49 protein-coding genes and 2 tRNA genes (2 of these 51 only partly in view) are annotated in these 57,671 nt (G+C 63.2%); 35 read left to right on the top strand and 16 right to left on the bottom strand.

Annotated features, from left to right (window positions below):
• A protein-coding gene (locus tag FG93_RS21395) for a hypothetical protein (protein WP_043238089.1) crosses the window boundary here: on the bottom strand, nt 1–273 show its 5' portion. It extends 231 nt beyond the left edge of the window; the window shows 273 of its 504 coding nt (coding positions 1–273); it begins with the start codon at nt 271–273; the stop codon falls past the left edge of the window.
• 222 nt (nt 274–495) lie between these two features.
• On the opposite strand from FG93_RS21395, the gene FG93_RS21390 reads away from it, so the two are divergent.
• From FG93_RS21390 to FG93_RS21360, 8 genes are all read left to right on the top strand, one after another.
• Nucleotides 496–855, top strand: a complete 360-nt coding sequence (locus tag FG93_RS21390; RefSeq protein ID WP_152579552.1) for a hypothetical protein — start codon at nt 496–498, stop codon at nt 853–855.
• A gap of 79 nt (nt 856–934) precedes the next feature.
• The gene (locus tag FG93_RS32985) at nt 935–1,084 is read left to right on the top strand and encodes a hypothetical protein (protein WP_161783862.1); all 150 of its coding nucleotides are present in this window, start codon (nt 935–937) and stop codon (nt 1,082–1,084) included.
• The gene (locus FG93_RS21385; protein WP_043238084.1) at nt 1,081–1,422 is read left to right on the top strand and encodes a hypothetical protein; all 342 of its coding nucleotides are present in this window, start codon (nt 1,081–1,083) and stop codon (nt 1,420–1,422) included. Before FG93_RS32985 ends, FG93_RS21385 begins: the two co-directional genes overlap by 4 nt.
• A gap of 773 nt (nt 1,423–2,195) precedes the next feature.
• Nucleotides 2,196–2,594 (top strand): hypothetical protein, encoded by a 399-nt coding sequence (locus FG93_RS21380; protein WP_043238082.1) that lies wholly within the window; start codon nt 2,196–2,198, stop codon nt 2,592–2,594.
• A gap of 115 nt (nt 2,595–2,709) precedes the next feature.
• A complete protein-coding gene (locus tag FG93_RS21375) occupies nt 2,710–3,207 on the top strand; it encodes a ribonuclease H (protein WP_052514010.1) in 498 nt (165 codons plus the stop codon).
• Nucleotides 3,208–3,376: 169 nt separating this feature from the next.
• Entirely contained in the window at nt 3,377–3,790 is a 414-nt protein-coding gene (locus FG93_RS21370) for a hypothetical protein (RefSeq protein WP_152579551.1), read from the top strand.
• A gap of 73 nt (nt 3,791–3,863) precedes the next feature.
• Nucleotides 3,864–4,274 carry a hypothetical protein gene (locus FG93_RS21365; protein WP_043238076.1) on the top strand — a complete coding sequence of 137 codons (411 nt, stop codon included), beginning with the start codon at nt 3,864–3,866 and terminating at the stop codon, nt 4,272–4,274.
• Between the two features lie 92 nt (nt 4,275–4,366).
• Nucleotides 4,367–4,708 (top strand): hypothetical protein, encoded by a 342-nt coding sequence (locus FG93_RS21360; RefSeq protein ID WP_043238075.1) that lies wholly within the window; start codon nt 4,367–4,369, stop codon nt 4,706–4,708.
• Nucleotides 4,709–4,826: 118 nt separating this feature from the next.
• On the opposite strand, the gene FG93_RS21355 is transcribed toward FG93_RS21360, so the two are convergent.
• Nucleotides 4,827–5,423 (bottom strand): hypothetical protein, encoded by a 597-nt coding sequence (locus FG93_RS21355; RefSeq protein ID WP_043238072.1) that lies wholly within the window; start codon nt 5,421–5,423, stop codon nt 4,827–4,829.
• 591 nt (nt 5,424–6,014) lie between these two features.
• Between FG93_RS21355 and FG93_RS21350 the strand changes: the two genes are divergently transcribed.
• Together FG93_RS21350 and FG93_RS21345 are read left to right on the top strand one after the other, a co-directional pair.
• Nucleotides 6,015–7,871 (top strand): hypothetical protein, encoded by a 1,857-nt coding sequence (locus tag FG93_RS21350; RefSeq protein WP_152579550.1) that lies wholly within the window; start codon nt 6,015–6,017, stop codon nt 7,869–7,871.
• A 3-nt stretch (nt 7,872–7,874) separates the two neighbouring features.
• Nucleotides 7,875–11,522 (top strand): hypothetical protein, encoded by a 3,648-nt coding sequence (locus tag FG93_RS21345; protein WP_043238068.1) that lies wholly within the window; start codon nt 7,875–7,877, stop codon nt 11,520–11,522.
• Between the two features lie 49 nt (nt 11,523–11,571).
• On the opposite strand, the gene FG93_RS21340 is transcribed toward FG93_RS21345, so the two are convergent.
• From FG93_RS21340 to FG93_RS21330, 3 genes are all read right to left on the bottom strand, one after another.
• Nucleotides 11,572–12,339 (bottom strand): hypothetical protein, encoded by a 768-nt coding sequence (locus tag FG93_RS21340; protein WP_043238065.1) that lies wholly within the window; start codon nt 12,337–12,339, stop codon nt 11,572–11,574.
• A gap of 2 nt (nt 12,340–12,341) precedes the next feature.
• Complete coding sequence (locus FG93_RS21335) at nt 12,342–13,919, bottom strand: tyrosine-type recombinase/integrase (protein ID WP_043238062.1); 1,578 nt, start codon at nt 13,917–13,919, stop codon at nt 12,342–12,344.
• A 79-nt stretch (nt 13,920–13,998) separates the two neighbouring features.
• Nucleotides 13,999–14,075, bottom strand: a tRNA-Pro gene (locus FG93_RS21330).
• A gap of 180 nt (nt 14,076–14,255) precedes the next feature.
• Here FG93_RS21330 and FG93_RS21325 point away from each other — a divergent pair.
• A tRNA-Gln gene (locus tag FG93_RS21325) sits at nt 14,256–14,330 on the top strand.
• A gap of 88 nt (nt 14,331–14,418) precedes the next feature.
• Here the strand turns inward: FG93_RS21325 and FG93_RS21320 are convergent.
• The 7 genes from FG93_RS21320 to FG93_RS21290 form a co-directional block, all read right to left on the bottom strand.
• A complete protein-coding gene (locus tag FG93_RS21320; RefSeq protein ID WP_161783861.1) occupies nt 14,419–15,768 on the bottom strand; it encodes a TAXI family TRAP transporter solute-binding subunit in 1,350 nt (449 codons plus the stop codon).
• 174 nt (nt 15,769–15,942) lie between these two features.
• Nucleotides 15,943–17,217, bottom strand: a complete 1,275-nt coding sequence (locus tag FG93_RS21315) for an alpha/beta hydrolase (RefSeq protein WP_043238317.1) — start codon at nt 17,215–17,217, stop codon at nt 15,943–15,945.
• A 79-nt stretch (nt 17,218–17,296) separates the two neighbouring features.
• Nucleotides 17,297–17,596 carry a hypothetical protein gene (locus FG93_RS21310; protein ID WP_043238058.1) on the bottom strand — a complete coding sequence of 100 codons (300 nt, stop codon included), beginning with the start codon at nt 17,594–17,596 and terminating at the stop codon, nt 17,297–17,299.
• A gap of 263 nt (nt 17,597–17,859) precedes the next feature.
• Nucleotides 17,860–18,801: an HlyD family secretion protein gene (locus FG93_RS21305; protein ID WP_043238056.1), complete on the bottom strand. Its 942-nt coding sequence runs from the start codon at nt 18,799–18,801 to the stop codon at nt 17,860–17,862.
• Complete coding sequence (locus tag FG93_RS21300; RefSeq protein WP_043238316.1) at nt 18,798–19,058, bottom strand: DUF3302 domain-containing protein; 261 nt, start codon at nt 19,056–19,058, stop codon at nt 18,798–18,800. The genes FG93_RS21305 and FG93_RS21300 overlap by 4 nt, the downstream gene beginning before the upstream one ends.
• Before the next feature lie 314 nt (nt 19,059–19,372).
• On the bottom strand, nt 19,373–20,218 hold the full coding sequence (locus FG93_RS21295; RefSeq protein WP_043238054.1) for a universal stress protein: 846 nt from the start codon (nt 20,216–20,218) through the stop codon (nt 19,373–19,375).
• Between the two features lie 123 nt (nt 20,219–20,341).
• Nucleotides 20,342–20,677, bottom strand: coding sequence for a hypothetical protein (locus tag FG93_RS21290; RefSeq protein ID WP_348270489.1), 336 nt, complete (start codon nt 20,675–20,677; stop codon nt 20,342–20,344).
• A gap of 202 nt (nt 20,678–20,879) precedes the next feature.
• Here FG93_RS21290 and FG93_RS21285 point away from each other — a divergent pair, with 202 nt between their 5' ends.
• From FG93_RS21285 to FG93_RS21275, 3 genes are all read left to right on the top strand, one after another.
• Entirely contained in the window at nt 20,880–21,722 is an 843-nt protein-coding gene (locus FG93_RS21285; protein WP_043238052.1) for a universal stress protein, read from the top strand.
• Between the two features lie 89 nt (nt 21,723–21,811).
• Nucleotides 21,812–24,502 (top strand): bifunctional acetate--CoA ligase family protein/GNAT family N-acetyltransferase, encoded by a 2,691-nt coding sequence (locus FG93_RS21280; protein WP_043238050.1) that lies wholly within the window; start codon nt 21,812–21,814, stop codon nt 24,500–24,502.
• A 332-nt stretch (nt 24,503–24,834) separates the two neighbouring features.
• Complete coding sequence (locus tag FG93_RS21275; RefSeq protein WP_043238048.1) at nt 24,835–25,233, top strand: DUF983 domain-containing protein; 399 nt, start codon at nt 24,835–24,837, stop codon at nt 25,231–25,233.
• A gap of 54 nt (nt 25,234–25,287) precedes the next feature.
• On the opposite strand, the gene FG93_RS21270 is transcribed toward FG93_RS21275, so the two are convergent.
• A complete protein-coding gene (locus FG93_RS21270; RefSeq protein WP_043238314.1) occupies nt 25,288–26,670 on the bottom strand; it encodes a PLP-dependent aminotransferase family protein in 1,383 nt (460 codons plus the stop codon).
• Nucleotides 26,671–26,989: 319 nt separating this feature from the next.
• Between FG93_RS21270 and FG93_RS21265 the strand changes: the two genes are divergently transcribed.
• Nucleotides 26,990–27,664, top strand: coding sequence for a response regulator transcription factor (locus FG93_RS21265; protein WP_043238046.1), 675 nt, complete (start codon nt 26,990–26,992; stop codon nt 27,662–27,664).
• Between the two features lie 129 nt (nt 27,665–27,793).
• Here the strand turns inward: FG93_RS21265 and FG93_RS21260 are convergent, their stop codons facing one another.
• Both FG93_RS21260 and FG93_RS21255 read right to left on the bottom strand, forming a co-directional pair.
• The gene (locus tag FG93_RS21260) at nt 27,794–29,401 is read right to left on the bottom strand and encodes a sensor histidine kinase (RefSeq protein WP_152579549.1); all 1,608 of its coding nucleotides are present in this window, start codon (nt 29,399–29,401) and stop codon (nt 27,794–27,796) included.
• A 345-nt stretch (nt 29,402–29,746) separates the two neighbouring features.
• Nucleotides 29,747–30,619, bottom strand: coding sequence for a MurR/RpiR family transcriptional regulator (locus FG93_RS21255; protein ID WP_043238043.1), 873 nt, complete (start codon nt 30,617–30,619; stop codon nt 29,747–29,749).
• Nucleotides 30,620–30,714: 95 nt separating this feature from the next.
• Here FG93_RS21255 and FG93_RS21250 point away from each other — a divergent pair, with 95 nt between their 5' ends.
• Genes FG93_RS21250 through FG93_RS21225 form a run of 6 tightly spaced genes read left to right on the top strand, consistent with a single transcriptional unit; the run spans nt 30,715 to nt 37,105 of the window.
• The gene (locus tag FG93_RS21250) at nt 30,715–32,328 is read left to right on the top strand and encodes an ABC transporter substrate-binding protein (protein WP_081881710.1); all 1,614 of its coding nucleotides are present in this window, start codon (nt 30,715–30,717) and stop codon (nt 32,326–32,328) included.
• 41 nt (nt 32,329–32,369) lie between these two features.
• On the top strand, nt 32,370–33,347 hold the full coding sequence (locus FG93_RS21245; protein ID WP_043238041.1) for an ABC transporter permease: 978 nt from the start codon (nt 32,370–32,372) through the stop codon (nt 33,345–33,347).
• Nucleotides 33,344–34,252 carry an ABC transporter permease gene (locus FG93_RS21240; protein WP_043238039.1) on the top strand — a complete coding sequence of 303 codons (909 nt, stop codon included), beginning with the start codon at nt 33,344–33,346 and terminating at the stop codon, nt 34,250–34,252. The genes FG93_RS21245 and FG93_RS21240 overlap by 4 nt, the downstream gene beginning before the upstream one ends.
• Nucleotides 34,249–35,229, top strand: a complete 981-nt coding sequence (locus FG93_RS21235) for an ABC transporter ATP-binding protein (protein ID WP_043238037.1) — start codon at nt 34,249–34,251, stop codon at nt 35,227–35,229. Before FG93_RS21240 ends, FG93_RS21235 begins: the two co-directional genes overlap by 4 nt.
• A complete protein-coding gene (locus FG93_RS21230; RefSeq protein ID WP_043238034.1) occupies nt 35,226–36,233 on the top strand; it encodes an ABC transporter ATP-binding protein in 1,008 nt (335 codons plus the stop codon). The genes FG93_RS21235 and FG93_RS21230 overlap by 4 nt, the downstream gene beginning before the upstream one ends.
• The gene (locus FG93_RS21225; RefSeq protein WP_043238031.1) at nt 36,230–37,105 is read left to right on the top strand and encodes a hydrolase; all 876 of its coding nucleotides are present in this window, start codon (nt 36,230–36,232) and stop codon (nt 37,103–37,105) included. Before FG93_RS21230 ends, FG93_RS21225 begins: the two co-directional genes overlap by 4 nt.
• Before the next feature lie 89 nt (nt 37,106–37,194).
• On the opposite strand, the gene FG93_RS21220 is transcribed toward FG93_RS21225, so the two are convergent.
• Complete coding sequence (locus FG93_RS21220) at nt 37,195–38,613, bottom strand: M20 family metallopeptidase (protein WP_043238029.1); 1,419 nt, start codon at nt 38,611–38,613, stop codon at nt 37,195–37,197.
• A 201-nt stretch (nt 38,614–38,814) separates the two neighbouring features.
• Here FG93_RS21220 and FG93_RS21215 point away from each other — a divergent pair, with 201 nt between their 5' ends.
• From FG93_RS21215 to FG93_RS31360, 14 genes are all read left to right on the top strand, one after another.
• The gene (locus FG93_RS21215) at nt 38,815–40,602 is read left to right on the top strand and encodes a peptide ABC transporter substrate-binding protein (protein WP_043238028.1); all 1,788 of its coding nucleotides are present in this window, start codon (nt 38,815–38,817) and stop codon (nt 40,600–40,602) included.
• Between the two features lie 169 nt (nt 40,603–40,771).
• Nucleotides 40,772–41,731, top strand: coding sequence for an ABC transporter permease (locus FG93_RS21210; protein ID WP_043238026.1), 960 nt, complete (start codon nt 40,772–40,774; stop codon nt 41,729–41,731).
• Nucleotides 41,697–42,638 carry an ABC transporter permease gene (locus FG93_RS21205; RefSeq protein ID WP_043238025.1) on the top strand — a complete coding sequence of 314 codons (942 nt, stop codon included), beginning with the start codon at nt 41,697–41,699 and terminating at the stop codon, nt 42,636–42,638. Before FG93_RS21210 ends, FG93_RS21205 begins: the two co-directional genes overlap by 35 nt.
• Before the next feature lie 21 nt (nt 42,639–42,659).
• On the top strand, nt 42,660–44,510 hold the full coding sequence (locus FG93_RS21200; protein ID WP_152579548.1) for an ABC transporter ATP-binding protein: 1,851 nt from the start codon (nt 42,660–42,662) through the stop codon (nt 44,508–44,510).
• 278 nt (nt 44,511–44,788) lie between these two features.
• Nucleotides 44,789–46,789, top strand: a complete 2,001-nt coding sequence (gene asnB, locus FG93_RS21195; RefSeq protein ID WP_210165835.1) for an asparagine synthase (glutamine-hydrolyzing) — start codon at nt 44,789–44,791, stop codon at nt 46,787–46,789.
• A gap of 135 nt (nt 46,790–46,924) precedes the next feature.
• Nucleotides 46,925–48,862: an asparagine synthase (glutamine-hydrolyzing) gene (asnB, locus tag FG93_RS21190; protein WP_043238023.1), complete on the top strand. Its 1,938-nt coding sequence runs from the start codon at nt 46,925–46,927 to the stop codon at nt 48,860–48,862.
• Nucleotides 48,863–48,887: 25 nt separating this feature from the next.
• The gene (locus FG93_RS21185) at nt 48,888–49,847 is read left to right on the top strand and encodes an NAD-dependent epimerase/dehydratase family protein (protein ID WP_043238020.1); all 960 of its coding nucleotides are present in this window, start codon (nt 48,888–48,890) and stop codon (nt 49,845–49,847) included.
• An 8-nt stretch (nt 49,848–49,855) separates the two neighbouring features.
• Nucleotides 49,856–50,797, top strand: coding sequence for an NAD-dependent epimerase/dehydratase family protein (locus FG93_RS21180; RefSeq protein ID WP_043238018.1), 942 nt, complete (start codon nt 49,856–49,858; stop codon nt 50,795–50,797).
• Between the two features lie 44 nt (nt 50,798–50,841).
• On the top strand, nt 50,842–51,831 hold the full coding sequence (locus tag FG93_RS21175; RefSeq protein WP_043238015.1) for a bifunctional 2-polyprenyl-6-hydroxyphenol methylase/3-demethylubiquinol 3-O-methyltransferase UbiG: 990 nt from the start codon (nt 50,842–50,844) through the stop codon (nt 51,829–51,831).
• A gap of 110 nt (nt 51,832–51,941) precedes the next feature.
• Nucleotides 51,942–53,366, top strand: a complete 1,425-nt coding sequence (locus tag FG93_RS32980; protein WP_043238013.1) for a hypothetical protein — start codon at nt 51,942–51,944, stop codon at nt 53,364–53,366.
• Nucleotides 53,367–53,431: 65 nt separating this feature from the next.
• Entirely contained in the window at nt 53,432–54,559 is a 1,128-nt protein-coding gene (locus tag FG93_RS21165) for a glycosyltransferase family 4 protein (protein WP_161783860.1), read from the top strand.
• Nucleotides 54,556–55,761 carry a polysaccharide pyruvyl transferase family protein gene (locus FG93_RS21160; RefSeq protein ID WP_043238011.1) on the top strand — a complete coding sequence of 402 codons (1,206 nt, stop codon included), beginning with the start codon at nt 54,556–54,558 and terminating at the stop codon, nt 55,759–55,761. The genes FG93_RS21165 and FG93_RS21160 overlap by 4 nt, the downstream gene beginning before the upstream one ends.
• A 3-nt stretch (nt 55,762–55,764) precedes the next feature.
• Nucleotides 55,765–57,573 carry an asparagine synthase (glutamine-hydrolyzing) gene (gene asnB, locus FG93_RS21155; RefSeq protein ID WP_043238008.1) on the top strand — a complete coding sequence of 603 codons (1,809 nt, stop codon included), beginning with the start codon at nt 55,765–55,767 and terminating at the stop codon, nt 57,571–57,573.
• 72 nt (nt 57,574–57,645) lie between these two features.
• A protein-coding gene (locus tag FG93_RS31360) for a class I SAM-dependent methyltransferase (RefSeq protein ID WP_081881705.1) crosses the window boundary here: on the top strand, nt 57,646–57,671 show its start. The gene runs 904 nt beyond the window's last position; only the first 26 of its 930 coding nucleotides appear in the window; it begins with the start codon at nt 57,646–57,648; its stop codon lies beyond the right edge, outside the window.

The following is a 57,671-nucleotide window of genomic DNA, read 5'->3' as shown; positions in this document are numbered from 1 at the left end:
CCGGACAAACCACGTCGGCCGCATGGCCCTGTCAGCTTTCACCTCCGCAGAGAAGGTGAGCCCGCTCGGCGTTGTGATACTCAAGTCCGCCTGCCGAGCGTTGTTGTTGGTCGGGACAACCCGATAGCCTCTTTCCGTCAAAGCGTCGGCCACCAGCAACTCACCGATGAAGCCCGTGGACTTTGCAATGAGGCGCTCCAGAAAGGGACCGTGTCGTCGTGCTATCTCAACGATGTCCAAGCCGTCGGCCTCCAACGGGAAGGGGCTGGTCATTTGCCACTATAGGTCTCCCGCGTACAGGCCAGTTGCCGCCATGCCCGCTACACCACTGCCCGGCAGTCCTTCCCGGCCGTCCCTGCGGGCTAGGCTATCCGATACCGATCGACTCATTTCTGTGATGAGTTGGCTCTGATCGAGTCAAAAAACTGATTAGACCGGAAGCGGATAAGGACTCAAGAAAGAGTAGCCATAAGGCTGTCTTTATGAGGCTCCGCCGTGAACAACCAAAGCTCTTGCACCGCTCAGCAACAGAACTCAGACGCCCTTGCATCGTTGTTCGGCCTTGAACTCTATCCGATGATCGCTGGCTTTCAGCATCTCAATTCAAGACATCCGCGCTTAGACGTGGAAGCCACCGCTATCTTCCTCGATGTCATGCGTAAGGGCGACCTCACGATGCCGAAGGCGGAAGCCGTCGCGAGCACGGAGGGGCTCGCCTTTCTCAAGAATGCTCAGCTCATCAACGTGGCAGAGGTCGAAGACGCGTTCGCAATCGCGTTGACCGGCATAGGCAGGGAGCTTGCGGCGGAACTCCTCGACATTTTCGAGACCAAGGCCAGCCCGCTCCAATCGTGAAGTGACTTCACTTTTCGATGCCTACCCGGCCGGGGCGGAGCGATCCACTCCGGCTTTCCTGTCTTCAGGAGAGGCTCCCATGCCCGCAATTACCTTCATCCTCGGGGTGCTCCTCGTGCTGGTCTATTCGCCGAGCCAGAAGGAAATCGTCCGCCACGCTCTGAGCTATTGCGGCGAGGACCATCCCGAGAACGGCCGCCCGAGCTACTGCCCGAAGAGCTGCCCATGAGGACGCATTCCCCCAGGACGAAACCTGCCAGCGCCCTCCCGCCTCTTGCACGCCTGCTCCTAGTCCTCCAGCGGCTCAATCAAATCCACGACCGATGGGAAATGAGGTCGGCCGCAGCGTTCCTGCTGGTTGCCTGCCGGGGAGAGATAACAAAGCCCGAGCTGGAGAAGGCCCTGACGATGGGAGCCGGCAGTGGGTATCGGAACATCGTGTTGATGGAAGATGCGCTGTTGGTCCGGACCCGAAAGGAGAAGGGTGTGCTTGTGGTGAGCCTGACGGAGTACGGCAGGGGCGTTGCGGGGGAGATTGAGGGGCTGATGGGCGGGCAGAGCAATTAGGGACCACCTTTTGGAAAGGCCAGACCGCCAACTGTGAAGTCCGCTTCAGGTCGATTAGGTTGCACCTTCACCTACCCAAGCCAAATCCGGGGCGCAGGCCACGCGCTGCGAACCCGACCGCCGATTGGGGACCGCCTACACCTACCCGATCCGAAATGCAGAGTGACTTCATCGTTCCGGTCCTCGGCCAAGGCGCTTTGGCAAGCACGGATTAGGTTGCACCTATAACCAACCAAACCGCCAACCAAGGCCGACAATCGAATAGGGACCACCTACAGCTATCTGAGACCCGCAACAGCCGGGACGACTACGCCAAGACACCACGCACAAGGGGGCCGTGACAGTCTTTTATCCTCCCAAGGTTATGGGAGGGGGCATTAGATAGAAGGATACCTGAAGGTCCCTACAAGAGGGACTTAAGGTTGTTCCTTACTTCTTCCTCTTATCCTCTCTCTTTAGGGTTATCTTGCAGGTCTTCCTTCAGGTTCACCTATAGACCGGCAGAGCCGGGGTCGATGAAATGTGGAGTCACTCCATATTCCCTTGCCCCCCGATCCTCGTCCTTGGTTTCTTCAAGGATGGTCTTCCCCTTCAAGGATGGTCGATCCCGAAGGGCGAAGCCCAATAGACCGGAGGTCCTAGGGTAGCCCCCAAAGCCCTCCCGCAGCCCCCTTCAGACACCTTCAGGCAGGTCGGCCGCGCTTTTTCGCGCGTGTCTCTGTTTGGATCAGTCGTCTCTCAAACTCACTGATAAGCATAGGAAACACCTCCCCATGACATACGAGGCTCTCCGGCCTCCCGCGCCCACCACCGATGAGCGGGACGGCTCGCCCCTCCTCCTCATCCCCCTAGCGAACTCCGACAGGTTCGCCCGCATCTCACCTTCAGACTACCAGAAGGTCCTCTCGGCAGGCTTCTCGCCAAATTGGTATCTCAACCTCGGTTACGTCACGACCTACAGCGCCGCGTCAGGTTACGCGAAGGTCTCCCGCATCATCCTCGGGATCGCCGGCAAGGGCCACCGGGCCATCCGAGTCACCCACGACAACGGCGACCAGACGGACCTCCGTCGCGGGAACCTCGTCACGAATGAGGTGAAGGAAACCAAGCCCCGCTACGGTCGCGATGATCGTCGCCCGCAGGCCAAGGCCGGAGCCGGGTGGCGTAGATGACGGTCGGAGCACGCCCCCGCCTTCAGACTGCCATTTCCCGCTACAGGTCTCCCGCGTACAGGCCCGTCGCAGGGTTCTCGGCTACTACCGTGGCCGAAACGAAGAGCGCCCGTCCATGACGGAGACGTTCGCCACCCCCGAGTCCCTTCCTTATAGAAGAGACATCATCGCCCACTTCGACGGCTCTTGTCTCGGCAACCCCGGCCCCGGAGGCTTCGCTGCAATCCTGCAAGATGAGGCATCCGGCAAAGAGGCGACCATCTCCGGCCCCTGCGGCAAGAACACTACGAACAACAAGGCGGAGCTGACAGCCGCCCTGAAGGCCCTCCTCAAAATCAAAACCGGCGCTCACGTCACGATGATCGGCGACTCCGAATACGTCATCAAAGGAATGAGCGAGCGGCTCGCACGGTGGAAGAGGAACGGCTGGCGCACCTCCAGCGGCGGCTTCGTTGCGAATGTCGAAGAGTGGAAAGCCCTTGAGGCCGCTGCCAGCAAGCACGCCCAGGTCGAATGGGTTTGGCAACGCGGCCATGCGGGTTGTCCACTCAATGAGAAGGTTGACGGACTCGCGCGCGCTGAAGCTGAGAAGCTCAAACGTTCAATCAGATAACCTCGCCACTGACTTTCATGCCAAAGCAACATGGAGCGTCACTTCAACAATGGAGTCGCACTTCACTATTCTATACTAGAAATAATACTTGACGCCTATACGGTATTGGATAATTTGAAACTCATCGACCACCCAATCCCCGAGCTACCCAATCCCAATGGAGAGACAAATGACTCAAATCATGAACATCGACCTTGAACTCCGCCGCCTTACCGATGATCGCTTGATTTCTGACGGCCTATACCTCTTGCTCTCATCAGAGTTTGATAGGTTCGAGCGAAAGGTAACGGACAGCGAAAAGCTCAACATCGCTTCTTGCCTGACCGCTCTACTTGATCCGATCCTGTGGCACTCGAATACCCGCTCGGAGATTGCCGCCAAGAACCTCGCGGAAGCCCACACAGTCATCGAGCGTCAGATGGTGGCAGACAGCGCAGAGCCATTGCCTGAGTATTGTGACCACCCGGCCGCGTGGAACCTTTCTGCCATCTTGGACGAGCTTTCTCGGCGGAAAGACGTGACCCTCGCCATGCGCCGCCGCCGAATGTCGCCGGAGATGCGGCAGAGGTACGAGGCAGCATAAGGCATCGCCCGATCATTGACCCGCCCGGCAATCCCGCTTGGCGGGTTTTTTACGCCCTATAAAGGACACCCCAATGCCCACCAAACGCCTACCCGGCTATCTCCTGAATGCCGTCCCGAACATCGCCCTGGCTTCCACGGAATACCTGTCGGCCTATGCCTCGCTGGTGCTCCAGAGCATCGACACAGACGACGGCCAGATTGCCGACGCGCGCGCCCAACTCATCCTCTTGAACGAACGGCTGGAAACCGAAGTCGGCAAGGTGACCGACACCCCTGCCAAGGACCTCTTCGGCATCCTCACGACCCTTCAGACTCTTCGCGACGAAGTCACGCCGCTCGTGTCGGGCTTCCCTGAGATGCACGAGGTCGCGGACGATGCCGGCCGCATCCTTTGCGCGGTCAATGCAATGGCGGAGGTCGGGAGGCGTGCAGCCGGCCGCGAGTGCCTCGTCAAGAAGATCGTCGGTTCCGAAGCGGCCTGACCGCTCCGAACTCTGAAGTCACTTCACATTTCTCAGGCCCGCCCGGCTCTCCAGCTTGGCGGGCTTTCTCATGTCCAGATCAACACGAACGAATGACCACCAGCCCCGCCATCCACCTCACCTACCGCAAGACCTCCTCCGCCCCCGGCAGGCCCTACAACTCCCTCTTCACGGTCACCGACGCCACCGGCCGGGACCTTTGCTCCGCCCGCGTTCCCCTTTGCTCCGCCGCTCGGGTCCTCCTTCAGGAAGGCCACGACCCCGCCTCGATCATCTTCATGACCCGCGAAGGCGATGCGTCATGGTCGCTGAAGGGAACCCTTGGCCTTGTCGCGAAGCTCACCGTCAGAGAGAACGACAGCGTCGGCCCGGTCTTCGCACCGTATGACGCGGACAGGCTGGCGGAGCTGAGGGCCCACAAGCACGCGGCTTGATCCCGCCCCGGATGGCCGCTTCCCGCTACAGGTCTCGGGCCTCCAGCGTCATTCTCGACCCCGCCGCTGACCATGCCCATCCCGACACAATCGGCCGTCCTAGCGGGACACTCGGAAGCTACGCGCGCGATGATTGGAAAATGGCGACACCGGGTCCGCTAGAGCCGGGAAACTGCCAGCCCATGCGCGTCACCGTGTCGATAACCGCGCATATCAGATCGACGACTTGCTGCCTAACCTGCCGCAGGTGCGCCTCGTCTACCGGGGTTTTGAAGAACTCTTTCTCTCGATTAACGAACAAGGGCAACGATTTGCCCTGAGCATCAGGCATTCGCCACGATCCGTGGCAGAGCACATTCCGCATGTTGGAGGCTTCGCGAAGGTCGGCCAACAGGTGGTCTATGTCCACGATCTTCGCTTCTCCGTGCGCTTTCACGGCGTTCCCGTAGGAGCTGATGAGGCTCCCCAAAGCATCCGATAGGGCTCGCTCTAACGTCGGCAGCCACTTGGCGTACGCGGCCTCAATCTCGTCTTCGGGATAGCTTCGGGTCGCTGTGAAAGCGAAAATAGCCTTCCCCAAGACCTCCTCAAGAAACCCGAACGTGGCGACCGTGCGCCCTAGCTCCTCCCAAAATCGAGGACTGTGCGCGTGCGTCGGGTAGTCAGCCGGCAGCCCAGCTTTAGCGACGGCAAAACTCTCACGCTTCTCGGACATTCACTCCCCCTCCGCGACAGGCAACGCCTGCTTCGGAGCCCCATTACACAGGAACCCTATACGCCACCATGGCGGAACCACAGTTCACCCCACGCGCACGCCCGGTCGATACCGTAGGCGTCCAAACTCGCCTATCGGCTCTCCCTACCCCCGTCGCTCCAGTTCGGCCGCTGGCTCCCAACGCTCCGGAGCTTCCGGCTCCCCCGATGAAGGGCAATGCAGACCAGCTCATCGCCTCCCTCGCCGGCTTCAGCAAATCCCTAACCGGCTTCATGGAAACCCGGCAGGCTCAGCAGCGGAAGGACGAAGAGACCGAAGCGGAACTCACTGCCATCCGCGATAACGTGGCGACATGGTCCGACGCCGTCCGTAACGACCCGACGCTTGCCGACAAATCCCCGTACTTCCGGCAGATGTACGAGGCGCGGGTCGCGAGGAACAAGGTCCCAAGGCGCGGGCCTGAAGCTCCTCGCGGACTACCAGAAGTCGGCCATCGCCGGCAGCGAAGACCCCACGGCCATCACCAAGTTCCTGTCAGATGGCCTGAAGCCGATCATCGACAGCGCCACGCACTCGGCAGAACGCGAGGCGATGCTTGACGAGGTCAACCGGGTCTCCCGGCAGTTCTATGGTTCACACGCCAAGAACGCCGTCCAGAACCTCTACTACAAGAACGCCGCCGCTTATGGTCAGGGGGTGGACGGGGCCTTCTCAGAGGCCGCCGTGAAGGGCGGGACAGCGGCGTACAAGACCGCCGATCCTGTCGCCAAGGACCTTCAGCCCCATGAAGCGGCCTTCCTCAACGCCACGGCAGGCGGGGAGAGCGCGGGCAAGTACAACATCCGCTACACCCCGGCAGGCGGCGCAACCTTCCAACTGACGGGCGCCCACCCCGGCATCTTCGAACCTGGCCCCCACGGCCCGTCATCCGCCGCAGGGCGCTATCAGTTCACGAAGACCACATGGGATAGCCTGCCTCCCGAGGCGAAGGGGGACGGCACGTTCTCCCCCGAGAACCAAGACCGGGCCGCTCTCTGGCTTGGCCGCAAGGACTACCAGCGGGTCACCGGCAGGAACCTTGACGAGGACCTGAAGGCCGAGGGCATGAGCCCGCGCATCCTGAAGGCGCTCGCCCCGACATGGCAGGCGTTCAACGGGAACCAAGGCAAGCACGCCGCGACCTATCAGCAGACCCTCAACCGCTACCAGCAGGGCGGCGGCGGGGAGGCTTCAGGCGTCTTCACGCTCGCCCGCACGGTCCACCGGCAGGAAGCCGAAGGTCTCGCGCAGGGGATGTCTCAGTCCGACATCGACAGCCGCACGGTGGACTCCGCCATTTCGGCAGCAATGCGCTACAGGGACGCTTCCTATCTGGAGGTCCCCCTTCAGAAGCGCCCGAACGGACTTGCGGGAGCGGGCGAAGTCCCCGGCATGCGGGACAAGCTCGACAAGGCCCGCAAGGATCTCCACGGGCTGCGGGTGAAGGAGGAAGATGAAGCCTATCGCCGGCAGGAGCGCGACGAAAAGCGCCGCTCCGACAAGGCAACGCAGTTCATCTCGGAGACGCTCTTCACCGCCTTGGAGAAGGGCGAGACCATCAGCCTGTCCCCGCAACTCCTCGCCAAGATCAACAAGGACTTCGGAAACGACACCGCCGACAAGGTCCTTAAAATCCAGAAGACCCTCTCGGACTATCAGGGGCAGGAGGACAATGGCGAGGTCATCCGCCTTGAGATGGAGGCCAATGAGAGCCGGCTCTCCGATGCCGAGCTTCATCGGGCCATCGCGACGGGGACGCTCAAGAACCCCGAGACCGTCCGCAGGCTCCTGAAGACGCAACGGGAGAACCGCAGCGAGTCCTTGGTTGCCGACAGGACCGTGGTGGACATCCTTCAGGACACCGCAAAGCTCGTCGGGGACCGGGGCGAGTTCGGCGTCTTCAAGAAGCCCGAGCTAGCGCAACGGGCGGTGGACAGCCTCCGCAAGAACGTCATCGCCTATGAGAAGGCGAACCCCGGCAAGCCCCGTTCGGAAGCCATCTCATGGCTGATGGAGGAGCAGCAGCGGGTTGTGAAATACTACCTTCCGACCAGCAAGTACAACACGACGCCGCTTTACGACGGCTCGACGCCCGTCATGCCGACCCCGGCAAAAGGTGGAGTGACTCCAGCTCCGGCCGCTCAGCCTCCGGCAGCTCCCGCCAAGTCCGCTTCTCCGTCCACCGCCGCAGCCCCGCAGGCCACCCGCAGGGAACCGACAGAGGAAGTCGATTGGCGGACCACGCCGGTCTTCGAAAGCCTCGCCGCATTCGAGGCCGACAACACAAACCGCCGCAATCCGTCTTCTCACTTCGCCCGATGGGCCAAGCAGAGGGGCTTCAGTCCCGAGGACGCTGCGGCCTTCATCAGCATCCAGCGGTCGCTCCTTTCGAAGCGCCCCGGTAAGTAACCCATGGACAAGACAGCATCACTTTCGACCACGACAGAACCCGCTCCGGCTCCCGAGCGTGACGCCCAGCTTGAAGGGCTTTGGGACCAGCTCGACCAGATCGAGGCCGCCAAGCCCGCAGCTCCCGTAGAGACGGAAGGCGGTGCCCTCGCCACGGCCGGCAAGGTCGCTAAGGACATCGGCGGGGGCATCCTCGAAATCCCCGGCCAAGTGAACCGGGGCGTCGCTACGGCGATCAACGAAACCTCCGGGGCCATGTACGGCCTCGTCACGCAGCCCGCCGTGAAGTGGGTGCATGAGAACCTCTTTGACATGCCGGGCATAGCGCCCGGCATCGTCAGCGGAGCAGCGAACCCGCTGGCTATCCCGCTGGAGACCGCAGTCACCCCGAAGGCCGAGACGGTCACGGGCGGGCTGGTCAAGGAGGTTTCTCAGTTCGCCTCCGGCTACTTCATGGCCGGGCGCTTCCTGAAGATCGCGGGCATGGCCGCCCCGACCACGACAGGCGCAACCATCGCCCAGGGCGCGGGCAAGGGCGCACTCGCGGATATGTTCTCCTTCGATCCGCATGAGGAGCGGCTGTCCAACTTCATCGAGAAGAACACGGCCCTTCGCGATCTGGTCACGCAGTTCCTCGCTGCACGGCCGGAAGACAGCGAGGCCCTCGGCAGGCTGAAGAACGCCGCCGAAGGTCTTGGTCTCGGCATCGCGGCGGAGGGTCTCATCCTCGGCTTGCGGCTGACCAAGGCCATCCGTGCAGGGAACCGTGAGGAAGCCCTGAAGGTCTCCGACGAGATGGAGCGGGCAGGCTTCAAGCCGGAAGAGGTGGACCTGTCCAAGGATCGCCTGCCGGATGACCCCGCCAAGCCTTCAGCCGAGAGCGTCAGGCCCGCCAACGACAATCCCGCAGGGGATGGCGCGGGGAAACCCGAAGAGCCTGTACGCGCCCGGCAGGAGTCGGCGGAGGCCAGCGCGAAGGCCGGTGAACCGGACCCGACCGTCTCGGCTCCCGTCAACGACAACGCCGTTCCCCGCGACCTCCCGCTCAAAGTGGACGAGACCAAGCTCCGCGAGAGCATTGAGCTGTCCATCACGGAAACCGCCTATGGGCAGGGCCGGAACCTGTCGGGTATCCGCACGGACCTCATCGAGAACGGCGACGACCTCACCGCGATCATGTCGGCCACCCAACGCCTCTACAAGGAAGAGCTGACCAAGCTACGGGGCGGCGACGTTCTCACCCATGCCGAAATCAGGCAACAGGCGGATAGCCTCGCGGACATCGTCGGGACTGACTCCACGGCCTTCATGGAGCGCATCGCGACCACCGCGAAGAACATGGAGGACCTCCCGTCCACCATGCTCATGTACCGGGACGTTCTGGCGACGGCCTATCAGAAGCTCGTGGACGTGGCGAAGGTCTACCACGACCCGCTTGGCGGGGTCGGGCCTTACGCGAACCGGGCGGAGGTCACGGCCGCCTTCGTGAAGAACTACGAAATCGCTGCCAACATCCAAGGGTTCTATCGCGGTCAGCAGACGCAGATTGCCCGTGCTCTCGGGGCTATGCGGATCAACGCGAGGTCGGACCTCGGGGCACTGAAGGACCTCGACGGGGACTTCCTGCGGACGCAAGGGGAAGACCGCCTCCGCAAGATGGCAGGCCAGATCATCACCGGGGCCGACAACGGGGCCGATGGGATCAACCTGAAGGGCGTCTCGCAGACCATCCGGGGCGGGTTCGGACAGAACCTCGTCAACGCTCTCATCAACTTCCGCACCAACGCCATGCTGTCGGCCCCGAGCACGCAGACGATCAACCTCGTCAGCTCGACCATGGCGGCGGCGCTACGCCCTGCGGAGAAGTTCATCGCCGGAGCGCGGCTCTATCGCACCGACGCCGGCCGGGCTCAGATGCAGGAAGCCGCGATCCAGTACGGGACCATGATTGCGTCCGTTCGTGACGGCGTCTCGGCAGCAGCCAAGGCGTTCCGCCTCGGGGAGCCTGTCCTTGACGCCGGCCGGGCTCGGATCGAAGTCGCCCCGTCGCTGCCCTCGACCACGTTCAACATCAAGAACCCCGTCGTCGCCCGCGTGGCGGACGCCCTCGGGACCGTGGTGAACCTGCCGGGCCGGACCATGATGTCCATGGACGAGTTCGTGAAGCAGGTCTCCTATCTCGGGGAGGTCCGGGCCTCGGCCTATCGCGAGGCATTTGAAGAAGGCTCGTGGAAGACCGGCGACTTCAGCAAGTTCGGCCAGCACGTCAGCAAGCGGGTTGACGAGAGCACCGACGAGCTTGGCCGGGCGCTCAATGCAACGGCGCTGGAGAAGGCCCGCGAGAGCACCTTCACGAATGACCTGAAGGTCTCGACGTGGTTCGGCAATCCGTCGCTAGGCGAGAGCGTTCAGCGGTTCGCGGGCAACCACCCGTCCATCCGCGTCGTCATGCCCTTCATTAGGACTCCGACGAACCTCGTCAGGTTCGCTTGGGATCGCACTCCGGGGCTCAACATGGCCCGCAAGGAGTTCAATGCGGCGATCATGGGCGAGCGCGGGGCTCAAGCTCACGCCGATGCTGTCGGCAAGATGGCGATGGGCGGCTTGCTCTGGACCTCCGCTATCAGCCTCGGGATTGAAGGCCGGCTCACCGGCAGCGGCCCGGCGAACCCGCATCAGCGCAAGGCACTGGAGGCCACCGGCTGGCGTCCCTATTCCATCCGGACGAAGAACGCTGACGGCTCGACCGGGTATCTCAGCTATCAGCGGCTCGACCCCTTCGCCATGTTCCTCGGCATGTCGGCGGACTACGCCGAGCTGTCGGGACAGTGGACAGATGAGACGGTCGGAGAGTTCGCCGGTCAGGCGAGCATCGCCATCCTGAAGCAGCTCACCAGCAAGTCCTACCTGCAAGGGCTGACGGAGGTGCTGGACGCCCTGAAGGACCCGGAAAAGGACTTCGCGAGAACCTTCCGCAACATGGCGGGTTCCTTCGTCCCGAACGCCTTGAGCAGGGCGAACCAAGACCCCTACATGCGGGAGGTCCGTTCCGTCCTCGACGGGCTGAAGCGGAAGACGCCCGGCTTCTCCGAAGAGCTGGACCCCGTCCGCAACATCCTCGGGGAACCCGTCACTCCTCCCCCAACGCTTGGACCGTCCTGGCTCTCACCCGTGGTCAGCGACACCCACCGGGGTAACGATCAGCCCACCGCCGAAGCGTGGAAAGCCAGCCCTCGGGATGACCTGAAGGATGAGCTGGCGAGGCTCTCCCTCATCGGGGACAACGCCTTCGCGCCTCCGGGCAAGACAAAGGGCAATGTGGACCTGACGGAGTTCAAGAGCACGGTCACCGGCAAGACGGCTTACGACCGCTATCAGGAGCTAACAGGGCTCGTGAAGCTGGACGAGAAGACGCTTCAGGAGACCATGCAGGAGTTCATCAGGTCCCCGGAGTACCGGACGGAACTCACGGATGGCGACGAGGAGTATGACGGGAGCCGCATCAAGGTCCTGAAGGCCATCCTCGGAGCTTACCGGCAGGCGGCGGAACAGCAGCTTGGCGAGGAAAACCCGGAGGTCCGTGAGGCGATCATCAAGGATCGGATCAGGGCGCACCGGGCGATGGTGCCGGGCGGCGGCGACGAAGAATGAAGTGACTTCATGTTTGGAGCCCCGGAGGGTGAAAGCTCTCCGGGGGCCATCACTCAAGCATGGTCGTTCCCGCTGTGGACCAGAGCATCGCCCAAAACTGTTGGTCCCAATCCGTTTCGTGGCCGTCAAGATACTTTGACGTTCCGAGCGCCTGCCCAAACCGGCGGATTAGCTCCGAAAACTCAGGGTCGTCGGCAGTAGACGTTGCCACCCATATCCTTCCTAAAGTGTAGGTTAGGATTGCATGGAACAGGGTAATTCGCGTTGCCTTTTGAGGATCATAAGCACGCGGTGCGTACCGGGCGATAAGCTCCGTACCCTCCTTGCCAACCTTGGATTGTCCGATCAGGTGTATCTGCCATTGAGCAAGCGGGGACGAGTAGTGCGCGTACGGCTGGATCGCCCTCGCTAAGTGCCCCATGTAGACGGCCCAGGTCTCGGTCCACAGCCCCGCTCCGTAGGACGGCCACACATTCTCACTGAGCCATTTTCGCACCTCGCCGGGCGACGCTCTGTCACCCTCCCATTTTGCGAGCATATCGGCCGCGCCGGCTTGACGAGCGAGCCCCAGCTCAACAATGGAAACGGCCTCCAAACACTGCCGCGTCAGGGATAATGCGTTCGCATGCATACCCTCTCGGTTGGCTTGGTTGGCCAGAGTCAACGAGTCGAGAATGAACCAATGCGCCTGCATCGGAAGATGCTTGGTTTGCAGCGGAAGCTCCACCCGCTCTACCGACCGTGCGATGCGCTCCATTGTTTCGCGAGTCGCGCGATCAGTCAGCGCGAACCACTCGGGGGTAGCCCCGCTCTGCATCGTCAAACCTCCCCGGCCGCTGGCGCTGCCTCGTCGTCCAGTCGATACCTCGGGAACCGCTTCATCGCCGCCGCGAGTAAGCCGTTGGGATGCTCGTACTTTCTTGCGGTGCGCCCCACGGAATGGCCGGCAATCGCATCTCTGATCCGCTCCTCAATCTCGACCCCGAGGGCCTCAGTCTTCCACGTATGACGCCATGCGTGGTTGATCCGCACGTCTTTGGCGATCTTCGTTTCGTCCCGTAGCCACTCCGCAATCCTGATCGACTCAAGGGCGGCCCGGCTCGTTAGAGCGTCCTCTTTTTCGCGACGCGACGGATCGTAGAAAAGGGCACCACTCTTCACGGATCGCAAGAAATCAAGAAAGCCCTCGGCAATCACATGTTCATGCAATGGCACGCGGCGGTAGGTTCGGTTTTTCACGCTGCCCGCAGACGGCGTGATCCGGTAGAACCAAGTTCCTCCTTCTTCCCAAAAGTCCTCGCGGCGTAGCTGCGTTGTCTCTGTGATCCGCGCTCCCGAATAGGCGCATAGCCACGGGCACCAGCGGCGGGCATTTCTCCGGGCGTCGTGGACAGTGGAGTCATCGGCAGCCTTACGGGCCGCTTTGAGTATCTTCCTGACTTCGGCCAGGGTGAAGAAGGGCTCACGATCACGGATCGGCTCGGGAGCTTTGATGTCCACTTCTGCCGCGATGTTGGCCGGGACAAGCCGACCGCCCAATTTCGACGCCGCCCACCCGAATACGGAGCTGACGGCAGCCACATCGTTCTTCTGGATGATATGGGGTTGGACTTTGTCCTCCCTCTCCCGATGGGCTGCCCACTCGTACACGTTGTCGTCCGTCAAGGAGCGGGCGTCTTTATCTCCGACGAAATCCGAGAATGCTTGTAGCTTCTGCTTGTAACCGCGCAGGGTCCGAGCACCTAAGCGACTCTGCTTCGCCGCTTCAAAGGAATTGAACAGGCCCATCACGGTCAGCTTGGCGGCATCCTCGGGGGCCTTGGGGTTCTCTACGATTTCTCCCGCCTGCCGCTCTACGGACGCCTTTGCGGCCCGTCTGTAGTCCTTCAGGAAACGCAGCGAGAGCTTGCGGTGCTCGGGCGACACCGGGTCTATATCGAAGCCATGGGAGCGGACGAAATCGTCAATCTCGTCTTGCAGACGGGAGGTGTCGCCACGAGCGACCTGTTGGGCTGACGTAAAATCATCCAATTCCACCGTCTCACCGTGACGGCGAAAATCGCGCTCGCTCAGTCCGTCGCTGCGGAGGTCTTCGTCCTCTTGCATGAGGTGAGCGAGCCAAAGCTGAGCGAGTCGTTCGATCTCGAAATCGCTGATCGTCGTGCGATCCGGCTGCTTCGTACCTTCGCGGATGGCGGAGATGCGCCCTTCGACTGACGACAGCCACTTGCCGAAAGCCTCTCGCGCCTGCGTCTCAGTGAGATGGGCAGGCCAGACAGGTTTGTCTTCGCGCTTACCGAACTCTCCCCGGCAATCCTCGGGGATGGCCTTTCGGGATTTCCAGTTCCCCGTTTTGGGGTCTCTTGTCAGCTTAGCCATGCGGAGCGCGAACGCCATTATGTACCGCCCTTTTGTACCTGAAGGGGCGGCCCAAGGCCGAAACTCGCGTAAAATCAACGGACATCGGGAAATCCAGTGGTCGGAGTGGCAGGATTTGAACCTGCGACCCCCACGTCCCGAACGTGGTGCGCTACCAGACTGCGCTACACTCCGATCAACTGGTGGCCGGCTTATAGCCAGCGTCGCGCCGCAGCGCAACAGGGCGAAGCGCCTCTTCTGTGGATTTCTCGAGAGCCTCGCCGGGGCCCGGTCGCGTCGGATGCAGCCTCCTGTGAGAAGCTGTTGTCGACGGTTGCACAGAGCCGCGACGCACACTAGAACGCAGCAGCGCGTTGGGGCGTCGCCAAGTGGTAAGGCAGCGGTTTTTGGTACCGCCATTCGGAGGTTCGAATCCTCCCGCCCCAGCCATCACAATCAGCGAAAATTGGCAAAAGGTGCCGCAACTGCGTGTACCGGCTACTCCTGTCGCTGGGTGTGCAGCCGCTGCGACCAACCCCTACAGGTTATGAGCCCCGGCTCCAAGCAGCGCCCTCAGTTCAACGGTCGTGCGGTCGATCAGGAATTGCTGGTAGCGATAGAACATTTCCTCGCCCATGGGCGTCGCGAACGAGTTGGCGTATCGCTGACACCGCTCGCGCAGCCTGGCGAGACGATCCAGAATATCCTTGATCGCGTCGCGCTCATCGGCATCCGGCAAGGCGGGCTTCGTCGGGCGACGCGGGGCGGGCGCATGGCTGACAGCGTCCCCCGCCACAAGCTTTACTTCGGCCTCAAGCTTCTCGCGCGCAGAATCGAGCCGCCAAAGGCGAAAGCGACTGATCCCCTTCAGCAGGTTGAAGAGGGCCGTGACGGCCATGACGAGGTAGATCCAATAGGCTGGCGACATGAGGTTCACGAGCCACGGAAAATAGCGGTCTACAAATTCCGGCTCGCCAGTCAGAAAGAACTGCCTCGCTTCGGACGATAGCGGAGCCTCGGTCGCCGAACTCGTTGAGCTCGGCGGGTTGCTGCGCACGAATGTCGGAAGCGCAGCGGCCAGAAGCACCAGCAATTCGATGCGGTCGGCTCTCTTCGCGCATGCGTGGGCCAGGACGAGCGTGTTGACCTGCGGCACCAATTTGTCGGTCGCAGGGGCCTGGCGCATCAAGTCGTATCGGCCGGCCGGGACCCGCCCGAGGGTCGGCCAGGGATAGCGGTCGGTCAAACCTCTCAAATCTCGGAGCTCGATGATTTCCAGATCATACCGACCGATGATCGTGCGCAAGAACTCGGCATCATTTCTCATGACATAGGCGGCAATATCGAGATTGCCGAGCGCGACGAGCTGCGCCTGCTCCTCCAAATCGCGATAGGACGTTCGAATGTCGAGCGTCTTCAAGTCGGGATCGGCGAGCAGTTGGCGTACGAGATACGCTGTGCCCGAATTCTCCGGGCCTATTCCGATGGAGGCGCCCCGCAGATCGGAGAAGGTGACGAAGGGGCGATCGCGCCGCGCCAGAAGAAGAAGCGACTCTGGCTCAGGCAGGCGCCCCAGTAGCTCAAGCTCGGCCTCGGCGGGCACTGGAGTGCCGTCCTGAACGAAGGCAAATTTTTCGACGCAGGCCTTCTGGTCCGCCATCAGCCGTTTGGCGTTCTCGATCGAACCCGCCGTCGGGATAACCTCGAGATGTCCCCGGTCGCGCCCGGCCAGCTGCGCCAGGTTCGAAGCGAGCGAATGATAGGCGCCGCCTGGCGCTCCTGTCAGTATCGCAGCGCGAAATGAGCCGAAGTCGCGGACCGTGCTGTAGGACAGAGCAAGGGCTGCGATGGCTGCTGATGCAACAGCAAGCAATAGAGCCCGCAGCACGCCCCTATGCCGTCTCGCGAAACTGCGTTTGTCTGGTCTCGGGGCGTGAACCGGCACGATAGATGTCTGCAGTGGGGGCACTATGATCGCGAGGATCGGCAGATTTGCACGACACTCGCGCGCTCGCCAGTTCTATTGTCACGGGCGACTTGGATCTTGGGACAAGCGACCGCGCTACTGGGTTTGGCCCGTGTTCACCAGCGGGGTGGTCAAGGCATCGCCGGTCGTGCTGGCGGTATCGCTGATCGTGTTTCCGAGCTGCTCGATGCGGCCGTTGAAATTACGGCGGGTATGGGGGTCGACGATGGCGATCGGCGTTGCAATCGCAAGACCAGCGGCTGTTCCAACGGTTGCTGCGGCACCGGCAGTGACGGCCATCAAGCGGTCGCCGAGGCCGACACGGGAATCGGTGATGGACTGGCCGGCGACGAGGCGGGTCCCGATCAACCGCACGACCTCGGGACTCTCCGCAAATTTGCCATGGTTGAGCCGATCGTCTGACCTGAGCTTGGTCAGGTCGAGCACGGTGATGCCTTCGGCCGCCAGTTCGTCGCGATAGGGTTCGGCTTCCGGGTTGATCGCTCCGAGCCGCGCCGTGCCGCCCCAGACACGGCGGGAGACCGCCAGTGCGCGGTCGTCCTGCGAGACGAAGAGGGTGAATTTCGCGCGGCTCTTGCCGATCTCGGCGATCTGGGTGCGAAAGACATCGACATCGACATCGGGCGAGGCGAGCATGATATTGGCGATCTTCGGTGCGATCTGGCCGTTGCGGATCGCCATCTGGCGCAGCGACTCGAGAGTGAGCCAGTTGCCCATGGAATGGGCCAGGATCGAGACCTCGCCGACCGCGGGATCGCGCGCCAGCGCCTGCAGCGTCGCTTCGAGCGCATGGCGCGAATAATTCGTGCTCTCGCGGTCGTAGCCATAAGCGAAGAGCGAGCCGCGCGAGGGCCAGGTGAAAAGCAGCGGCACGACATTGGCATCGGAATCGTGGACGATTTGGGCGAAGCGATAGACCGCATCCTCAAACCGGTTATTGAAGCCGTGGACGAAGACGAGAACGCGCCGCTTCGGGGCCTTCAGTGCTGCCGTGTGCAAGCGTGCCAAGGCTGCCGGCTGCTCGAGACGGTCAACCTTCAGCGTCACGAATTCGCGTTCCGGGTCGCCGGGAAGGCGGCTTGGCCATTGGACCTCACCAACCTTCCGGACGCGCTCGGGCGGGATCGAGACGGTGATCTCGGCGAAGGATGATTTCGCGCCGCGCTCACCGGAAAACAGGATGCCGCTATCGGGATCAGGCGAGCGCGTCGTTGCCACGAGCATGGTGACTTTGCTGGCATCGGGAGCGCCATGCGCAACCGGCGCAAGCACTCCCTGCACATCGCCGGCGCAGCCGGCGAGCAACAACGTCAGTGCCCCAGCCGCGAGCCTCGTGCCATGCCGTCTCATGCAGAAGCCATCCAGATCGCGGGGCCAGGCAGCAGAGCGATCATGGCCGCTCTGCGCATCTTTCAGCAATGCCTGCGGGTCAGTACGGAGCTCGGGGCAGGACATCGCCCCCGAAACGATCGCCGAAATTCGGTGAGCGGCGGTTCTCGCGCACATAAGCCGGCCCGCTGCCTTCGCTCGGCGCAGGGCCGGGATCGAGATAGCTGCGCTCCTGCGGCGTGCGGATCGGGATTCCCGGCTCGTCATTGGCCGCAACGGGCTCGCGCTGGGTGCAGCCGGCAAGAGCGGCGAGCAGCACGAGGGCCGCGGAAGCCCGGCGAAGGGGGGCCCTCGCGGCGCTGATGGTGCTGATTGTGGTGATGGTGCCGCCGCTTGGCATCTGGATAACCCTTCGTGTGGATGAACAACCTGCCACCTCGTGAGCGGGCGATACCGGTCGCATCGTGAGGCCGCATCAAAGCCGGCGGCTGCAGCCGGCGTCAACGAGCCGCCGCGAGATCATGTGGACGGCGAACGCCCGACCCGGTTGCCGATCGGGACGTTCCGGGCGGGACATGTCGTTGGCCGTGATGCCCGATCGCACGGGCGCTGGAGGAGCTGGCGGCTATCGCGCGCCGAGCTCCGCCAGCTGGATTGTTCGCATCAGAAAGGGTTGATGTAGTTGGTGATCGCGATCTGCCGCAGCAGCACCTTGCGAATGACATGGGCGGCCGTGACGCGATCGGTGAAGATGGCGGCATCGCCGGCAGCGCCCGCCGGGAGGCTGTCGGCAAAGGTCTGGTCGTCGAGTTTCACCCGCACGGCGAAGGGGGCTGCCTGGATGGTTTTGGGCGTTACGGCCGCCCCCGATGTCTGCACCTGGCCGGTCGAGATCGCCTGCAGCACACTCTCGACCTTGCCGGTGAAGACCTGCCCTGGCGCGAACTTGAACGTCAGTTCGACCGGCTGGCCAGCTGCAATGTAGCGGGCATCGATCTGCTGGATCTCGACGCCGATGACCGTTTCTGCCGTGTCGACGAAGGCCATGACCGGCGCGAGCGGCAGGTTAGCGACGCGCGCGCCCTTCCGCAGCGCCAGATTGGTGACATAACCGGCGGCCGGAGCACGAACCACCGTCTTGTCGAGGTTCCACCTGGCGCCCTCGAGCTGTGCCTTGAGTTGGTCCACCTCGGCCTGGCGCTGCTCGACGTCGAAGCTGCGGCCGGAACCCGTGCTCTGCAACTGGGTCATCTGCGCCAGGCGCTGCTGCTGCAGCTGGAGCTGCGCTTCCAGCGCCTTGACCTGGGCCTCATAGGGCACGGGGTCGATCCTGAACAGCACGGCGCCCGCTTTCAAGGGCGTGTTCGGCGCGACGGGGACGTCGATCACCTCGCCGGCGACATCAGGGACGATCGCGACGGATTGCCGGACAGCGAGCGCCGGGCCTTGCGGCGCGCCCCAATTCATCGGGATGAACAGGCCGATCAGCAGCAGAAGCAGGACAAGGACCGGCGAGACCTTCCAGAACAGGTTGAACGGCACGATCCGGAATTTCACGAGCACGAAGAGGAGCGCGAGATAGACATTGAGCAGGACAACAATCATCGGGCGAGCTCCTGCGGGCGCGCGGGCACGTCGACACGCGCAGGCACGTCGACATAGGCCCAGATCAGCACCGCTGGCCACAACACGAATCCCAGGAACAGCGTCACCCACCCGCCGACCGCCACGGCCTGAGCCCAGGGATGATTGCGTCGCTTGGCGATCAGACCCGGAAGCATGGCCATGAAGACGATGACGAAAACCGTGCTGCACACGAGCACGACCAGGACAATCCAGGCGAATATATCAAGCGCGCTCATGGGCCTCCGTCCATTCTCGATCTGCACCGGCGGCCGGTTGGCCATGACATCAGGGTTGGGAGGATACTGCCAACCGGCGGAAAGTCGCGGCGATTGTGGTGGTCGTCTGAAGGCACCAGACTAAGGTCGAACAGCCTGTTGTGGTCCGGGCATTCTGCTCTCCCGAGGTCGCCGGGCTGCGTAAGGGCTTCCGCCTGAGACTGCGGCACCCTGGAACCTCCGATGCGAGCCTGCACGGGTCCGCCATGTCCCTTCAGCCAAGTCACTTCGACCGTGTCACTTGGGCGTCGGGCGCCCGCGAAGCCTGCGTGGTCTCAATGCGACATCAAGCAGCAAACGGGTGAAGCCTGCAGCAGATCGCGCGTCATGCCGCCAAACATCCACTCCCGCATGCGGGTGTGGCCATAGGCGCCTGAAACGATGAGATCGGCACCGTTCTCGGTTGCAAAGTCGATCAGTTCGTTGACTGCGTGCCTGGCAGTGTCGGTCCGCAGCACCGCCTTTGCCGCCACACCGTGCAAGGTGAGGTAGTCGCGCACGTCCTCGGCGCCCTGATCTTCGGCGTCTGGGCCGATCGACAGGACAGTGACGGATTCCGCCCGCGTCAGCAGTGGCAGGGCGTCCCGGACGGCGCGCTGTGCTTCCCGCGTATCCTTCCAGGCGACGACGATATGCTTTCCGGAGAGATAGCTAACGCCCGGCGGGACGACGAGGAGCGGCCGGCCGAGAGACATGACCAGATCGCCCGGCGAGAGGCTCATTCCACCCTGCGCCGGGTCATGATGGGCCTGCCGAGCCAGCACCACGAGATCGGCTGCGCGGGCCTGATCGAGAACGAAGCTGCGCGGTGTTTCGATGGCGCTGCGCCAGACGATATCCTTCAGGCCGTCCGCGGCGGCCTTGCGGAATATCGCTTCGGCGCGCGCAAGGTCTTCTGAGACTGCGCGCTTGCTCTCCTCGATCAGGACAGAGTCGACACTCGCCAGGCCGTCGCCGATATAAGGGAGAATGAAGTCTTCTGCGGCGATACCGATCAGCCGGCTTCCGAAGCGATCCGCCAAGGAGGCAGCCAGCTTGACCCGATCCGCGGCCCCGCTGCCGAGGTTCAGCGGCACCATGATGCTGGCATAGTCCGGGTGAGATTTTGCCGTCGCTGTCATCGCATGTCCTCCAAGTCTCGAAGCATCCGCGGAGTCTATGATCGAACACAATGTGCAGGGACGCATTGATGTGGAGCAAGGCGCCCCGTGCACGCCGGCACGGCGCAGATGCCGTAGATGCCTTCAGGCGATGACTGGTTTGACGGGGGCCCTCGGCTTCACGGCAATGATCTGGAAGGGCTGCAGGTCGCCGTCACCGTCGCGGATCGAGACATGATCGCCGACGACGAAGCGGTGCCGGTCGAGCCGGTAGCCAGGCTCGTCATCATCGCTGCTGGAATCGTCATCGTCGATGAACCAGGTCGCACCGCCGGCGCCTCCGGCCCGGCGCAGGAGCAAGCCGTGACGATCCGGCTCCCCCGCCGAGAAACGCCTGACGCGGCAGAAATCGCGCTGCTCCTGCCGCGGCGGCATCGATATGTCCGTCAAGGTCGAGCGGCGCGGTGATCTCGTAGCCATGCCGCGGGCTTCCATCGGGATATCCGCTCGTCCGGGCGAAATGAAGAGTGATGACATAAAGCATGATGGTCGTTCGTCCCTTCTGCCGCTTGGATGTCCATGCCACGATTAGTCGCGCATATTTCGGGCGCGTCCGGTTTGATCTGGCGCAAGGACGTTTCTGCCGGGCCGGCGGAGGTTCTTCGGCGTACTGGAGGATGACATGATCGAAGGCATCAAGAGCATATTGGTCGCGGTGACGGAGGAGGGGCAGACCGAGGAGAACCTTGCTGTCGGCTACGGGCTTTCATTGGCGCGGCAGACGAATGCGCATCTGACGGTACAGGCGGCAGCAAGCCGGTTCTCCGTGCCCTATTCGATGATCGATGATTTCAGCGGCGCGATCGTCGCGTCGGAGAACCGGCGCATCGCCGGCCTCGCGGAGAAGCTGGCCTCCGACGCCAGGTTCGCGGCCAATCTTGCCGGCGTGGTCAGCACGGTCGAGAGCCCTCAGCTGATCTACAGCAGTCTGTTGCAGCGCTTTCTCGACCATGCCCGCATCAACGATCTCTCCATTCTGGATGCGGAGCCAGCGACTCTTGCCATCGACCGTGGCCTGATCGAGACGGCTCTGTTCGAGAGCGGCCGGCCGGTTCTGGTGGTTCCGCCGGGCCATCCCGGCTTCTCCGGAGAGAACATTGTCATCGCCTGGGACGGTGGCGCCAGCGCGGCGCGTGCCGTGGCCGATGCCTTGCCGTTCCTGCGAGCCGCCAAGGCTGTCGAGATCGTCTCGGTCACCGGCGAGAAGGACCTTTCCAACGCGGTCCCCGGCGTCGAGCTGGCACCTCATCTCGCGCGCCATGGCGTCGACGTCACGGTCAAGACGGTGGCGCTCGGCAAGGGGCGCGATGTCGCGACAGCGCTCCAGGCCGAGGCGGCCGAGTTCGACGCCGGTTTCGTCGTGTCGGGTGGCTATCGCCATTCCCGCCTGCGCGAATGGCTGCTCGGCGGCGTGACGCAGTCCCTGCTCAAGAACAGCAAGGTGCCGCTCTTCATGTGCCATTGATCGTTGCGGGGAAAATGGCTCAACTCTGCAAACGCACGGTTGAGCCATTCCCGGCTTGATGCCGGGCGCTTGCAGCCCGGTTTCCGCTCATGAGCATTCGGAATTTCGATGCGCTCTTCAATCCCCGCGCGATCGCCCTGATCGGGGCCAGCAACCAACCTGGTTCGGTCGGGGCGACGCTTGCCGCCAATCTCTATGGCGCAGGGTTCAAGGGGCCGATCATGGCGGTCAACCCGCATGAAACGGCCGTCCGCTCGGCGCTGAGCTATCGCTCCGTTGCCGAACTCCCTGTCACGCCCGACCTTGCCGTCCTGGCGACGCCGGCAGTGTCGGTTCCCGAGCTGATATCAGAACTCGGACAACGCGGCTGCCGAGCCGCAATCGTGATCAGCAACGGCTTTGGCGATACGGCGGCCACGGATGGGCTGCGGCAACGGATGCTCGATGCGGCCAAGGCGCATCTGATGCTGATCGTCGGCCCGAACTGTCTCGGCCTGATTTCCTCCCCCCGCGCGATCAATGCGAGCTTCGCGCATCTGACGCCGCGGCCAGGCAACATCGCCATCGTCAGCCAGTCCGGCGGCATCATGTCGGCGCTGCTCGACTGGGCGGACCGGCGCGACATCGGCCTTTCGCATGCGATTGCGCTCGGCGACACCAGCGATGTCGACGCAGGCGACATGCTCGATTACCTCGGCACCGATACGACGGTGCGCTCGGTGCTGCTCTATGTCGAGAACATTCCCCATGCCCGCAAGTTCATGTCGGCAGCACGGGCGGTGGCGCGCATGAAGCCCGTCGTCGTGGTGAAGGCCGGGCGCAGTGCCGCCGGAGCGCGGGCGGCGCTGTCGCATACCGGAGCACTTGCGGGCGCGGACGCGGTCTATGACGCGGCCTTTCGGCGCGCCGGCCTGCTGCGGGTCGCTGAACTCGACGAGCTCTTCGCCGCGGCCGAGATCCTGGCAAAGGGAGTTCGCGTCGCCGGCGACCGGCTGACAATTCTGACCAATGGCGGCGGCGCCGGCATCCTCGCCGTCGATGCAGTCGGAGAACGGGGAAACCGCGTCGCGACCCTCAGCCCGGAGGTGATCGGCAAGCTCGACAGCGTGCTGCCTGAAGGCTGGTCGCGCGGGAACCCCGTCGATGTCCTGGGAGACGCCACGGGAGAACGTTATGCGGCTGCGCTGGAAGCGCTGCTGGAAGAGCGCGAGAGCGATGCCGTCCTGGTCATCAATTGTCCCTCCGCTGTTGCCGACGGCGCGGAGGCGGCACGCGCCGTGTCCCGGGTGGCCGCGCGACAGAAGCATGTTCCCGTCATGACGAGCTGGCTCGGCGGCACGCTCGCGCAGGCCGCCAGGGCGCATCTGCGGGAAGGCGGGCTCCCGAATTTCGCGACCCCGGAGGAGGCCGTCCGCGCCTTCAGTCATCTCGCCGCCTTCCGGCGAAACCAGGAGCTCCTGCTGGAAACACCGGCGGCTGGTGTCGCCATTGCGCCCCGCCAGGTCGAGGCGGCGCGCAAACTCATCAGGGCGGCCTTGCGCGAGAAACGCACGACGCTGACGGAGCCGGAATCCAAGCAACTGCTCGGGCTGTTCGGTATTCCCACCGTCGAGACGAAGCTGGCGGCGACCCCGGAGGAGGCCGGAGCCTGTTTCGAGGCGATCGCGGCTCCGGTGGCGCTGAAGATCCTTTCGCATGACATCATCCACAAATCCGATGTCGGTGGCGTCGTCCTGGGCCTGAAGAGCAAGGCGGAGGTCGAGGCGGCGGCGCACGAGATGCTGGAGCGCGTGGGCCGGTTTCGGCCCACGGCGCGGATCGATGGCTTTGCGATCCAGCCCATGATCTCCCGACCGAAGGCGCATGAGCTGATCCTCGGCATCGCCCAGGACGAAACCTTTGGGCCCGTGATCTTGTTCGGACGCGGCGGCACCGCGACGGAGGTGATCGGGGACCGCGCCATTGGGTTGCCGCCTTTGAATTCGGTCCTGGCGCGCGACATGATCTCCCGTACGCGGGTTGCACGGTTGCTGGCGGGGTTTCGCGACGTTCCGGCCGTGCCGCTCGAACCGGTCGTCGACATCCTCGTGCGCCTGTCGGAGCTGGTCGTGCAACTGCCCGAGATCATCGAGCTCGACATCAATCCACTACTTGCCAACTACGAGGGCTGCATCGCGCTCGATGCCCGGATCGTCATTGCCGGCAAGAAGGGGCGCCGCCTCGGACTGGCGATCAGCCCCTATCCGCATCGGCTCGAGCGCGAGATCGCGCTTGGCGACGGTACACAGCTCCACTTGCGCCCGATCCGCCCGGAGGATGAGAGTGCTCTCGCCGAGATGGTCGCGCTGTGTACGCCGGACGACCTGCGGATGCGTTTCCTGGGACTGGTGAAGATCTTTCCCCATGCAACGGCAGCCCGGCTGTCGCAGATCGATTATGACCGGGAAATGGCCCTGGTCGCGGGCGAGCCAGGTGCGCCCTATGGGGTGGGGCCGATCTTCGGCGTCGTCAGGATATCGGGCGACCCGGAGCGCAAGACGGCGGAATATGCGATCCTCGTCCGCTCCGACATGAAGGGGCGGGGCCTCGGCTATCGCCTCATGACCGAAATCATCACGCACGCGCGGGAGCAGGGCTACCACCAGCTCTTCGGCGAAGTGCTGGCGCAGAATGTTCCGATGCTGCAGATGGCGAGCGATCTGGGCTTCCGCGTCTCGCATGCCGATGGCGATACGGTTCATGTCGAGCTGAAGCTCGATATGCCGGAGCCGAAATCGTGACCGCGCATTCCCGTTCAATCGCTGAGCCGGGTGCGGCATTGCCGCGCAATTGATCGCGCTGCGGTCGGTGAATCCGTCCCGTTGCCAAGGGGGCCGTGGTGTCAGCTCTGATCTCGCGCCGAGCCCGCGACTTCAAGCCCCCTAGACTTGCTGCTTCGTGCGGAAGAAGCCTGTCGTCGGCGCGATTTGCCCCGGTGTGAGGAGTGGCGCCGTGTAAGGCGTGGCCTGTCGCTTTTCGTTCGTGTATGCGTACAATCTTGACATTGTACGTTGTTGTCGCCATCTAGTGTGCGACGTCGGCCGCTCAGTGCCGGCTTCAAGGAGTTGTTCCCGTGTCCGACCAAGAATGGCCACCCCTCTCGCCTGCCCAGACCGGCCTGCGCGGACGGTGTCCGCGTTGCGGACAGGGCCACCTGTTCGAAGGCTTTCTGAAGCTGCGGCCGAAATGTGAGGTCTGCGGTCTCGACTATTCCTTTGCGGACCCTGCCGATGGCCCGGCCTTCTTTGTCATGATGTTCGTCTGCATTCCGGCCGTGGTGTTCCCGCTCTGGCTCGAAATGGCGTATGAGCCGCCGGCCTGGGTTCATCTCGTCACCACCTTGCCGTTGATCCTGTTGACCTGCATCCCGCCGCTTCAGCCGTTGAAGGGCTGGCTTGTCGCAGCGCAGTTCTTCCACAAGGCAGAGGAAGGCCGGCTGGCTCGCCCCAAGGGCGAGAAGACACCGGCCTGAGCCCGGAGGGACGGCGAGTGCTGTGGAGGCTTTGCCTGCCCGCTTCTGATCTCGTCAAACGATCCCCTGATGCTGCGAGCGTTCATTGTCCATGATCGCAGCCAGCGTCTTCAGCGCATGGGCGAGGCGTCCGCGTTCCGGCACGCCGCCCAGCGAAATCCTGACTGCGTCCGGGGCCTCGCCTTCGACGCTGAATGCATCCGATGGCGTGACCCCGAGGCCTTCCTGACGGACCGCCTCGACCAGGCGGTAACGGTCCCAATGCGCCGGCAGCGGCTGCCAGATATGCAGACCGTTCGGGTGATGGCGGGCCGAAGCCGGCAGGATGGAGCGTGCCAGGTCCTGGCGTGCCGCAGCCTCGCGGCGTACCCCGTCGAGCAGGTCTCCAGCGGCGCCGATCCGGATCCAATGGGTTGCAAGCGCCGTCATCAGGGGCGCTGGCATGAGTGCGATGCTACGTAGGATCGCGACGAGCGGGTCGCGGTTCTCGTCCGGCGGCAGCACGACGAAGGCGGTACGCAGCCCCGGAGTCAGCACCTTCGACAGGGTCGCGACATGATAGGTCCGCTCCGGTGCGAGGGCGGCCAGGGGCGGTGGCGCATCGCCGGCGAGCAGGCTGTAAGGGTCGTCTTCGATGATCCTGAGGTGTCTTGCCCGCGCGATCCGCACGATCTCATCGCGTCGCGCAGGCTGCATCGTCGCTGTGGTCGGATTCTGGATCGTCGGTGTCACGCAAAGCAGCTTTGCGCCGGATTCATCAATGGCCTGCTCCAGGGCACCCGGCAGAAGGCCCTCTTCGTCCGTCGCGACCGGGACTGGCCGCAGCCCCGCCAGCCTGACAGCGGCCAGCAGGCCGGGATAGGCGAGGGCCTCGACCAGGACGGCCTCGCCCGGTTTTGCGTGAAGGCTGACCAGTGCCGCGAGCGCCGGTTGCGCGCCAGGGGTGACCAGCAGCCTGGCGGGCCCGATCCGTCCGAGAACAGGCTCAAGCCAGGCACAGCCGGCTGCCCGGTCCGCCAGCGAACCTGCCCCGACATGATAGGTCATCAGCAAGTCGGCGCTGGAGCGCGCCAGGACCTCGGTAATGCCGCGCTGCATCACTTCTGCGAGGCGTATGCCCTTTGGTGGCGGTGGAATGTTCATGCTGAGGTCGATGAGCGGGCCCGACTGTTCCTTCCGCGTTGAGATGAAGGAGCCGCGCCCGGTGACCGCGTCGAGCAGATTGCGATGTCTTGCCTCTGCATAGGCACGGGTGACCGTGGTCAGGTCGACGTCGACAAGTTTGGCGAACTGCCGCTGCGGCGGAAGTCTGTCGCCAGGGCGCAGGGTGCCGTTTGCGACGGCCTCGGCTATCAGTTCGACGATCTGGAGGTAGCGCGGTCCGGCCGATGGATCGAGCTGGCGGATCCACTGCAATGTCTCGTCGCTCCGCGCCATGCTGGCCTTCCAGTTTCCATGCATTATGTGACAATGTCTGCATACGATACATGAAGTGAGCACGGCAAGCCAATTGGGGATGCCAGGGCGGTCAGCCCAGTTGACCGAGCGATCAGTGCGAACCCATCGTGGTCTGTGACCTGGCTCACATTAATCCCCAGGCATCTGTGCGAAGTCTAGGCGTATGGCGGTTCCTGAGGCGAGCGTTTGGCGCGAAGACAACATAAGTTAACCCTTCGTTCACCAAGTCGTTTACAGGCGACTGTAAATGAGCCAGCATGCTCTCAGCGTCGCGGCATAGAATTGGGGGAGGCCGGCGATGGATGGCGTATCGATTGCGGTTGTAGATGATCACCCGCTTCTGACCGAGGGAATCGTTGCTCTGCTGCAACGCAAGGGCGGCTTTTCGCTTGTCGCGACCGGCTCGGCTGCTGATCACATCACCGCGATCACGGAAACTCACCAACCTGACGCGATGATCGTCGATCTGAACATGGCGGGGGATGCCTTCCAGGCGATTTCGGACGCATCGAAGGCCGCCCCTCACATGAAGATGGTGGTGTTCACCGCGTCGACGAGCACGGACCATGCCATTCAGGCGCTTGACGCCGGCGCCAGCGGTTATGTCCTCAAGGGCAGTCCCGCGGATGATCTCTTCGACGCGATCGAGGCTGCGCGGCGCGGTGAAATCTATATCACGCCTGCCTTTGCCACCAAGGTGATCGGTGCTCTGCAAAGCAAGGCCCTGGAAAAGAGGGCGGCGCAAAGCACCCGACTGAGCGTGCGGGAGGACCAGATCGTGAGGCTTCTCCTGTGCGGGAAGCAGAATCGAGAGATTGCCAGGGCCCTCTCGCTCAGCGAGAAGACGATCAAGGGCTATATGACCAACCTCATGCACAAGCTGAATGCCAGGAATCGCCTGGAGGTTGTGATCGCGGCGCAAAGGCTGGTTCCGCCGGGCGCTGAGGCGCGGGATCCGGCAAGGCCTCGCTAGATCACGCTGCGCTTGGGCGAAATCGTCCAAACGCAGAAAACGTGATCGACTCTCATAGTTTAGAGCATGCTTAGTGCGAAAAACCGTTGCCATTTTTTCGCAGCATGCTCTGGGGGTGAGATCGCGCCGTCAGGACCGCATTGGCAGCGTGGCGCGCACTTCAGTTCCACCATTGGACAGCCGGCTCACCGCGAGTTGGCCTCGCAATGCCTTGATGCGGCTGTCCATGCCCCGCACCCCCAGGCCGCCAGCGCCGGGCGCTCCATCACGGTGGCGCAGAGGCAATGTGCCGCCACTGTCCGACACGACGATCTCAAGCGTATCGTCAGCGACGCGGGCTTCGACCTTCTGCCCCCGGCCTCCTGCATGTTTATAGGCGTTGGTCAGCGCCTCCTGCACGATCCGATACGAGCAGAAGCGAATGGCGACGGGGACCTGCGCGGGCAACTCGGCGACGTTTCGATTTACATGAGTGCCCGTCTGCTCTTCATGGCGCGTGATGGCCAAATGGATGGTCTCTGCCAGAGTCAGATTCTCCGCTTCCGGCAACGCCAATCCTGAAGACAGGTTGCGCAGGTCCGAGAGGACCTGCTGGATGAGGGGTTCGAGCTCGCCGTGAGCATCGGCCGCGGGTGCCATGGTCCCGCTCGCCCGATCTGCCGCAGAGGGCAGTTTCAGCATCATCAGGCTGAGAAGCTGGATTGGCCCGTCGTGGATGTCCGCGCCAATGCTGGCAAGATAGGTCTCGTTGAGAACGGTGGCATTCAGTCTGGCCCGGTCCGCCGCCCGCCTGAGCGCATTGTTCCGCTTCGCCAGAGCTTCGGCCCGCGCCAGGTTCTGCTCGAGAAGAGCCTGCTGGCTGCTGATGATCCGGCTCGCGCGTTTGACGATGACATGCAGCAGGATGACGATGACGATGGCGACATTCGCGATGAGAAACCATGTCGCATACCTGACACTGGATATCTCGCGGTTCATGAAGTGACTGTACTCGTAGAATTCTCCGATTGCGATGATGTCCTTGGTTCTCTCCCTGTAGATCGGCGCATAGATCTCGATCAGCTTTGGCTTGATCTTCGAGGGGCTGAGTTCGTTGCCATCGCCGTCGAGATCGCTATCGACGATGACATTGCCAGCCATGATCCGCTTGATGTCGCTTTCCGGGAGCTTGCCATGGGCCCCGGCCTTGCCCGTGCTGAAGATCAGGTTCCCATTGAGATCCCAGAGCTTGATGATCGCGACGTGGCGGCTGAGGCTGGTATTGACCAGCAGTGCCTTGATCTTCTCGCGGCTTTCCTCCGGCAACCTGTTCGAGGCATCCAGCCCCTGCACATGGGGCGCCAGGAAGCCCTCGAGATAAAGCGCTCCCGTTTCCGCCATGCCTTGGATCCAGCCGGAGCGGATTCGGCTCTCGACCCAATAGCCCAATGCAGCCATTGACAGGCCGACGGCCAAGGCGGCGGTGAGAAGAAACTGCCGTTCGAGGTTGAGGGCGTTCCAGCGTGCCAGGATTGCGTGGCGCAACGCAGCTAGCCAGCGCCGGTACTTTCCATCCCCAACCGTCTTGTCAGTTCCTCTGCCCTGTGTCGGGGATCCGGACACGAACTTGTCATTCACCCGGTCGTTCATCCACAATCCATAGTGGCATCGATCCAGTGCGCGATTGTCTGGGAGCTCGATGGTGTCGACGGCGTATTCCAGATTAGAAGAATAGCAACTTGTTCGTTCTTGCGCCAATACCAATGCGCCGGCCGCAAGGCGAGAATTCGTGCCGCGATTTAAAATTCCGTTATCAGGTTTAATCCGGAATAGCGCAGCAATTCCGTGTCATGAATGGCGTTTCCAAGCGTCAATCTGAGTTCAGTTACCTGAAGACAAGCCTGCAGGTACAGCCTGACGTGCCCGATCGTGCGGGAGGTGCTGCCTTCGTGCTGCCGCGGTAACGAGTCGAGCGATTTTCGCTTCAGTTGAATCGTTGTCGCGATGCCTCGCGCAGCCCATTCAGCTACGCGAGGTGCCATTGCCGGCGCCCGACTTGCTGCCTCATCTCCTTCAGACGCCGAGAACCGGGACAGGCTCTCTTCAGTGGTGAAAGGTCCAGAGCAGGCTCTCGCTCAGGCCCTTCAGCGCTTCGACCGCATCCGGTCGCTCGCGGGCGATCGCGGTAATCAGGGCGTCCGCCAGGGCGAAGATCGCGGTCGGAGAATTCGGCAGGAATCGGTTCCGAGCCGGGGCGAAGAGTGTGATGTCGGCGATGTTGGCGAGTGGCGAGGTTGGTCCATCGGTCAGCGCCAGCAGGGTCGACCCACGCTTCTTGGCGAAGGAGGCGAGGTCGAGCGTCGTGCGCGAATAGCGCGGCACCGAGATCGCGACGACGAGGTCGTCGGGCCTGGCCGAGAGCATGTGGCGAATGGCTCGTTCTGGGCCGGCGCGCGAGGATGCGAAGGTCACGTCGGCGTCGAGATAGAGCGCGAGCCCGTCCTCAAGGAAGGATGCGACATGATGGCTCGCCCCCGAGGCGGCAATGAAGACGCGGCGCGCCTTGAGCAGGGCCTCGATCGCCCGTGTCGTGGTCGCTTCGTCGAGGGCGTCCCGTGCCGCCTGGAGATTGGCGGACTGGTCGGAGAGGGCATCGACAAAGGTGGCGAAGGTCGAGCCCGCCGCAGAGCGTGCGCCTGCAAAACTGTCGACCGGATCGAGCGCGAATTTCAGGGCCGAGGACAGGGCCACACGGAATTCGCCATAGTTTCCATAGCCAAGAGCGCGGACGAAACGCGTGACGGTGGCGTTGGATGTGCCGCTGCCTTCGGCAAGCCCTTCGATCGTCATGGTGGCGACGTCGAGCGGGTGCTGCAGCACGAAGTCGGCGGCACGCCGATGTCCATTGCTCAAGGACGGGTAGACCCGGGCGATCCGGTTCGAGAGATCGGTCGTCGGCTTCAAGCCTTGGGACATGCGTCTCCACCCGATTGACGTTCGAATATTTTCATGTTTGCTATCCAACGAAAATGAAGCTGTCAAAACGGTTCACATTGGGAGCGGAGATCACCATGCGTAAATCCTTAATGGTTGCGGCTTTGGCCGGAACCTGCCTTGCTGCCGCGCCGGCCTGCGCCCAGACCCTGCGCATCGCGCTGGCTTCGGAGCCGACAGCCGTCGATCCGCATTACCACGATCTCACGCCGAACAATGCGCTGGCCCAGCACATCTTCGACTCGCTCGTGCGCCAGGACGACAAGCAGAAGCTCCATCCCAGCCTCGCCAATTCCTGGGAGAATGACGGCAAGAACCGCTGGACCTTCAAGCTGCGCCAGGGCATCACCTTCTCGAACGGCAAGCCCTTCACCGCCGAAGACGTGGTCTTCACGTTCTGCCGCACGCTGAAGAACGAGACCAAGGTCTCCGATTCCTTCGCCGATATCACCGGGAATTTCGCGTCGGTCGAGGCGCCCGATGACCACACGTTGATCATCAATACGATCAATCCCGAACCGCTGATGCCGAACCTGCTTTCGAGCCTCAGCATCCTCTCGGCCTCGATCGTCGAGCATGGTCCGATCAGCTACGACGTCGCCAAGAACTGTGGCGTGACCGGCGCCTGGCCTGCCGTGAGCGGCTTCAATGACGGCAGCCTCGCGATCGGCACCGGCCCCTACAAGCTGAAGTCCTATGTTCGCGGCTCGTCGATCGAGCTCGAGCGCAGCCCGACCTACTGGGGCAAGGCCGAACCTTGGGCGACGGTACGCCTGCTTCCGGTGACCAATGCCGGTCCGCGCCTCGCCGGGCTGCTCGCCGGTGACTACGATGTCATCGAGAACCCCGCTGCGCGTGACCTTGGCCGGATCCAGGGCGACAAGCGCTTCAACCATGTCGTCACGCCCTCGACACGCGTGATGTATTTCCAGCTCGACGTGGCGCGCGATCAGAGCCCCTTCGTCAAGTCGGAAGACGGCAAGAACCCGCTCAAGGACCCGCGCGTCCGCAAGGCGATGTCGCTCGCCATCGATCGCGATGCGATCGTCAAGCGGATCATGGACGGTGCGGCAGAGCCGGCCTACCAGTTCCTGCCGACGGGCATGTTCGGCACGCTTCCGAACCCGCCGAAGCTGGCCTATGACCCGGCTGCCGCCAAGAAGCTGATGGCTGAAGCCGGCTATGCCAAGGGCTTCCAGCTGACGCTGTCCTCGACCAATGATCGCTATATCAATGACAGCCAGATCACCCAGGCTGTCGCCCAGTACCTGACTCAGATCGGTATCAAGATCGAGGTCGATGCGATGACGCGCGCGATCTACTTCCCGCGCCGCGCCAAGAAGGAATTCAGCGTTGCGCTCGGCGGCTGGGGGTCCGGTACCGGTGAGGCTGCGTCCTTCCTGCGCCAGTGGCCGCCGACCCCGAACGAGGAGAAGACCCTCGGCGGCTCGAACTATGGCGGTTACAAGAACGACGCGTTCGACAAGGTGATCCGCACTGCCGTGACGACGCTCGACGACGCCAAGCGCGCCGAATTGCTGCAGGAGGCCGGCAAGCTGGTGCTCGCAGACGGTGCGTTCATCCCGCTGCATTTCGAAAGCGGCATCTGGGCCTTCAAGTCCGACCTCAATGTCACCGGCCGCGCCGACCAGTTCATGTTGGCGATGTCGGTGAAGCCGGTCGCCAAGTAAGTCCAGTCACCCAATAAGCGTAGCAGAGTCGATCAAACGCAATGACCGCCTATGTTTTGCAGCGGCTGATCCAGAGCGTCATTGTTCTGCTCGCGGTCTCGGTCGTGGTTTTCTTCGCCGTCTATGGCATCGGAGACCCGATCGAGCTCCTGGTCTCGCCACAGGTCAGTGCCGCCGAACGCGCGGCACTGATCAAGCGGCTCGGCCTCGACCTGCCGGTCTGGCAGCAATATTTCACCTTCATGGGCAATGCCCTGAAAGGCGATCTCGGGCGCTCCTTCGTGCATGGCGTGCCTGCGATCGAGTTGATCCTCGCCCGACTGCCCGCAACCTTCGAATTGGTGCTGCTGGCGATGACGCTGGCAGTCACGGTCGGCGTGCCGCTTGGACTGCTCGCGGGGCTCGATCCTGACAGCCGCCCATCGCGGATCATCATGGCCAGCACCGTGCTCGGCTACTCGCTTCCGAATTTCTGGAAGGGCATGATGCTGATCCTGCTCTTTGCCGTGGTGCTCGGCTGGCTGCCGACGGCGGGACGCGGCGAGACCGTCTCCGTACTCGGTTTGCAGACCAGCCTGCTCACGCTTGACGGGCTGCAGCATCTCATCCTGCCGGCACTCAACCTCGCCATTCCCAATACGGCGCTGATGATCCGCCTGGTCGCGGCCGGCACGACCGAGACGATGACGCAGGATTATGTGAAATATGCCCGTGCCAAGGGCGTGCGCCGCAAGCGCATCGTCGGCCGGCACGTGCTGCGCAACATCCTGATCCCGGTCGTAACGGTGGTCGGCATCGAGTTCGGCAGCCTCGTCGCCTTTTCGACCATCACCGAGACCGTCTTCGCCTGGCCAGGTATGGGCAAGCTCCTGATCGACTCGATCTACCAACTCGATCGGCCGGTCGTCGTCGCCTATGTGCTGCTGGCGACGCTGCTCTTCGTCACGGTGAACTTCCTCGTCGATATCCTCTATGCCGCGCTCGATCCGCGCGTGAAGCTGACCGGAGACATGGCATGAGCGCGCCGGCGAAAGCCCCCCTCGTGCCGGCCTATGCCGACACGCCCCTGCGCGAGACGGTGCTGCGCCGGATCCGGAACCGGCCAACGACGCGCGGCGCCGCGATCCTGCTCGGCATCCTTGTCCTGCTCGCCGTGCTCGCGCCCGTCATCGCGCCGCAGAACCCGCACGACCTCGCCGCGCTCAGCGTGATGGACAACCGGCTGGCACCCGGCGACAGCGGCATGACCGGCATCACCTACTGGCTCGGCAGCGATGCCCAGGGTCGCGACATGCTGAGCGCGATCCTCTACGGGCTGCGGACCAGCCTGATGGTCGGTCTCACGGCAACCGCGGGCGCGCTCGTCATCGGGATTACGGCTGGCCTGCTCGCCGCCCAGTTCGGCGGCGCCGTCGATGCCGTGATCATGCGCGTCGTCGACTTCATGCTCGGCTTTCCCTCGATCCTGATCGCGCTTGTGCTGCTCGCCTCGATCGGCCGTGGCGTCGACAAGGTGATCTTCGCGATCGTGCTGGTGCAATGGGCGCAATATGCACGATTGATGCGTGCCGCGGCCCTGGTCGAGCGTCGCAAGGAATATATCGAGGCCGCGCTGAATTTCGGCCTGCCGACCCGACATATCATGCTGGCGCATCTGCTGCCGAACTCGGTCGGTTCGGTGCTCGTGGTCGCTTCGATCAGCATCGCGAGCGCAATCACGCTGGAGGCGACCCTGTCCTTCCTCGGCGTCGGCGTGCCCGTGACGCAGCCATCGCTCGGGCTGCTGATCGCCAACGGCTTCGAATTCCTCCTCTCCGGCGAATACTGGATCGCGGTATTTCCCGGCATCGCGCTGGTGCTGCTCATCATGTCGCTCAATCTTGTCGGCGACCGCCTGCGCCGCAGCTTCAACGTGCGCTCATGAGTGCTCCGCTTCTCGAGGTCCGGGGACTCAGGACCGTCTTCCACGCGCTCGATGGCGCCTGGCCGGCCGTCGACGGCGTCGATCTCAGCGTCGCGCGCGGCGAGGTGCTCGGGCTGGTCGGAGAATCCGGTTCCGGCAAGTCGGTGACCGGTTTCTCGCTGGTCCAGCTCATCGACCCGCCGGGCGAGATCGTTGCGGGCGAGATCACCTTCGCCGGTGAGAACCTTCGCGCGGCTTCCGAAGAGCGGCTGCGCAAGCTGCGCGGCGACCGCATCGCCATGATCTTCCAGGATCCGCTGATGACGCTGAACCCGGTGCTCAGCATCGGCGAGCAGATGAGCGAGGCGATCCTGGAACACCGCCAGTGCAGCCGCGCGGAGGCGCTGAGCGAGGCGGCCAAGGCGCTGGCGCGTGTCGGCATCTCGTCGCCAGAGGCGCGGCTCAAGCAGTTCCCGCATGAGTTTTCGGGCGGCATGCGCCAGCGCGTCGCGATCGCGACCGCGCTCCTGAATGCGCCCGACCTGATCATCGCCGACGAACCGACCACCGCGCTCGACGTCACGATCCAGAGCCAGATCCTGTTCGAGGTCCAGAAGCTCAGCCGCGAAACCGGTACGGCGGTGCTGTGGATCACCCATGATCTCGCGGTCGTCGCTGAACTCGCGGATCGGGTCGCCGTCATGTATGCCGGTCGGGTCGTCGAGATCGGCCCCGTCGACGCTGTGCTCGACCAGCCGCGGCATCCCTATACGCTTGGCCTGCTGAACTCCTCGGCCGCGATGGTCGAGCCGGGAGCGCGCCTGAACCAGATCGACGGCGTCGCGCCGCGGATCGATGGGCGCCCGAGCGGCTGCCCGTTCCGTCCTCGCTGCAGCCGCGTCCAGTTGATCTGCGCGGAGCAGGATCCGACACCAACTGGAACTGCCGAGCGCAGCTTCCGCTGCCATAACCCGGTTCCGCAGGGAGAGGCAGCATGAGCACGTCCGTCTTCGAACTGAAGGGCGTGACCAAGCACTTCCGCCGCAATCCCACCCTGGCTGAACGCATCCTGATGGCGACCGGCCGCGGCAAGGCGCCGCCGGCGCTGCGGGCTGTCGATGGCGTCGATCTCAGTGTGAAGCGCGGCGAGGTGCTCGGGCTCGTTGGCGAGTCCGGCTGCGGCAAGTCGACTCTGGCGCGTGTCGCCACCGGCATCCTCAAGCCGAGTTCGGGCGAGGTCATCTACGAGCAGAAGCCGGTGGCCGGGCTCAAGGGCAAGGACCGGCTCGCGTTCCTGCTGAAGGTCCAGATGATCTTCCAGGACCCCTACGCTTCGCTCGATCCACGCATGAAGGTCAGCCGGATCGTTGGCGAGGCGCTGAGTGTCCACAAGCTGCTGCCGAAGGCGGAGATCGAGGCTGCCGTCGACCAGGCGCTGACCGAGGTCGGGCTCGATCTCGCCTATCGAGAGCGCTATCCGCACCAATTCTCGGGCGGCCAGCGCCAGCGCATCGGCATTGCCCGCGCGCTCGCGGTGAAGCCCGACTTCCTCGTCTGCGACGAACCGGTCTCGGCGCTCGACGTTTCCATCCAGGCGCAGGTTGTGAACCTGTTCATGGATGTGCGCGAGCGCCACGGGCTGACGTATCTCTTCGTCAGCCATGATCTCGGGCTGGTGCGTCATATCAGCGACCGGGTCGCGATCATGTATCTCGGCCGGATCGTCGAGATCGGGTCTGCTTCCGCCATCTTCGCCGAACCGGCCCATCCCTACAGCGCGGCCCTGATCAAGGCGATCCCCTCCGCTGCCGGGCGCAAGCGTGACTTCCAGCCGTTGAAGGGCGAGTTGCCGTCGCCGCTCGCGCCGCCGCCGGGCTGCCCGTTCCATCCGCGCTGCGAGCTTGCGATGCCCGTTTGCCGCGAGGTCCGGCCAAAGCTGACCGAGATCGCGCCCGGCCGTAGCGCCGCCTGCCATTTGCACAAGGCCCCGGAGACCGCATGACCACTGCTTCGCTCACGCCCGCTATCGGCCGCAGCACGCTGCCTTTCGTCGATCGCTTCCATCCCGACAGGCCGCTCGAGGTCAATATCTATCGTCCCGCCGGCCACAAGCCGAACGACCCGGTGGTGGTCGTGCAGCACGGCATGTTGCGCAATGGCGACGAGTACCGCGATTTCTGGATCGATGCCGCCGAGAAGCACGGCATCCTGATCGTTGCGCCGACCTTCTCCAACGAGCATTTTCCGCAGGCCGAAGGCTATAATAACGGGCTCGTACTCGGAGCCGACGGCGCGATCGCGGCGCGGGACAACTGGCTCTACTCTGTGCCGCAGCGCGTGCTTGAGGCGCTGCGCGCCGGCGGCGTGATCGACCGTCCGGTGATCCGCATCTTCGGCCATTCGGCCGGCGGTCAGTTCGTGCACCGGATGCTGGCGACCCAGGGCGCGGAGCCCTTCGAGGCGGCGATGGCCTCCAATCCGGGCTGGTACACGCTGCCATGCCTTGACCGGAGTTTCCCGGAGGGACTCGGTGAACTCGGGCTGGATCGGGCGGCGCTGGCACGCTGGCTTGCCTATCCGATGATCATTTTCGCCGGTGACCAGGACATTGCCACGGCCGATCCGAACCTGCCGTCGCAGGCCGAGGCCCTGGCTCAGGGGCCGCATCGCTACGGGCGGGCTCATTTCATGTTCGACTTCGCCAAACGTGAGGCGGCACGGCTCGGGTTGCCCTGCAACTGGCAGCTGATCGCGGTGAACGGAATCGGCCATGACGGCGCGGCGATGTCGCGTGCCGCAGCGGCTTACTGGTTCGAGGGCGGCCGCATTCCCTCGGCCGAGGAACTGGGTCAGCAGGCAGCCCCGGTTCTCTGAATTCCTTGTTCGTCGCGGCGCGCTGCCGCTACGATTTGGATCCGAATGTCATCCCCAGCCGCCAGTGGCGGCTGGGGATTATTTTCGTCTCAGCCGCGTGACATGTTCAGCGGCGGCTTCACCTCGGCGGGCAGCGGCGAGACATAGCCGTCCTTGCCGATGCGGGTCTTCAGGTCGGCCTTTGCGGCAGCCATCAGCGCAGGATCCGAGAGCACGGCAGCGCCGGTCGCTGCCATCGCCTTGGCAACCTGGACCATGGCCTTGTGCGCGGCCGGGCTCTTGCCCTGCGCCACCACCTGCCAGGTGTGGAAAGGCGTGCCGATCGCGACGGTGGGTGCGTGAGCCTGAACCGTCGGCACGACCCAGCTGACATCGCCGACATCCGTCGAGCCGATCATCGGGTTGCGCGGTGCGTCGAGCGGGACGACGAAATCGGCAAGCGGTGCATCGGTTTCGGGCAGGCCGATCGAGCGCCACGACGAAGCGATCTCCTGAGGCGAGAGCGTCGAGCGGATATCGCGGGCGAAAGCGCGGTCGGTCTCATCGAAATGCGGAGCGCCGAGCTCCTCGAGAATGCCGTGCATCGCCTTCTCGAGCGGGGTGTTGCCGACGACGTTCGAAACGGCGCTGATGATGCGCATTTCCATCTTGGTCTCGGTCATCAATGCCGCGCCTTCCGCGATCTTGCGGACGCGTTCGACGAGTTCGAGCATGCCGGGCAGGTCGCGCGCACGAATCGAGTAGCGGACGCGGGCATGCGCCTGGACGACATTGGGGGCGATGCCGCCCGTATCGAGCAGCGCGTAATGCACGCGCGCATCGCTCGGCATGTGCTCCCGCATGTAGTTGACGCCGACGCTCATCAGTTCAACGGCGTCGAGCGCGCTGCGGCCGAGATGCGGCGAGGCGGCGGCATGGGCGGCGCGACCGGTGAAGATGAAGTCGGCACGCGTGTTGGCGAGCGAGAGGGGAGGGGTGACCTCCCAGAAGCTCGATGGATGCCAGGAAATCGCGACATCGGCGTCGTCGAAGGCCCCCGAGCGAACCATGAACGCCTTGGCTGCGCCGCCTTCCTCTGCCGGGCAGCCATAATAGCGCACTCGCCCCGGGATCTTGTTCTCGGCCAGCCAGTTCTTCATCGCCGTGGCGGCGAGCAGTGCAGCGGAGCCGAGCAGGTTATGCCCGCAGCCATGGCCATGGCCGGCATCCTCGATCGGCTTGTGCGTCGCAATGCCGGCCTCCTGGCTGAGGCCGGGGAGTGCGTCATATTCGCCCAGGAAGGCGATGACCGGGCCGCCTTCGCCGGCCTCGCCGATGACTGCGGTCGGGATCTCGGCGACGTTCTCGGTGATTCTAAAGCCCTGATGGCGCAACTCGGCGACATGTTCAGCCACGGAGCGCTGCTCGGTATAGCAGACCTCGGGCATGCCCCATACCCGTTCGCTCAGCGCAATAAAGCGCTCCTTGCTTGCGTCAACCTGGCGCCAGAGATCGTTTCGATTGTCCATTTTTATCTCGCTTCTCAGTGTTTCGGCATTTGAGCAAGCCAGGAGAGACGCGTCCAGTCAGTTCCAAGCGGGACTGCAAGGCGCTGCGCTGCATGGTTGACGCGCTCTTTGGCACATGCCTTGCTGGCGACTGCTTGAGGGAAGAGCAGGGGGCGCAAGACCCCCGAAGTTTTATCAGTTGCCGATTGGCGGAGGGTATTTATGAACGAGCACGACCTGCGAGGTTTGATCGCGGATGTGAAGGAAGGCGGCCTGTCGCGGCGCTCCTTCGTGCAGAAGATGGTGGCGCTGGGCCTGAGCGCCCCGATTGCGACCCAGATGCTGGCCTGGAATGGCGTCGCGATGGCGCAGCCGGCCGACGACTACAAGCCGACCAAGGCCGGCGGCGGCGGCCCGCTGAAGATCCTGCTCTGGCAGGCCCCCACGCTGCTGAATCCGCATTTCGCCAGCGGCACCAAGGATCAGGAAGCCTCGCGCGTCTTCTATGAGCCGCTGGCCGGCTGGGATGCCGAAGGCAACCTCATTCCGTGCCTCGCTGCCGAAGCCCCTTCCAAGGAGAATGGCGGACTGTCTGCCGACGGCAAGGTGGTGACGTGGAAGCTGAAGCAGGGCGTCAAATGGCATGACGGCAAGCCGCTGACTGCCGACGACGTCGTCTTCACCTGGGAATATGCAGCCGATCCGGCGACTGCGGCCTATACGACCGGTTCCTACAAGGACATCAAGGTCGAGAAGGTCGACGACCACTCCGTCAAGGTGATCTTCAAGGAGGCGACGCCGTTCTGGGCCGATCCCTTCGTCGGCGTTGCCGGCATGATCATCCCGAAGCACCATTTCGGCGAATACAAGGGTGCGAAGTCGCGCGAGGCGCCGGCCAACCTGAAGCCGGTCGGGACCGGCCCCTACAAGTTCGTCGACTTCAAGCCGGGTGACATCGTTACCGGCGAGCGCAACCCCGACTATCACGTCAAGAATCAACCGCATTTCGACACAATCGAAGTCAAGGGCGGCGGCGACGCGGTTTCGGCGGCGCGTGCCGTGCTGCAGACCGGCGAGTTTGACTATGCCTGGAACATGCAGGTCGAGGACGAGATCCTCAAGCGCATGGAGACCGGTGGGCGCGGGCGCGTGCTGGCGGTTCCCAGCGGCAATATCGAGTTCATCATCCTCAACACCACCGATCCGTGGACCGAGGTCGATGGCGAGCGCTCGAGCGTCAAGACCAGGCATCCGACGCTCAGCGATCCGGCCGTGCGCCAGGCGATCAACCTGCTGATCGACCGCGATTCGATCCAGAAATTCATCTATGGCCGCGGCGGCACCGCGACGGCGAGCTTCGTCAACGAGCCGAAGATGTTCAAATCGAAGAAGCTGAAATACGAGTTCAGCGTGGAGAAGGCGAACAAGATTCTCGACGATGCCGGCTGGAAGAAGGGCGCGGACGGTATCCGCGAGAAGGATGGCAAGAAGCTCAAATACGTCTTCCAGACCTCGATCAACGCGCCGCGCCAGAAGACCCAGGCCATCATCAAGCAGGCCTGCCAGCGTGCCGGCATCGATCTCGAGCTGAAATCGGTGACCGCGTCCGTGTTCTTTTCTTCGGACGTCGCCAACCCCGACACCTACACCAAACTGTACTGCGACATGGAGATGTACACCACGACGCAGCCGCAGCCCGATCCGGAGCGCTTCCTGAACCAGTTCACCTCCTGGGAGATCGCCAACAAGGAGAACAAGTGGCTCGGCCGCAATGTCTCGCGCTACGCCAGCAAGGAGGCGGACGACGCCTACAAGGCTGCGCAGAAGGAGCTCGACCCGGCCAAGCGCGCCGCGCTCCTGATCAAGGTCGATGAGATCTTCTGCGAGGCCAACGTCATCCTGCCGCTCCTGTCGCGCACGCGCGTCGCTGCGGCGGCCAACAACCTGACGCCGAAATATAGCGGCTGGGACAGTGACGTCTGGCGACTGGCGAGCTGGTATCGCAGCTAGTAGAAGCGGCCAATCCATTCGCGAGAGCGCAATGCGCTCTCGCGAATGGTGAGTACCGACCGTTCATTGACCGGCCGGAGCCGGATCATCGCAGGGGCATCTTCGTTGCTCCCTGCATCCTTCGGTTCCGGTTTACGGTCCCGATCCGCACGCTGACAGAGACCTGTACATGGCGAGTTACCTCATACGGCGATTGCTCATCGCCATTCCGAGCCTTCTGGGCATCAGCCTGATCCTGTTTACGGTTCTTGCGCTGGCGCCCGGCGACCCGTTCGAGGAGCTCGCGACCAATCCCAATGTGCCTCCCGAAGTCCGAATGGCGTTGCGCGCGAAGTTCGGCATCGATGATCCGGTGATGGTGCGCTATGTGCGCTGGCTGACGGCCATGGCGCAGGGCGACTGGGGCTTTTCCTTCGCCAGCCGAATCAATGTCGATGACCTCATCCTGCAGCGGGTGCCGACGACGCTCTTCGTTGTCGGCACCTCGCAGTTGCTGGCGCTTGCGATCGCGCTGCCGGTCGGCATCTATGCCGCGACGCGGCCCTACTCGGTCTTCGACCAGATCGCCAACACGCTCGCCTTCGTCGGCTTCTCGCTGCCGACGTTCTTCACCGGCCTGCTCTTCATCCTGCTGTTCTCGATCAAGCTGGACTGGCTGCCCTTCGTCTATCGCTCCGATATCGCGGCGACGGGCTGGCGCTGGTACTGGGAGATGGTGCGGCAGGCGCTGATGCCGATCCTGGTGCTCGGCCTCTTCCAGGCTGCCTCCTATACGCGCTATGTGCGCTCCGCCGTGCTCGACGTCGTCAGGCTCGACTATGTCACCACCGCCCGGGCAAAGGGCCTCAGCGAGAAGAAGGTGACGATCCGGCATGTGGCGCGCAACGCGCTGATCCCGGTCGTCACGCTGGTCGCGCTGCAGATGCCTGCGGTATTCGGGGGCGCCATCGTCACGGAACAGATCTTCCGCGTGCCCGGTATCGGCTCGCTGCTGATCACGGCGATTCTCGCCAACGACACCCCGGTCGTCATGGCGGTGACCTTCGTCTTCGCCTGCCTCGTCGTTTTCTTCAACCTCATTGCGGATCTCCTTTATGGCTGGCTCGACCCTCGTATCTCCTTCCGTTGAGCCGACAGCCGGCTCGCCGGCGCGGAGCATGTCGGTCTCGCCGGCGCGCGAGACCTGGCGCCGCTTCCGCCGGCACCGCCTGGCAATGATCAGCACGATCGTGCTCGGTCTGCTCGTGCTCGGCGTCGTCATCGGCCCGTGGATCTGGCCCGTGGCGATCAACGATATCGACTTCGCGGCGCAGCTGCAGACGCCGTCCTGGAGTCATCCGTTCGGCACCGACGATCTCGGTCAGGATATCCTGGCGCGGATGATCTATGGCGGGCGCATCTCGCTTGCTGTCGGTCTCGCCGCCATGGTGGTCGCAACCCTCGTCGGCGTCGTCGTCGGCGCGATCGCCGGCATGTCGCGCGGGTATGTCGACTCGTTCCTGATGTGGATCACCGACCTCTTCCTGTCGCTGCCGCAGCTGCCGCTGCTGCTGCTGGTGATCTATCTGTTCCGCGAACAGCTCAAGGCGGTGTTTGGACTCGAAGGCGGCGTCTTCATCCTGATCGTCGTCGTCATCGGCGGGCTGCGCTGGATGCCTGTCGCTCGCCTCGTCCGGGCCCAGTTCTTCTCACTGCGCGAGAAGGAGTTCGTCGAGGCGGCGCGTGCGTCGGGCGCGACGAAATGGCGGCAGGTCGTCAGCCATATCCTGCCCAACGCGATGGGACCGGTCATCGTTGCCGGCACGATCGAGGTGTCCTCCGCGATCATCGCCGAATCGACCCTGTCCTTCCTTGGTCTCGGCTTCCCGCCGGACATCCCGACCTGGGGCCGGATCCTGTTCGACGCCAAGGACCATCTCGATGTCGCTCCGCACTGGGCCATGTTCCCTGGCGCCGCGATCTTCCTCACCGTTCTCTCGATCAACTTCATTGGTGACGGCCTGCGTGACGCGCTCGATCCACGCCGCGTGATCTAGGAAAGACTGGAAAGCTTCAGCATGACCTCTCCCATTCTCTCTGTATCGCACCTGACCACTTCGTTTCGTGTTGAGGGCCAGTGGCGCTCGGTGGTACGCGACGTCTCCTTCGACATCGGGCCGAAGGAGACGGTGGCTGTCGTCGGTGAATCCGGCTCCGGCAAGAGCGTCACCGCGCTCTCGATCATGCGGCTGACACCGCCCGGCTCGAGCAAGATCGAGGGCTCGATCAAGCTCTCCGGCAAGGAACTGCTGACCTTGCCCGATGCCGATATGCGCCATATCCGCGGCAATGACGTCGCGATGATCTTCCAGGAGCCGATGACGAGCCTGAACCCGGTGCTGACCATCGGCTTCCAGATCGCAGAGGCGCTGATCCTGCACCGCGGCTTGTCGCGCAGTGCGGCCGAGGCCGAGACGATTCGGCTGCTGGAGAAGGTCCGTATTCCGGCCGCCAAGTCGCGCTTCAACGAATACCCGCACCGCTTCTCCGGCGGCATGCGCCAGCGCGTGATGATCGCGATGGCCTTGGCCTGCAAGCCGAAGCTCCTGATCGCGGACGAGCCGACGACGGCACTCGACGTGACGATCCAGGCGCAGATCCTCGAGCTCATCAAGAGCCTGCAGGACGAGGAGGGCATGTCGGTCCTCTTCATCACCCACGACATGGGCGTGGTCGCCGAGATCGCCGACCGCACGGTGGTGATGTATAACGGCCAGGCGGTGGAGACCGGCGCCACCGAGGATATTTTCGCGCGCGCCACGCACCCCTATACCCGGTCGCTGCTTTCGGCGGTGCCGAAGCTCGGCTCGATGATCGGCCACAAACGGCCGATGCGCTTCCCCGTCGTCGACCGCGCAACGGGCCTGTCGGACGTTCCGACCGAGACATCCGATACGGTGGCTCATGCCGAGCGTCCGGTGCTCGAGGTCAGCGGGCTGACGACCCGCTTCGATATCCGCGCCGGGCTGCTGGGCGGGGTCAAGGGCCGTGTGCATGCGGTCGAGAACGTCTCCTTCAGCCTGCAGGCGGGCGAGACGCTGGCGCTGGTTGGCGAATCCGGTTGCGGCAAGTCGACGACGGGACGCTCGGTGATGCGGCTGATCGAGCCGCTCTCCGGCTCGGTGCTGCTCGATGGCGAGGATGTACTGAAGCTCGACCAGCGCACGCTGCGCGACCGGCGCAAGCGCATGCAGATGATCTTCCAGGACCCCTTCGCCAGCCTCGACCCGCGCATGAATGTCGGCGCGGCGATTGCCGAGCCGCTGCTGATCAACAAGCTCGCGACGCGCTCGGAGGCCCGCGACAAGGTCGCCGAGCTGCTGCGCCGCGTCGGGCTTCTGCCCGAAATGGCGAGCCGCTTCCCGCACGAGTTCTCGGGCGGCCAGCGCCAGCGGATCTGCATTGCGCGCGCACTCGCGGTCGAGCCGCGGCTGATCGTGGCGGATGAATCGGTCTCGGCGCTCGACGTCTCGGTCAAGGCGCAGGTGATCAACCTGATGCTCGAGCTGCAGGAGCGGATGAAGCTCGGCTATCTCTTCATCTCGCACGACATGGCGGTGGTCGAGCGCGTCAGCCACCGGGTGGCGGTGATGTATCTCGGCGAGATCGTCGAGATCGGCCCGCGCGAGGCGATTTTCGGCAATCCGCAGCACCCCTACACCAAGCGCCTGCTCGCGGCAGTGCCCGTTCCGGATCCGGCGCGGCGCCTCGAGAAGCGCCCGGTCTCGAACGACGAGATCAAGAGCCCGGTGCGTGCGCCCGACTACGTCTCGCCGATCCGCCAATTCCGCGAGGTCTCACCCGGCCACGCCGTGATGATCTGGGGCGAGGAATGGGAAAAGCCGGCAGCGGTGGCAAAGGTGGCGTAGGATTGATCGATATGCGGGGGGCGGCGCTTTGCTGCGCCCGGCACATCTCCTTTTCTGTGTGCACTCGAGCGAGCCGATGAGCTGAACAGCTTCTGCTCGTCGGCGCCGCAATAAAGTGCCCCGATGAGCACGCTTAACGTGTGATGGTTGAGGGCGTGGCTTTATTCAGGCAGCGGCTTGCGACCGAGGTCGGTCACCTCAGTCTTCATATGCAATGGCATGTTCCGCCTGCTGCAGTTTAATGCCGACGCGTCAGCACCCCCTCGCGTCCGTGGGCTGTGCTCCTCTCGACCAATCGGGGCACCATCAATATAAGCCTTCGCGAATGGTTGTTTTTGGCGGGATCCGGTAGTCTGGATCTGCACCGACGAGGTTGGCTGATGTGTGGGATTTTCGGGTCGGTTGGCTTTGAGCCGGACCCCCAACGGATCGATATTGTCGCACATCGCGGTCCCGATGGTCGTGGTTGGAAGACGTTTGCGAGCCAAGTAGGCCCAGTGGCGCTCGGGCATCGCCGACTTGCGATCATCGACGTGACGGATGCAGGATTGCAGCCGATGTGCGATCCGTCGGGCCGTTATTGGCTCGTGTTCAACGGCGAGATCTATAACTACATCGAACTGCGCGAAGAGATGCGGGCTAAAGGCGAGGTCTTCATCTCCGAATCGGATTCCGAGGTGTTGCTGCGTGCCTATATGCTCTGGGGCGAGGACGCATTGCCGCGATTGCGAGGCATGTTTGCATTTCTGATATGGGACGAACGAGACAAGAAACTCTTCGCTGCTCGTGATCGCTACGGCATCAAGCCGCTCTACCTGTTCGCGACGCCGCGCGGTACCGCCTTTGCCTCGGAGATCAAGCAGCTGCTCGGCCTGCCAGGGCTGAGCGGTCGGATGAACATTGCGCGGGCGCACGATTTCCTTGCCTCCGGTATCGCCGACCACACGGCTGAGACGATGTTCGAAGGCGTGATGCAGGTACGCGGCGGCGAGTGCGCCACGATCGATGCGAGCATTTCAGACTCTGTGGCCGTTAAGTTGCGGCGCTGGTACCCGGCGTCGGCCGGCGAGCTTTCGATTTCGGAAGGCGAGGCCGCCGAGCGTTTTCGCGAGCTCCTGACGGAGTCCGTGCGGCTTCATCTGCGGTCGGACGTTCCGGTCGGTTCGTGCCTGTCAGGCGGCCTAGATTCATCGGCGATCGTCAGCCTGATGTCGGGCATGATGGGCTCGGATTCCGGCGGGTCGAGGGTCAACACGGTTTCTGCCTGCTACGCTGAGAAGAGCGTCGATGAGAAGCCGTTCATGGATGCGGTTGTTGCGCATGCCCATACCGAGCCGCATTTTATCTTTCCCAAGGCCGATGACGTGTTCCAGCGGGCCTCGGATATCACCTGGCATCAGGATGAACCCTTCGGTTCAACGTCGATCTTCGCGCAGTGGTGCGTGTTCGAGGAGGCGCGCCGCGTCGGCGTCAAGGTCATGCTCGACGGGCAAGGGGCCGACGAGCAACTGTCAGGCTATCACAGCGGCTTCTCGTACTACATGGCTGACCTCACGCGTCGGCGGCAGTTCGGGCAGCTGCTGACCACGATTATCGAGCGCAACCGCTACCACGGCACTCCGATCTACGAGCAGATTCGCAATCATCTCGTTCCGTTGCTGCCGCCGGGGCTGGCGGGCCTGCTGCGCCAGCAGCATCGGGCGTTGACGCAACACGATTGGCTCGGCACCGATACCCTGCGCCAGAAGGGCAATCCGCGGACCGCGCTTGAGCTCGCCACGGATGAGCTCGGCCTGCCTGCCGTCACTGACCTCCGCTCGCTGTGCATGACGCTGACTTATGGCTCCAATCTCGCCATGCTGTTGCATTGGGAAGACCGCAACTCGATGGCACATTCTATCGAGGCGCGTGTGCCTTTCCTCGATCATCCGCTGGTCGAGTTCAGCCTCGCTCTGGGCAACGACCATAAGATCGTCGGTGGCGACACCAAACGCGTGTTGCGCCGGGGCATGAACGGCATCCTGCCGGAGGTCGTGAAGGAACGCCGTGACAAGCTCGGTTTTGCCACGCCGGAGCAGATCTGGTTCCGGGGGCCACTGCGCGGTCTGGTTGAAGACGGGATTGAGAAGACACTCTCGCGCTATCCCGGGCTGATGAATGCGACGGGGGTGCGGGCGCTCGCGCAGGAGATGCTGGACGGCGACCGTCCGCTCGACTTCACGCTCTGGCGCATCGTCAATCTCGGCTTGTGGGGGGAGCGCACGGGCGCGACCCTCTGAGGGGGCAGTCCGCGCAATGCTGACAACTGGCGGTACTCCTGATAAAGGCCGTCTGCGTTCAGCCAGTTGCTTGCGCCCCTGGTTTTTGGGAAGCGAGGTTCATCCTCGGCCCGGATAGGTTTCAGAAGGTTTGCCATGTGCGGAATTGCAGGAGCGGTGTCGCTGGCTCGCCAGCCTGTCGCTAAGCTTGAGAACGCGCTCGCGACCATGAGCCTCCTGATCGCGCATCGCGGTCCGGACGGTCAGGGCGTTTGGCAGGCGCCGGGCAATGTCTGCGGACTCGCCCATCGTCGCCTCGCCATCATTGACCTGTCGCCCGGCGGCCGCCAGCCGATGATCGGCGGCAATGGCGCCGTCATTACCTTCAACGGCGAAATTTATAACTACGTCGAGTTGATGGCGGAGCTGAAGACGGGTTGGAACTTCCGCTCGTCCTCGGACACGGAAACCGTCCTGGCGGCCTATGCGAAATGGGGCATCGACTGCCTGACTCATCTGCGCGGCATGTTCGCCTTCGGGCTATGGGACGGCGAACGCTTTTTCGCGGCGCGCGACCGCTTCGGCATCAAGCCATTTTACTATGCGGTGATCGAGGGCACCCTGTATTTCGCCTCGGAAATGAAGGCGCTGCTGCCACTGTTGCCGGAGATTGCGACTGAGGCGGACGCGCTGGCCGAGTACATGACCTTCCAGTACACGATCGGCGAGAAGACGCTGTTCAGGCATATCCACACGCTGCTGCCTGGTCACGCGCTGACGGTGGAGAACGGCGAGGTGCGCGTCTTCCGCTATTGGGATGTGCATTACGACATCGACTGGGACCACGCGCCGCGCTGGTTCGGTGAGGAAATGCGGACCCGGCTGACTGATTCCGTCAATGTCCATCTGCGCTCGGATGTGCCGGTCGGCGCTTATATCTCAGGTGGTATTGATTCAAGTTTGATCGGCATCCTCGCGGGACGGGAGGAAGCTTCTGGGCGCATCGGGTTTCATGGCAAGTTCACCGAGTTCCCCGGCTATGATGAAAGCCCCTATGCCGAGTCGGCCTGCCGGGACGTCGGGATCGAGCTCCATCAGATCGAAATCACAGCGAAGGACTTTCGCGACAACATCTCCAAGGTTCTCTATCACCTCGATACACCCGTCGGCGGGCCAGGCTCGTTCCCGCAGTACATGGTGTCAGAATTGGCTGCGCGGCATGTCAAGGTGGTGCTCGGCGGGCAGGGCGGTGACGAGATCTTTGGGGGCTATGCAAGATATCTGATCGCCTATCTCGAACAGGCACTGAAGGCGTCGATCGACGGGACGCAGAAGAACGGCAATTTCGTCGTCACGCCCGAGTCGATCATTCCGCATCTGACCGTCCTTCAGGAATACAAGCCGCTGATCCGGCAGCTCTTCTCCAAGGGGCTATTCGGCCCGCTCGACGAGCGCTATTTCCGGCTGATCGACCGATCTGCCGATATGGCTGATGAGGTCGACTGGTCAGCGTTGGATCGGGGGGGCGTGTTCTCGCGTTTCCAGGCTATCTTCAATTCAGAGCGAAATGTGAAGAAGGAAGCCTATTTCGACTCGATGACGCATTTCGACTTCAAGTGCCTCTTGCCTGCGCTGCTCCAGGTCGAGGATCGGATGTCGATGGCGCATGGCCTGGAGTCGCGCGTGCCCCTGCTGGATCACTCGGTCGTCGAGTTCGCTGCGACGATCCCGGCGGACATCAAGTTCAAGGGGGGCCAGATGAAGCATTTCATCAAATCCACCTTCGCCGGTGACTTGCCGCAGGAACTCGCCCAGAGGCGCGACAAGATGGGCTTTCCAGTACCGTTGAATGAGTGGTTCTCCGGCGAGCTTAAGGACATGGTCTCGGACATCTTCTCTACCCAGAAGAACCGGCACCGCGAGTTCTTCAATTCGGATGCCATCCTTGCCAATTTCGACAAGGCCGAGCGCTTCTCACGCAAGACCTGGGGGCTGATGAGCCTCGAGCTCTGGCATCAACTCTTCCATGATCGCGCGGCCGACTATCGGCGCATGCTCGACGAGATCGAGCCTGCGCAGGTTGCCGCTCAATAACTTCAGTTACCATAGGGACTTTACCATGAAGGTCTTCATTACCGGTGGCTCGGGCCAAGTCGGCTCGACAGCCGCGGACATGTTTCTCGAGCGCGGCGACACTGTAATGTCGCTCGACAATTTTGCGACCGGTCGCCGCGACAACCTGCTGGATAAGGACGGATTGACCCAGGTTGAAGGTTCGATCACGGATGGAAAGCTGCTCGACCAGCTCTTTTCCGAGTTCAAGCCTGACGTCGTTGTTCATACAGCGGCGTCCTACAAGGACCCGGAAGACTGGGAGACCGATGCCTTCGTCAACGCGGTTGGTGGCGCCAATGTCGCCAAGTCCTGCAAGACCCACAAGGTCGGCCGCCTGATCTATTTCCAGACGGCGTTGTGTTATGGAACCAAGCCCCTTCAGCAGCCGATCCAGCTCGACCATCCGATCAATCCCGTGAACTCGAGCTACGCGATCTCGAAGACGGCCGGCGAGCATTACGTTCAGTTCTCGGGGGTCGATTGGGTGACCTTCCGCCTCGCCAATGTCATCGGCCCACGTAACGTGTCCGGACCGCTCCCAATCTTTTACGGTCGCCTCGCCGAGGGAAAAAAGTGCTTCGTGACGCCAGCACGCCGCGATTTCTGCTTTGCTGGTGATCTCGCCAAGGTCGTAGTGCAGGCCGCAGATGGCAAGGGCAACGGGACCTATCATTTCTCGTCCGGCAAGGATGTCGCGATCAAGGAGCTCTATGACGCCGTCGTGAAGGCGATGAAGCTCAACGACTATCCCGAACCCGAGGTGAAGCCACTCGGCCCCGATGATGCGCCCTCGATCCTTCTCGACCCATCCCGCACGTTCGCGGATTTCGGCGACGTCACATTCACGCCTCTCGAGGAGATTGCGCGCTTGTCAGTCGAGCGCTGGGAGAAGGAAGGCGTGGTCGGCGGCTATACGCATCTCAAGGAAGCCCGGGCTGACATCAAGACAGCGTCCAAGGCCTGAGGCGAACGATGCGGATCCTCATCACCGGCGGGGCGGGCTGCCTGGGCTCGAACCTGACCGAACGTTATCTCGAGGCCGGGCACGACGTGCTTGTGCTCGACAATTTCGCCACCGGTCAGCGCGATTCGCTGCCGGGCGAGCATCCCAGGATGGGCGTCGTCGAAGGCTCGGTCACGGACCGAGCCTTGGTTGAAAAACTGTTCGCGGAGTTCAAGCCGAGCCACGTGATCCATTCAGCTGCCGCCTACAAGGATCCTGACGACTGGCTCGAGGATACGCGCACCAATGTCGAGGGCACGATCCATGTCGTCGGAGCGGCAAAGGCGGCGGGCGTCAAGCGCTTCGTGAACTTCCACACCGCGCTCGGCTATGGTCGTCCGGAATACGTGCCGATCCCGGCGGACGCGCCGGCCAGGCCTTTCACTAGTTACGGCATCTCGAAGCAGGCCGGCGAGAATTATCTCGCCATGTCAGGGCTACCCTTCGTTTCGCTCCGGCTCGCTAACGTCACCGGTCCGCGCCTAGCAATCGGCCCGATTCCGACCTTCTATACCAGGCTGAAGGCGGGCAAGGGCTGCTTCTGCTCGAAGACCGTGCGTGACTTCATCGACATGGACGATTTCTTCTCGGTGATGGACGCGGTCATGGCGGAGGGCGCCCCGAGCGGCGTCTTCAACGTCTCGACCGGCACCGGGCACACGATCAAGGAGATATTCGACATCGTCGTCGACCATCTCGGCGTGACGCTGGCCGAGCCGGCGCCCGAAGTCGAACCCGGGGCGGACGACGTGCCGGCGGTGGTGCTCGATCCGTCGAAGACGATAGAGACCTTTGGCTGGCGACCGCGCTATTCCTTCGAGCAGACGATCCGGCGCATGCTGGCCTGGTACGACCAGCACGGTGTCACCGCGATCTTCAGCCATCTCAAGGCGCCGCCTGCCAAGGCGTGAGGCCAAACCGAAGCGCTTGCACAACGCAATGACCGGACCCGAGCATGACCACCGACAGAGTTGACCTGAGCCGATACATCAATCTTCTGCGGGACCCGCTGGACGGTGGGCGGCTCGCTATCGACGAGAATGGCCGGCTCCGCGGCCAGAGCTCGGGCAAGATCTACGACTTCCTCGGGCCCTTTCCCGATCTGCGTCCCGACGAGGACAAGGACCAGGTCGCGGATCATTATGATGACGCGCCCTGCCACAATTACATTGCGCTGGATAACCTTCCGCTCGGTCGGTATTTCCGCGACGCGAGCCACAACCACTATTTCGGCAAGACCGATTTCGTCGTCGAGATCGGGGCCGGCAAAGGCGGCATGGCCACCGTCATGCGCGAGAACCGCGGCATCACACCGTTCTGCATCGATCTCGCCTATGGCTCGCTCCGGCATACGCGGAATGCTCCGCTTCATGCCGACGGAGCGCTTGGCTCTGCACTGAACATCCCTCTGGCTGATAACGTGGCTGATCTGGTAGTCTGCAGCGGTGTCATCCATCACACGCCCGATCCGTTGCGCTGTGCACTTGAGCTTGCTCGCATCGTCAAACCCGGCGGCTATCTCCTTCTAGGCGTCTACAACTGGGAGAACCTGTACCGGTCGCTGTACTTCTTCCTCAGCCCGCCGCTGAAGGCAGTCCGCAAGATCTTCGGCGGGAAGATCGGCGACCTCATCATCAAGTGCACCGTCTTCCTTCCTTACCATCTGGCTCTCTGGCTGGTGCTCGGCCTGGTCCAGGGCCGTTGGAAGTTCCCGAATTTCAAGGAAAGCTATGAGCAGTTCGGCGATTTCTTCCTGACGCCGATCGCGCGATTCTATCATGCGCGCGAGCTGAAGAGCCTTGGCGATGCGATCGGGCTCGAACTGCTGGAGCAGGACAAGGGCGGCTGGCCACAGAACGGCTTCTCGCACTGGGCCTGGTATCGCAAGCCCGTGGCGAGCGGCACGTCGAGTGCCCCTGCGCCTTCGCTCGGTGGACGGGCCTGAAGTCCGTCCTTTTTTACTAAGCCCAGCGTCTCTCGCCCTGCGACTTGACGCTGGGCGAGGGACGCTACTTATCCCCGCTGGGGTCAACGAAAGCACAAGGCTTTATCGGTATGACGAAGCATCAGGCCGTCGTCGCAGATCGCGTCGAACCGGAGAATTGGGTCAGGCCGGGCATCGTCATCGCGGCTCTTGTCGTTGTCTCCATCGCGTTCAAGTTACTGTTCCTGCCGCCGGCGACGAATATGCCTTATTCGTTGATCATGACCCCCGGCATCTCGCAGAGCATCTCGCGAGCACTGGCGGAAGATTGGACCAGGCTGCTCCTGCCCCATGAGTACGAAGTCGGCCGCTTCTACTGGCCGCCGACGGTCGTCTACGCGATGTATTTTCTTGAGAAGGGACTCGGTCCCGTCGGCACATATATCACGCTGAGCTCGCTCTTCGTGCTTGTGACCTTCGTTTTGGCACAGGTTATGACGCGTTCTCTGGTGTTCTCGTCGACGATTGCATTTCTGTTCGCGTTCGGAACGCAGCTCAACTACCAATTTACTTATGGCAATCTTGTTGCATTCTACCTCATCCTCTCCTATGGCGCGGTCAATTTCACCATTGCGGCCGCGTTGATCAGCGGGCGGGTTTCCGGCTGGGGTTGGCGAGCACTGTTTGCCGCGACGTTGGTGATCTTCGCGCTCTCGAACGAGATGTGGATCAACTATGCCACGGCGATAATCACGGCGACGTTCTTCGGCATCGTCTGGGCGACCCGTCATCGCTTGAGCGCGATTCGATCTGAATCGATATTCCTGCTGGCCGCTACGCTCGTCGTTCTCGCGCTTTATCTCTTCGTTCGCATGCGCTGGGTCCATCAATATCTGGCCCCGGGCGCCGAGGAGGAACTCCTGGTTACCTACAGGCACCGGCTGCTCATGATCGATGATTTCATCACGAATTTCATGACGCTGCTGTATCTGACGCTGTCGAACTACCTGCCTTCATTTCTGTCGTCGTCCAATTCACTGGTCTACCTGCAGGATGGCCGGATCCTCTCCGGGCAGAATGGGTATCATCCTGAATTCAGCCATCTCGTTGTCGCGAGCCATCTGTTTCAATGGCGCTTCTATGCCGGCATCCTGACCGCCATCTTCGCTGCCCTGGTCATCGAGCGAACGTTTCGGGCCTGGCGCAGCCCGAGCGCGATCAACGCAGCGATCTTCGTCGCCCTGGCGCTCATGATCGTCGCAGGTTTCTCGACGCATCTGTCGATCAAGATGCGGCCCTACAATGTCGTGCCAGCGCTGCCTTACAAGGCGATCATCAGCATCAGCCTGTTCACCGTCTTGCTGGCGTTCGTCTGCCACCGGGCCTGGCAGGCGCTACCCACCCAGGCCGCCCGCCTGTCCTTTGTCGGGATCGTCTGGGGCTCGGCCTTTGTTGCCGCATTGACCCGCCCATTCATGCAGTCGCGGCTCTTGAAGGACGTCTCGCTCGTCGGGGCAGGCGATCCCCTCGGTCAGATCCTGCGCTGGTTGCAATGAGTGTTGCCTCGAAGGCCGCGACGCTGGCAGGCGACGAGGCGGCCGCTGGCCGCCTGAAGATCCTGGTGATCTGCTATGAGTTCCCGCCGGTCGGTGGCGGTGGCGGGCGGGTGGCCGCGCGGGTGGCGCAAGGCCTGGCCCGGAAGGGCCACGAAGTACGCTTTCTCACCTCCCAGGTGGCGGGCCTGCCGCGCGAGGAGACACTTGACGGCGTCACCATCCGCCGCGCCGCAGCCGGGCGGCGACGGCCCGATCGTTGCACCGTGCCCGAAATGGCGGCTTATGTGCTGCTGCAATGGTGGCCGGCCATCGCCGAGGCCCGGCGCTTCCGGCCGGACGTCATCCACGTGCATTTTGCCGTACCGAGCGGGCCGATCGCCTGGCTGGCGAGCCGGCTCACCGGGACGCCCTATGTGGTGACGGCGCATCTGGGCGACGTCCCCGGCGGTGTGCCGGAACAGACGGACAGGCTCTTCAAGCTCGTGAAGCCGTTCACGACCCTGATCTGGCGACGCGCAGCCGCGACCACCGCCGTGGCCTCGCATGTCGGCCAGCTGGCGGAGGCCGCCTATGCCGTCCGCCCGGACGTCATTCTGAATGGCATCGACATGAGCACAGATCTCGTTCGTGCGCCCGCGCAGGACGGCGCGCCGTTGCGCCTGATCTGGTGCGGACGTATCCAGGAGCAGAAGAATCTCGGCGCGGGGCTGGAGGCGCTGGCTGCGATCCGCGACCTCGACTGGACGCTCGACATCATCGGCGACGGGCCGTTGCGCGGTGATGCGCAGGAGCGTTGCCGCCGCCTCCGCCTCGATCACCTCGTCCGTTTTCACCACTGGATGACGGCTAAAGAAGTTGAGACGGAGATGGCCGCGGCCGACGTGCTTTATCTGCCGTCGCTCAGCGAGGGACTCTCGCTCGTCACGGTCGAGGCTCTGCGGGTCGGGTTGGCATTCGTCGCGAGCCGAATCCCAGGGGTGATGGACGTAGTAGTGGAAGGCGAGAACGGCTTGTTGTGCGATCCGTCCTCGCCAGCGGAGTTCGCCGCTGCCGTTGCCCGGCTGGTGGAGAACCGTCTCCTACTGGCCCGTTTCCAGGCCAACAGTGCCGGTCGCCGGTTGCAATTCGACGAGCAAACGATGGTCGCTGGCTATGAACGTGTCTTGCGGATGGCGAGCAAAGCAGGCCGATGAGCTGGATCAGTCCCCGCGTCATCCGCGGCAATCGCGGCGATATCGCCAGCCGCTTCGGCATTCTCACCGCGCTGCTGCAGCGGAACGTCGATATCTCGGGGATCTTCAATTCCCGTCCCAGCCATGTACCGCAGTCCTTGCGCGACCGGCTCTTGCCTTATGGGCCGCTCTACAATTTCTGGCCGGGCGCCAAAGGGCTGGCGGCGCTTAGGCACGCGCGTCACGTCGTCTGGACCGGAGGACTCGATCTCCAGGACGATTCCAGTCTGATCAAGCTGTTGCATACCTGGCTGGTCTTTGCTTCTTACCGGCTTCTGGGCTTGCGCATCCTGCTCGCGCACCAAGGTGCCGGACCGCTCCAGACACGCACCGGACGCTGGCTGGCACGTCGGGTCCTGTCCTGCGTGACACTGGTGCTGGCTCGCGACGAGGGCACCCATCGCTTGCTGTCGGGGCTGATGCCGGCCGAGCGACTCAGGCTGGTAGCCGACGGCATCTTCCTGCCGGGCTTCCCGACGCGGGACGACGCGCAGGCTCCGCTGGAGCCTATCCAGGCTCTGGCTGGTACAGACGGCCGGCCTGTCGTCGGACTCAATGTCCGCCTGTGGTTCCACTTCACCGGAAGCTGGGTTCCGTACCAGTTCGCGCGCGCGCGCTACCTGCAGCGTGCCGAAGGACAAATGAGCGAACTGCTCGAGTCGTTCCGCGCGGTGATCGAGCATCTGCGCAGGCGTCACGACGCCCGCATCGTCCTGGTCTCGATGTATGAGCCCGGGGTCGAGCCCTGGGAGGACGATCTCGTTCTCCTCGAGCGCCTCAAGAACTTCTTCCCGGATGACGACGAGGTCCATGTCCTGCGCGATGACCTCGCCATCGAGGATCTCTGCCGGCTGTTCACGCAGTTCGAGCTGATGATCGGGACGAGACTGCACTCCGCGTTGATCGCCTTGCGCGCCGGCGTTCCCGCCGTCCATGTCGCCTATACGCTGAAGGGTCGGGATATCTATGCCGATCTCGGTCTCAGCGACTGGATTGTCGACATAGGGGACTTTATCCGCTCGCCTGAGCAGGCTATCGCTCTGGTCGATGCCGTTCAGGCCGAACCGGCGCGGTTCGACCGGGTTCGCGCGACGGTCGAACCGCTTGTCGCGCGCAACGAGGCGGCGCTGTTCGGCGCCGTTCGAGATATGGAAGCGGGTTGAGTCATGTGCGGTATCGCAGGTTTCTACGGCCCCTATACGCGACCGGACCTGACCGCGATGGCCGTTGCCCTGGCTCATCGTGGTCCCGACGGCGAAGGCTTCGAACTGCGGAGCGGGCGCCAGGAACCCGACATCGCCGGGCTTGCCCATCGCCGCCTGTCGATCATCGACCTTGCCGGAGGGAGCCAGCCGATGTGGTCGTCCGATGGCCGGTACTGCATCGTTTTCAATGGCGAGATCTACAATTATCAGGCGTTGCGCCAGGAACTCGCAGCGGAAGGCGCCCGTTTCGCCACGCATTCGGATACGGAGGTGATCGTCGAGGGCTGGCGGCTGCGTGGTCCGGGCATTCTCGACGCCTTGGCCGGCATGTTCGCCTTCGGGATCTGGGACGACCTGGAGAAGGCCTGGATCCTGGCGCGCGACAGGGCCGGCATCAAGCCGCTCTATTACGCCACGCCGCGCCCTGGCGCTCTGGTCTTCGCCTCGGAGATCAAGCCACTCCTGCCGTTCCTGCGGTCCGTCGCCCCCAATCCGGAGGCGCTCTGCAACTACCTGCTCTACAGCTGGATCGCGGGTCCGCAAACGATCTTCGAGGGCGTCAGGCATTTGCCGCCGGGCCAGTGGGCGGTCTGGCGGCCTGCGGATACGGAGCTGTCGCACCGGCCCTATTGGGAGCCGTCGTCCGAGCGTTCACATCTCGGCTTTGAGGAGGCCGCGGCAGAGCTCGAGGCCAGGTTCGACGAGGCGGTCAAATCCCACATGGTGGCGGACGTCCCGGTCGGCATCACGCTGTCGGGCGGCCTCGATTCCAGCGCCGTCCTCTCCTCGATGATCAAGATGACCGGCCCGGCGGCGCTCGATGCATTCACGATTGGCTTCGGGCTGGCGGATGACGAAACGCCCTTTGCCGAGATCATGGCCGGGCATGCCGGAATCCGGCACCACACCCGTACGGTTCCCAAGGAACGGGTCGGCGTCGATTTCGCCAGGCTGGTACGATCGCTCGAGGAGCCGATCGGCCACCCCGTGCTCCAGACGACACTGGAGATGTCTGCCTATGCGCGCGAGAAGGTCAAGATCGTCCTGATCGGGGAGGGGTCGGATGAACTCTTTCTGGGCTATCCGCAGTACCGGCTGCTCATGGCTCCGTTCCGCTATGCCCCTGCGGCGGTTGTCCAAAACTATTTCCTTGCGGTGACTTGCCTGATGCCGCGCCCGCGCGAGCTGGCTGCAATGCTCGACCCGGCGGTGTTTCAGAAGCCGATGCTCGACGCCGTCAGCCATCGCTTCGACCCTTATTTCCGCAGCGGCGATCTCGTCGAAGGCGCCCAACGTTTCGAGATCGAGAACTCGCTGATCGCCAACCAGCTCGCGCGCATCGACAAGCTCACCATGGCTCATGGGCTCGAGGCGCGCGTCCCGTTCCTCGACAATCAGTTCGTCGCTTTCGCCCGCTCGCTTCCGGCCGACTACAAGCTGCGCCAGGGCAGCACCAAGGCGATCCTGCGGAAGGCGATGGCGAAGCGCTTGCCGGACACGATCCTGCATCGGCCGAAATCGGGAAAGAAGGGCACCCAGGCGCTCTTGCCGTACCTCAACGGGCTCGTTACCAACGGGCCGCTGAGCGAGCTCATCTCACGCGACGCGATCACGCGGCGTGGGTGGTTGGATGCCGACAGGGTTCTGGGCTATCTGGAGCAGGGAAACTCGCTCGCCGTGCGCAACCATCCCATCGAGCGCCGGCGGCGGGCGAAATTCGCTTATGGGCTTGCAGTCATTGAACAATGGGCACGGTCTTACCTGGATTGAAGGACGAGCCCGTCGACGGCCGGCCGGGCATATCCCGGCCGGACGCGAAACCTGAACCGAACGGACGAGACGATGTCGATGCATGAAGGCCCGGCCCT

The organism is Allobosea sp. LC85 (assembly GCF_000735605.1).
Taxonomy (GTDB): Bacteria; Pseudomonadota; Alphaproteobacteria; order Rhizobiales; family Beijerinckiaceae; genus Allobosea.
This window is presented reverse-complemented; position numbering and strand designations above follow the sequence as displayed.

What these genes read in the sequence shown, in the direction of transcription:
- FG93_RS32985 (WP_161783862.1), top strand. Translation starts at nt 935, where the DNA reads ATGCCCGCAATTACCTTCATCCTCGGGGTGCTCCTCGTGCTGGTCTAT.
- FG93_RS21385 (WP_043238084.1), top strand. Translation starts at nt 1,081, where the DNA reads ATGAGGACGCATTCCCCCAGGACGAAACCTGCCAGCGCCCTCCCGCCT.
- FG93_RS21380 (WP_043238082.1), top strand. Translation starts at nt 2,196, where the DNA reads ATGACATACGAGGCTCTCCGGCCTCCCGCGCCCACCACCGATGAGCGG.
- FG93_RS21375 (WP_052514010.1), top strand. Translation starts at nt 2,710, where the DNA reads ATGACGGAGACGTTCGCCACCCCCGAGTCCCTTCCTTATAGAAGAGAC.
- FG93_RS21370 (WP_152579551.1), top strand. Translation starts at nt 3,377, where the DNA reads ATGACTCAAATCATGAACATCGACCTTGAACTCCGCCGCCTTACCGAT.
- FG93_RS21365 (WP_043238076.1), top strand. Translation starts at nt 3,864, where the DNA reads ATGCCCACCAAACGCCTACCCGGCTATCTCCTGAATGCCGTCCCGAAC.
- FG93_RS21360 (WP_043238075.1), top strand. Translation starts at nt 4,367, where the DNA reads ATGACCACCAGCCCCGCCATCCACCTCACCTACCGCAAGACCTCCTCC.
- FG93_RS21355 (WP_043238072.1), bottom strand. Translation starts at nt 5,423, where the DNA reads ATGTCCGAGAAGCGTGAGAGTTTTGCCGTCGCTAAAGCTGGGCTGCCG.
- FG93_RS21350 (WP_152579550.1), top strand. Translation starts at nt 6,015, where the DNA reads ATGCTTGACGAGGTCAACCGGGTCTCCCGGCAGTTCTATGGTTCACAC.
- FG93_RS21345 (WP_043238068.1), top strand. Translation starts at nt 7,875, where the DNA reads ATGGACAAGACAGCATCACTTTCGACCACGACAGAACCCGCTCCGGCT.
- FG93_RS21340 (WP_043238065.1), bottom strand. Translation starts at nt 12,339, where the DNA reads ATGCAGAGCGGGGCTACCCCCGAGTGGTTCGCGCTGACTGATCGCGCG.
- FG93_RS21335 (WP_043238062.1), bottom strand. Translation starts at nt 13,919, where the DNA reads ATGGCGTTCGCGCTCCGCATGGCTAAGCTGACAAGAGACCCCAAAACG.
- FG93_RS21315 (WP_043238317.1), bottom strand. Translation starts at nt 17,217, where the DNA reads ATGAGACGGCATGGCACGAGGCTCGCGGCTGGGGCACTGACGTTGTTG.
- FG93_RS21310 (WP_043238058.1), bottom strand. Translation starts at nt 17,596, where the DNA reads ATGCCAAGCGGCGGCACCATCACCACAATCAGCACCATCAGCGCCGCG.
- FG93_RS21305 (WP_043238056.1), bottom strand. Translation starts at nt 18,801, where the DNA reads ATGATTGTTGTCCTGCTCAATGTCTATCTCGCGCTCCTCTTCGTGCTC.
- FG93_RS21300 (WP_043238316.1), bottom strand. Translation starts at nt 19,058, where the DNA reads ATGAGCGCGCTTGATATATTCGCCTGGATTGTCCTGGTCGTGCTCGTG.
- FG93_RS21295 (WP_043238054.1), bottom strand. Translation starts at nt 20,218, where the DNA reads ATGACAGCGACGGCAAAATCTCACCCGGACTATGCCAGCATCATGGTG.
- FG93_RS21290 (WP_348270489.1), bottom strand. Translation starts at nt 20,677, where the DNA reads ATGGCTACGAGATCACCGCGCCGCTCGACCTTGACGGACATATCGATG.
- FG93_RS21285 (WP_043238052.1), top strand. Translation starts at nt 20,880, where the DNA reads ATGATCGAAGGCATCAAGAGCATATTGGTCGCGGTGACGGAGGAGGGG.
- FG93_RS21280 (WP_043238050.1), top strand. Translation starts at nt 21,812, where the DNA reads ATGAGCATTCGGAATTTCGATGCGCTCTTCAATCCCCGCGCGATCGCC.
- FG93_RS21270 (WP_043238314.1), bottom strand. Translation starts at nt 26,670, where the DNA reads ATGGCGCGGAGCGACGAGACATTGCAGTGGATCCGCCAGCTCGATCCA.
- FG93_RS21265 (WP_043238046.1), top strand. Translation starts at nt 26,990, where the DNA reads ATGGATGGCGTATCGATTGCGGTTGTAGATGATCACCCGCTTCTGACC.
- FG93_RS21255 (WP_043238043.1), bottom strand. Translation starts at nt 30,619, where the DNA reads ATGTCCCAAGGCTTGAAGCCGACGACCGATCTCTCGAACCGGATCGCC.
- FG93_RS21250 (WP_081881710.1), top strand. Translation starts at nt 30,715, where the DNA reads ATGCGTAAATCCTTAATGGTTGCGGCTTTGGCCGGAACCTGCCTTGCT.
- FG93_RS21245 (WP_043238041.1), top strand. Translation starts at nt 32,370, where the DNA reads ATGACCGCCTATGTTTTGCAGCGGCTGATCCAGAGCGTCATTGTTCTG.
- FG93_RS21240 (WP_043238039.1), top strand. Translation starts at nt 33,344, where the DNA reads ATGAGCGCGCCGGCGAAAGCCCCCCTCGTGCCGGCCTATGCCGACACG.
- FG93_RS21235 (WP_043238037.1), top strand. Translation starts at nt 34,249, where the DNA reads ATGAGTGCTCCGCTTCTCGAGGTCCGGGGACTCAGGACCGTCTTCCAC.
- FG93_RS21230 (WP_043238034.1), top strand. Translation starts at nt 35,226, where the DNA reads ATGAGCACGTCCGTCTTCGAACTGAAGGGCGTGACCAAGCACTTCCGC.
- FG93_RS21225 (WP_043238031.1), top strand. Translation starts at nt 36,230, where the DNA reads ATGACCACTGCTTCGCTCACGCCCGCTATCGGCCGCAGCACGCTGCCT.
- FG93_RS21220 (WP_043238029.1), bottom strand. Translation starts at nt 38,613, where the DNA reads ATGGACAATCGAAACGATCTCTGGCGCCAGGTTGACGCAAGCAAGGAG.
- FG93_RS21215 (WP_043238028.1), top strand. Translation starts at nt 38,815, where the DNA reads ATGAACGAGCACGACCTGCGAGGTTTGATCGCGGATGTGAAGGAAGGC.
- FG93_RS21210 (WP_043238026.1), top strand. Translation starts at nt 40,772, where the DNA reads ATGGCGAGTTACCTCATACGGCGATTGCTCATCGCCATTCCGAGCCTT.
- FG93_RS21205 (WP_043238025.1), top strand. Translation starts at nt 41,697, where the DNA reads ATGGCTGGCTCGACCCTCGTATCTCCTTCCGTTGAGCCGACAGCCGGC.
- FG93_RS21200 (WP_152579548.1), top strand. Translation starts at nt 42,660, where the DNA reads ATGACCTCTCCCATTCTCTCTGTATCGCACCTGACCACTTCGTTTCGT.
- asnB (WP_043238023.1), top strand. Translation starts at nt 46,925, where the DNA reads ATGTGCGGAATTGCAGGAGCGGTGTCGCTGGCTCGCCAGCCTGTCGCT.
- FG93_RS21185 (WP_043238020.1), top strand. Translation starts at nt 48,888, where the DNA reads ATGAAGGTCTTCATTACCGGTGGCTCGGGCCAAGTCGGCTCGACAGCC.
- FG93_RS21180 (WP_043238018.1), top strand. Translation starts at nt 49,856, where the DNA reads ATGCGGATCCTCATCACCGGCGGGGCGGGCTGCCTGGGCTCGAACCTG.
- FG93_RS21175 (WP_043238015.1), top strand. Translation starts at nt 50,842, where the DNA reads ATGACCACCGACAGAGTTGACCTGAGCCGATACATCAATCTTCTGCGG.
- FG93_RS32980 (WP_043238013.1), top strand. Translation starts at nt 51,942, where the DNA reads ATGACGAAGCATCAGGCCGTCGTCGCAGATCGCGTCGAACCGGAGAAT.
- FG93_RS21160 (WP_043238011.1), top strand. Translation starts at nt 54,556, where the DNA reads ATGAGCTGGATCAGTCCCCGCGTCATCCGCGGCAATCGCGGCGATATC.
- asnB (WP_043238008.1), top strand. Translation starts at nt 55,765, where the DNA reads ATGTGCGGTATCGCAGGTTTCTACGGCCCCTATACGCGACCGGACCTG.